This is a genomic window from Butyrivibrio sp. YAB3001, from assembly GCF_900112195.1.
In the GTDB taxonomy this organism is placed as follows: domain Bacteria; phylum Bacillota; class Clostridia; order Lachnospirales; family Lachnospiraceae; genus Butyrivibrio.
The window spans coordinates 81,329-138,999 of record NZ_FOKR01000003.1; the positions used below are offsets into that span (position 1 = coordinate 81,329).

At 39.0% G+C, this 57,671-nt stretch carries 42 protein-coding genes, 1 tRNA gene and 1 pseudogene (1 of these 44 cut by a window edge); 10 read left to right on the forward strand and 34 right to left on the reverse strand.

The features are described 5' to 3' along the window. Positions 1 to 2,573: pseudogene (locus BM086_RS20745) on the reverse strand (hypothetical protein); the annotation flags it as partial. Positions 2,574 to 2,689: 116 nt separating this feature from the next. Then, positions 2,690 to 4,807, reverse strand: coding sequence for an efflux RND transporter permease subunit (locus BM086_RS03860; protein ID WP_092323736.1), 2,118 nt, complete (start codon positions 4,805 to 4,807; stop codon positions 2,690 to 2,692). Between the two features lie 301 nt (positions 4,808 to 5,108). Here BM086_RS03860 and BM086_RS03865 point away from each other — a divergent pair, with 301 nt between their 5' ends. Beyond that, positions 5,109 to 5,726 (forward strand): TetR/AcrR family transcriptional regulator, encoded by a 618-nt coding sequence (locus BM086_RS03865; protein WP_092323739.1) that lies wholly within the window; start codon positions 5,109 to 5,111, stop codon positions 5,724 to 5,726. A gap of 1 nt (position 5,727) precedes the next feature. On the opposite strand, the gene BM086_RS03870 is transcribed toward BM086_RS03865, so the two are convergent. From BM086_RS03870 to BM086_RS03880, 3 genes are read right to left on the reverse strand one after another with little or no spacing between them, the layout of a single operon-like run. Beyond that, the gene (locus BM086_RS03870) at positions 5,728 to 7,563 is read right to left on the reverse strand and encodes a CHASE2 domain-containing protein (RefSeq protein ID WP_092323742.1); all 1,836 of its coding nucleotides are present in this window, start codon (positions 7,561 to 7,563) and stop codon (positions 5,728 to 5,730) included. A 3-nt stretch (positions 7,564 to 7,566) separates the two neighbouring features. Further along, the gene (locus tag BM086_RS03875) at positions 7,567 to 9,075 is read right to left on the reverse strand and encodes a FecR family protein (RefSeq protein WP_092323746.1); all 1,509 of its coding nucleotides are present in this window, start codon (positions 9,073 to 9,075) and stop codon (positions 7,567 to 7,569) included. Between the two features lie 36 nt (positions 9,076 to 9,111). Then, positions 9,112 to 10,566, reverse strand: a complete 1,455-nt coding sequence (locus BM086_RS03880; protein ID WP_092323749.1) for an HD domain-containing phosphohydrolase — start codon at positions 10,564 to 10,566, stop codon at positions 9,112 to 9,114. Between the two features lie 355 nt (positions 10,567 to 10,921). On the opposite strand from BM086_RS03880, the gene BM086_RS03890 reads away from it, so the two are divergent. Beyond that, positions 10,922 to 11,482, forward strand: a complete 561-nt coding sequence (locus tag BM086_RS03890; RefSeq protein WP_092323755.1) for a hypothetical protein — start codon at positions 10,922 to 10,924, stop codon at positions 11,480 to 11,482. 134 nt (positions 11,483 to 11,616) lie between these two features. Here BM086_RS03890 and BM086_RS03895 read toward each other — a convergent pair whose 3' ends face one another. Then, positions 11,617 to 12,162: a TIGR01440 family protein gene (locus BM086_RS03895; RefSeq protein ID WP_092323758.1), complete on the reverse strand. Its 546-nt coding sequence runs from the start codon at positions 12,160 to 12,162 to the stop codon at positions 11,617 to 11,619. 151 nt (positions 12,163 to 12,313) lie between these two features. Here BM086_RS03895 and BM086_RS03900 point away from each other — a divergent pair, with 151 nt between their 5' ends. Further along, positions 12,314 to 12,676, forward strand: coding sequence for a CidA/LrgA family protein (locus tag BM086_RS03900; protein WP_092323761.1), 363 nt, complete (start codon positions 12,314 to 12,316; stop codon positions 12,674 to 12,676). Continuing rightward, positions 12,669 to 13,361 (forward strand): LrgB family protein, encoded by a 693-nt coding sequence (locus tag BM086_RS03905; RefSeq protein ID WP_092323764.1) that lies wholly within the window; start codon positions 12,669 to 12,671, stop codon positions 13,359 to 13,361. Before BM086_RS03900 ends, BM086_RS03905 begins: the two co-directional genes overlap by 8 nt. Before the next feature lie 20 nt (positions 13,362 to 13,381). Here the strand turns inward: BM086_RS03905 and BM086_RS03910 are convergent, their stop codons facing one another. Then, positions 13,382 to 15,589, reverse strand: a complete 2,208-nt coding sequence (locus BM086_RS03910) for a glycoside hydrolase family 31 protein (RefSeq protein ID WP_092323768.1) — start codon at positions 15,587 to 15,589, stop codon at positions 13,382 to 13,384. A 321-nt stretch (positions 15,590 to 15,910) separates the two neighbouring features. On the opposite strand from BM086_RS03910, the gene BM086_RS03915 reads away from it, so the two are divergent. The 4 genes from BM086_RS03915 (at position 15,911) to BM086_RS03930 (ending at position 19,382) form a co-directional block, all read left to right on the forward strand. After that, positions 15,911 to 17,092: a VanZ family protein gene (locus BM086_RS03915; protein WP_092323771.1), complete on the forward strand. Its 1,182-nt coding sequence runs from the start codon at positions 15,911 to 15,913 to the stop codon at positions 17,090 to 17,092. 140 nt (positions 17,093 to 17,232) lie between these two features. Next, the gene (locus tag BM086_RS03920; RefSeq protein ID WP_092323774.1) at positions 17,233 to 17,715 is read left to right on the forward strand and encodes a DUF2975 domain-containing protein; all 483 of its coding nucleotides are present in this window, start codon (positions 17,233 to 17,235) and stop codon (positions 17,713 to 17,715) included. Positions 17,716 to 17,726: 11 nt separating this feature from the next. Further along, positions 17,727 to 17,939: a helix-turn-helix domain-containing protein gene (locus BM086_RS03925; protein ID WP_092323777.1), complete on the forward strand. Its 213-nt coding sequence runs from the start codon at positions 17,727 to 17,729 to the stop codon at positions 17,937 to 17,939. A gap of 99 nt (positions 17,940 to 18,038) precedes the next feature. Next, positions 18,039 to 19,382, forward strand: a complete 1,344-nt coding sequence (locus tag BM086_RS03930; RefSeq protein ID WP_092323780.1) for a DUF4153 domain-containing protein — start codon at positions 18,039 to 18,041, stop codon at positions 19,380 to 19,382. A 104-nt stretch (positions 19,383 to 19,486) separates the two neighbouring features. Here the strand turns inward: BM086_RS03930 and BM086_RS03935 are convergent, their stop codons facing one another. The 12 genes from BM086_RS03935 to BM086_RS03985 form a co-directional block, all read right to left on the reverse strand. Further along, positions 19,487 to 20,233: an ABC transporter permease gene (locus BM086_RS03935; protein WP_092323783.1), complete on the reverse strand. Its 747-nt coding sequence runs from the start codon at positions 20,231 to 20,233 to the stop codon at positions 19,487 to 19,489. Then, positions 20,230 to 20,958, reverse strand: coding sequence for an ABC transporter ATP-binding protein (locus BM086_RS03940; protein ID WP_092323785.1), 729 nt, complete (start codon positions 20,956 to 20,958; stop codon positions 20,230 to 20,232). Before BM086_RS03940 ends, BM086_RS03935 begins: the two co-directional genes overlap by 4 nt. A gap of 22 nt (positions 20,959 to 20,980) precedes the next feature. Then, the gene (locus BM086_RS22040; RefSeq protein ID WP_092323788.1) at positions 20,981 to 21,118 is read right to left on the reverse strand and encodes a cyclic lactone autoinducer peptide; all 138 of its coding nucleotides are present in this window, start codon (positions 21,116 to 21,118) and stop codon (positions 20,981 to 20,983) included. 124 nt (positions 21,119 to 21,242) lie between these two features. Further along, the gene (locus tag BM086_RS03950) at positions 21,243 to 22,511 is read right to left on the reverse strand and encodes a sensor histidine kinase (RefSeq protein WP_092323791.1); all 1,269 of its coding nucleotides are present in this window, start codon (positions 22,509 to 22,511) and stop codon (positions 21,243 to 21,245) included. Next, positions 22,508 to 23,218 carry a LytR/AlgR family response regulator transcription factor gene (locus tag BM086_RS03955; protein WP_175560088.1) on the reverse strand — a complete coding sequence of 237 codons (711 nt, stop codon included), beginning with the start codon at positions 23,216 to 23,218 and terminating at the stop codon, positions 22,508 to 22,510. The genes BM086_RS03950 and BM086_RS03955 overlap by 4 nt, the downstream gene beginning before the upstream one ends. Positions 23,219 to 23,522: 304 nt before the next feature. Next, positions 23,523 to 24,278, reverse strand: coding sequence for an SDR family NAD(P)-dependent oxidoreductase (locus tag BM086_RS03960; protein ID WP_092323797.1), 756 nt, complete (start codon positions 24,276 to 24,278; stop codon positions 23,523 to 23,525). A gap of 82 nt (positions 24,279 to 24,360) precedes the next feature. After that, a complete protein-coding gene (locus BM086_RS20750) occupies positions 24,361 to 24,528 on the reverse strand; it encodes a hypothetical protein (RefSeq protein ID WP_175560089.1) in 168 nt (55 codons plus the stop codon). Positions 24,529 to 24,729: 201 nt separating this feature from the next. Beyond that, positions 24,730 to 27,039: a glycogen/starch/alpha-glucan phosphorylase gene (locus BM086_RS03965; RefSeq protein WP_175560090.1), complete on the reverse strand. Its 2,310-nt coding sequence runs from the start codon at positions 27,037 to 27,039 to the stop codon at positions 24,730 to 24,732. Positions 27,040 to 27,204: 165 nt separating this feature from the next. Further along, positions 27,205 to 28,194 (reverse strand): LacI family DNA-binding transcriptional regulator, encoded by a 990-nt coding sequence (locus BM086_RS03970; RefSeq protein ID WP_092323800.1) that lies wholly within the window; start codon positions 28,192 to 28,194, stop codon positions 27,205 to 27,207. A 123-nt stretch (positions 28,195 to 28,317) separates the two neighbouring features. After that, positions 28,318 to 30,183 (reverse strand): sensor domain-containing diguanylate cyclase, encoded by a 1,866-nt coding sequence (locus BM086_RS03975; RefSeq protein WP_092323803.1) that lies wholly within the window; start codon positions 30,181 to 30,183, stop codon positions 28,318 to 28,320. A 268-nt stretch (positions 30,184 to 30,451) separates the two neighbouring features. Next, positions 30,452 to 31,513, reverse strand: a complete 1,062-nt coding sequence (locus tag BM086_RS03980) for an SGNH/GDSL hydrolase family protein (protein ID WP_092323806.1) — start codon at positions 31,511 to 31,513, stop codon at positions 30,452 to 30,454. A 171-nt stretch (positions 31,514 to 31,684) separates the two neighbouring features. Next, positions 31,685 to 34,126, reverse strand: coding sequence for a hypothetical protein (locus BM086_RS03985; RefSeq protein ID WP_092323809.1), 2,442 nt, complete (start codon positions 34,124 to 34,126; stop codon positions 31,685 to 31,687). Positions 34,127 to 34,823: 697 nt separating this feature from the next. Between BM086_RS03985 and BM086_RS20755 the strand changes: the two genes are divergently transcribed. Further along, complete coding sequence (locus BM086_RS20755) at positions 34,824 to 35,648, forward strand: HD-GYP domain-containing protein (protein ID WP_175560091.1); 825 nt, start codon at positions 34,824 to 34,826, stop codon at positions 35,646 to 35,648. Positions 35,649 to 35,808: 160 nt separating this feature from the next. Here the strand turns inward: BM086_RS20755 and gdhA are convergent, their stop codons facing one another. The 13 genes from gdhA to BM086_RS04055 form a co-directional block, all read right to left on the reverse strand. Next, positions 35,809 to 37,143, reverse strand: a complete 1,335-nt coding sequence (gdhA, locus tag BM086_RS03995; protein ID WP_092323815.1) for an NADP-specific glutamate dehydrogenase — start codon at positions 37,141 to 37,143, stop codon at positions 35,809 to 35,811. A gap of 225 nt (positions 37,144 to 37,368) precedes the next feature. Then, positions 37,369 to 38,601, reverse strand: coding sequence for a Gfo/Idh/MocA family protein (locus BM086_RS04000; RefSeq protein WP_092323817.1), 1,233 nt, complete (start codon positions 38,599 to 38,601; stop codon positions 37,369 to 37,371). 135 nt (positions 38,602 to 38,736) lie between these two features. Continuing rightward, positions 38,737 to 40,083 (reverse strand): SH3 domain-containing protein, encoded by a 1,347-nt coding sequence (locus tag BM086_RS04005; RefSeq protein ID WP_175560092.1) that lies wholly within the window; start codon positions 40,081 to 40,083, stop codon positions 38,737 to 38,739. 72 nt (positions 40,084 to 40,155) lie between these two features. Beyond that, positions 40,156 to 40,227: transfer RNA gene (locus BM086_RS04010), tRNA-Arg, on the reverse strand. A 48-nt stretch (positions 40,228 to 40,275) separates the two neighbouring features. Beyond that, positions 40,276 to 41,175, reverse strand: coding sequence for a DUF5688 family protein (locus BM086_RS04015; protein WP_092323822.1), 900 nt, complete (start codon positions 41,173 to 41,175; stop codon positions 40,276 to 40,278). Positions 41,176 to 41,336: 161 nt separating this feature from the next. Continuing rightward, complete coding sequence (gene efp / locus BM086_RS04020) at positions 41,337 to 41,894, reverse strand: elongation factor P (protein ID WP_092323825.1); 558 nt, start codon at positions 41,892 to 41,894, stop codon at positions 41,337 to 41,339. Between the two features lie 78 nt (positions 41,895 to 41,972). Further along, positions 41,973 to 42,539, reverse strand: coding sequence for a hypothetical protein (locus BM086_RS04025; protein ID WP_092323828.1), 567 nt, complete (start codon positions 42,537 to 42,539; stop codon positions 41,973 to 41,975). Between the two features lie 119 nt (positions 42,540 to 42,658). Beyond that, positions 42,659 to 43,447: an NAD(+) synthase gene (gene nadE / locus BM086_RS04030; RefSeq protein ID WP_092323830.1), complete on the reverse strand. Its 789-nt coding sequence runs from the start codon at positions 43,445 to 43,447 to the stop codon at positions 42,659 to 42,661. Positions 43,448 to 43,527: 80 nt separating this feature from the next. Further along, complete coding sequence (pncB, locus tag BM086_RS04035) at positions 43,528 to 44,736, reverse strand: nicotinate phosphoribosyltransferase (RefSeq protein ID WP_092323833.1); 1,209 nt, start codon at positions 44,734 to 44,736, stop codon at positions 43,528 to 43,530. Between the two features lie 70 nt (positions 44,737 to 44,806). Further along, positions 44,807 to 45,331, reverse strand: coding sequence for an adenylyltransferase/cytidyltransferase family protein (locus tag BM086_RS04040; protein ID WP_092323836.1), 525 nt, complete (start codon positions 45,329 to 45,331; stop codon positions 44,807 to 44,809). Positions 45,332 to 45,352: 21 nt separating this feature from the next. Continuing rightward, positions 45,353 to 45,877: a cysteine hydrolase family protein gene (locus BM086_RS04045; RefSeq protein ID WP_175560093.1), complete on the reverse strand. Its 525-nt coding sequence runs from the start codon at positions 45,875 to 45,877 to the stop codon at positions 45,353 to 45,355. After that, positions 45,862 to 46,605, reverse strand: coding sequence for an NUDIX hydrolase (locus tag BM086_RS04050; RefSeq protein WP_092323842.1), 744 nt, complete (start codon positions 46,603 to 46,605; stop codon positions 45,862 to 45,864). Before BM086_RS04050 ends, BM086_RS04045 begins: the two co-directional genes overlap by 16 nt. 171 nt (positions 46,606 to 46,776) lie before the next feature. Beyond that, positions 46,777 to 52,296: a CAP domain-containing protein gene (locus BM086_RS04055; protein WP_175560094.1), complete on the reverse strand. Its 5,520-nt coding sequence runs from the start codon at positions 52,294 to 52,296 to the stop codon at positions 46,777 to 46,779. A gap of 263 nt (positions 52,297 to 52,559) precedes the next feature. On the opposite strand from BM086_RS04055, the gene BM086_RS04060 reads away from it, so the two are divergent. Beyond that, positions 52,560 to 53,684 (forward strand): cation diffusion facilitator family transporter, encoded by a 1,125-nt coding sequence (locus BM086_RS04060; protein WP_092323848.1) that lies wholly within the window; start codon positions 52,560 to 52,562, stop codon positions 53,682 to 53,684. A gap of 54 nt (positions 53,685 to 53,738) precedes the next feature. Here the strand turns inward: BM086_RS04060 and leuS are convergent, their stop codons facing one another. Both leuS and BM086_RS04070 read right to left on the reverse strand, forming a co-directional pair. After that, complete coding sequence (gene leuS, locus BM086_RS04065; protein ID WP_092323851.1) at positions 53,739 to 56,159, reverse strand: leucine--tRNA ligase; 2,421 nt, start codon at positions 56,157 to 56,159, stop codon at positions 53,739 to 53,741. Positions 56,160 to 56,278: 119 nt separating this feature from the next. Beyond that, a protein-coding gene (locus BM086_RS04070; protein WP_141107694.1) for a hypothetical protein crosses the window boundary here: on the reverse strand, positions 56,279 to 57,671 show its 3' portion. The gene runs 227 nt beyond the window's last position; only the last 1,393 of its 1,620 coding nucleotides appear in the window; its start codon lies beyond the right edge, outside the window — the gene reads right to left on this strand; its stop codon occupies positions 56,279 to 56,281.

Sequence of the window (57,671 nt, forward strand, 5' to 3'; positions counted from 1 at the left end):
ATCTTCTCATCAGATAAGATTTTGCCCATAAGCTCGCTGTTTCCAAAGATCTGCTTCTGAACATCTTCGTTTCCAAGCATCTTTCCTACAAGCTCTGTATCTCCCATGATCATTCCGATTACTTTATCATTACCCAGCATCTTTGCCATAATCTGCTTGTTTCCAAAAATCTGTGCCTGTACCTTCTCATCACTGAGCATTGTGTCAAGAAGATCTGTATTTCCAAGAATTTTAGCCTGAATATCAGGATTTGAGATCATACTGTCGATAAGGTCAGAGTTGCTGAAAATCTTCTTCTGTATATCAGAATTTGAAAGCATGCTGCTGATAAGCTTATCATTTCCAAGAATCTTAGCCTGCACTGTAGGATCTTCCATCATAGCGCTGATAAAATCAGAATCACTAAGAATCTTAGCTTTAACTCCATCATTTGATAAAACAGCATTAAGGATATCTGAGCTGTTAAGAACATAATTCATAACAAGCTTTTGGCCATCTTCAGTGTCAAGGAATGCTGCTATCTGTTCTTCTGTTATACCGGTATTGCCTTCGCCGCCCTCAGTCTGAGCCACAGTATTCTCACTATTCTGAACATTTTCACCTTCGCCTGCGGTTTCTTCTGTATTTTCTTCTGTAGCTTCTTTTTCTTCTCCATCGCCGCTTTCTTCTGAATCTTCGCCTTCGGAATCTTCGGCTTTATCAGATTTATCTGAAGATTCTGACTCTTCGCCATTTTCTTCATCACTGCTACTATTATCATCTTCTGATGTTTCGTTTGCGTTTTCCTCAGATGATTCTTCAGAAGCTTCCTTTGAGCCTTCCACAGCTTCACCTTCGTTATCACCTTCAGAGCCTTGGTTATTATCAGCTTCTTCAAGGTTAGGATTCTCAAGCTCTCCACCTTCGGCATCTGTTATATTTTCTTCACCATTCTCGGATTTTGTAACAGTCTCAGTCTCTTTTTCTCCAAGATACTGCATTGCATAATTTCTGAGAGCAAATGCCTTCTCCTCATCAAGCTTTCCTTCTGAAAGAGTTGTAAGCGCATCTGCAGCTGCTTCATAATCATTGCTCTTTCCAATAAGGAAATTGTAAGCTGCTTCATATCCTGTCTGCATTGTCTTGAGGTTCTGTATCTGAGCCATGATCTCAGTAGCTCCCTCAAGCTTTTCAGATACTTTTGCAAGTCCTGCATAGAGCTGAGCTGAACCGTCCTTTAACTTATCTGCTCCTGCCTGAGCCTTAGCAAGATTATCTGCTATCTGCTTTGAGCCATCCTTTGCGCTTGCTGCTCCCTCAGAAAGCTTTGCAGCGCCATCATTAACTTTTGAAACTCCATCTGTGTATGCTGTAACGCCATCATACAAACTCTTGGAACCATCGTAGAGCTTACTTGCTCCATCGTTCAAAGAATTGGTTCCGTTTGCAAGCTGAGTTGTTCCATCATAGAGCTGCGCTGCGCCATCTGCAAGCTGACTTGTTCCATCATGAAGTTTTACTGTTCCATCCTTTAACTCTTTTGTCCCGTCATAGAGTTTATCTGTTCCGTCATAAAGCTCTTTAGAACCATCACGAAGCTTTGTTGTACCATCCTTTAACTCTTTTGTTCCATCAACGAGTTTGTCTGAACCATCATTGAGTTCTCCCATATCGTCCTTGATGTCACTAATCTTATCTGAATCGCTAAGAGATGTCAGACCGAAATCTGCAAGGAGGTCTGAACTTGCCATTGTTACAGTCATTCCAAGTTCAAAATCTGATGTATCTGCTGTGATCTCAAAAGAATTTGAAAGCTTGTTTTCAAGCTCTCCATCATCTTCAAGCTCATCCCATTTCTCATCTGAAATATCAAGGCTTTCTTTAAGTCCTGGAAGTGCAACACCCATGACAATGTACTTTCCACCATCGGAAATAATCTTACCATTTGAGATCTCAACATTTGAAAACTTGTCAGAATCAAGCATCATTCCTGATACCATCGCAAATGGAGTGTAAACTTCTATATCTTTTCCGTCGACATTAACTACCTGTTTGTCCTTATTCTCATACTCAAAACGGATTGTTACTTTTCCGCTCTTTCCTGCAAGTTCAGCAGGTGTGATTTCTTTTCCATCAAGTGTATAAGTAATCTTCATATCTACAGGAAGTGCCTTGTCAGTTGTTCCCTGATAATAAATATCAGAACCTTCAGCCTCCCATGTCAAAGTGCCATCACCATTATCCTTAAAGGTTTCTGTACCTTTTACATTTACGATATTCTTAAGCTGTGTAGCATCTGAAAGTTCAGAAGAAGCTGTTGCATTCTTGAGCCATTCACTAACAACTACATCATTAACTGCACCATTTGCATCTGCTGTTACGTATACAGTCTCAACCTTACCTGACTCTCCCTCACTTGTATGTGACGCAGCTGTCGCAAGAAGTGTGCTTTCAAGTTTTTCCTCTGCCTGAGACTCGATTGCTGTTTCCTGCACTGTGCTTGATACATTATTTGAGCCGCATGCAACTGTCATAACAGCCATCATGCATGCCATAATTACTGATATTGATCTTAAAAGATTCTTCTTAACCATAACTCTCCTCTTTTCTCGACAGTATTGTCATTTTATTTTGCAAATATTTCGTTCACGTACGACCATATCGCGGACCTATTTGCAACTGAATCATTTTTATAATTTCATCTAAGAAGTCATGCCACTTTATGTCTATGAATAAGGTCCCCACCGTGATGATGCGGCTTATCATCATTTACATGCATTCCAAACGTGGTTTTCATGATAAGTCCGTCGAATATCATATACATGGCAGGCAGAACCAGGATAACTGTAAACATACTGATGATCGCGCCTCTTGCCATCAGATTACATAGAGAACCAATCATATCAATACTTGATATCATTCCTACTCCGAATGTTGCTGCGAAGAAACTAAGCGCACTAACTATAACTGACTTCATGCTTGTTGTAAGAGCGATCAATGTAGCCTCTTTCTTATCATGTCCTGCATTTCTCTCATTCAGATATCTTGTTGTCATCAGGATTGCATAATCAACTGTAGCTCCGAGCTGTATTGTTCCGATAACAACTGATGAAATGAACGGAATTGTTGTCTTTGTATAGAATGGAAGACCCATATTTACAAAGATTGCAAATTCAATTACTGCAACCAGGATAAATGGCAGTGATGCGGACTTTAGAACAAATGCAATGATAAGGAAAACAAGTCCGATAGATACTGTATTTACTACCTGGAAATCATGATTTGTAATGCTTATCAGATCCTTTGTACAAGGTGCTTCACCTACTACCATAGCTTTTGGATCATAGCTCTTTACTATGCTGTCGATTGATGAAATCTGAGCATTTATCTCATCGGAAGCTATCTTATAATCAGTTGTCAAAAGAACCATCTTCCATTCATCACTCTCAAGCTTTGACATAACATCCTCAGGAATGAATTCCTTGGGAAATGCAGGTCCGAACACTGAATCTGTGCCGAGTACTGAAATAATTCCATCAGTGTTCTTAAGTTTTTTTATCATCTGAGTCATTGATGCTGAATCCAGGTTCTTATCTACAAGAAGCATGTATGCTGAATTCATATCGAATTTCTCATCAACCTTGTCTGCGCCCTGAACACTTTCAAGACTCTTAGGAAGTGTCTGAGTAAGATCGTAATATACGCTTGTGTGGTTATTTCCATAAATAGCCGGCATCAAAAGAGCCAGGAAAACAATAAAGAATACCGGATAAAACTTTGCAACCAGCTTTGGGGTCTTAACAAACTCTTTCATTAAAGGTTTATGCTTTGTTTTTTCAATGAGCTTGTCAAAAACAAGGATCATGCTTGGAAGAATTGTTACACAACCAATAACTCCGAACACAACGCCCTTAGCCATTACCACACCAAGGTCAAGACCAAGTGTAAAGCTCATAAAGCAAAGTGCAACGAAACCGGCTACGGTAGTAATTGAACTTCCGATGACTGATGTAAAGGTTGCAGAGATTGCATTTGCCATTGCATCTTTTTTGTCATCATTATGCTCAAGCTCTTCCTGGTAGCTGTGCCATAAGAAGATTGAGTAATCAAGTGTAACTCCCAGCTGAAGTACTGCACTAAGTGACTGGGTTATAAAGGAAATCTCTCCCTTAAATACGTTTGTTCCCATATTGTAGATGATTGCCATTCCTATACTAAGCAGGAAGAACAAAGGTATAAGGTATGAATCCATTGTCAGTGAAAGAACTATCACTGCAAGAAGTACAGCAATTCCTACATATATAGGTGTTTCTCTCTCTGCCATGTTCTTGGTATCAGTAACGATTGCGCTCATGCCGCTCATGAAGCACTGTTTATTGGAAATCTTTCTGATATCTTCAATTGCCTGCATTGTGCCGTCTGAAGATGTTCCTTCATCAAATATGACAAACATCATTGTGGCATCGTCTGCGTTAAATGCCTTGTACACATCATCGGGAATCATCTCCATTGGAATGGAAAGATCCATAAGTGAGTCATACCAGAGAACGTCTGAAACATGGTCAACCTTCTCAATGTTAGCCTTTAAAGTTGCCACATCTTTCTCCTCCATGCCTTCTACAACATAAAGAACAAAAGATCCTGTTCCAAACTGATCAAGAAGAATGTCCTGACCTTTCATTGTTTCAATATCCTTGGGCAGATATGTCAGGATATCGTAATTAACTCTGGTGTTAAAATATCCAATTGCTGCAGGAATAAGAAGTGCTATAGCTGCAATCAGGATGACATATCTAAGCTTTACAATTAAATGTGAAAGCTTGTTCATAACTTCCTCCTCTTCCTTCAAACGCATTTCATATTTTAATTTAGCGCTTGAAAACGTTTAATCCAACAGTTCTAACTGATAACTTTTTTCAGAGTGTCATTCTATTTCTGAAAATAATTATTGACCGTTGGTCATTTTCTATAGTATGGTATAACATATAAATGACCAACGGTCAATAATTTTAATTTATATTTTTTCTCAGTTCCTTTTTTGTTAGTAATGAATAGGGTTTTACTATTCAATAAAAAAGGGCGACATGGTAATATAGGTAATTAGAAAGAGGTAAGAATTAAAAAAGAAAATGGGAAAAGTAGATCATAATAAGAAATTAAAGATGGAAAATCTTCTCAACACTTCCTTTGAGTTGTTCACTTCTCAGGGAATCAACAAGACTTCCATATCAGATATCGTTAATAAGGCAGGAGTTGCCAAGGGAACTTTCTATTTATATTTTAAAGACAAATATGATATAAAGAACCGTCTAATCTCGCACAAGTCCAGTCAGCTTTTCATGCAGGCTTACAATGAACTTCAGGAGGCCAATATTTCCGGTTTTGAAGAAAGACTGATTTTTATAATGGATCATGTTCTTGACGAACTTGAAGCCAATAAAGGCCTGTTGGCTTTTATCCACAAAGATTTAAGCTGGGCTGTATTTAAAAAAGCCCTCACCACTCCTATGAGTAGTGAGGACGTAGATTTTGGTGAAATATATCGTAAAATGATCGAAGAATCCGAATTCGAATTTAGTGACCCTGAGGTCATGCTTTTTATGATAATCGAGCTTGTTGGCGCAACAGGCTACAGTTCAATCATGTATGGCGATCCCATTTCCCTGGAAGAGTTAAAGCCTCATCTTGAAAAGAGTGTTCGCAGTATTATCAGTCAGCATGTAACAGGCCCCAAGAAAAAGGCTTAAATCAGCTAAGATTTTCAACTTTAAGAACTTCAAAGCCTTCGGCCTTTCCTTTAAGTTTGATTGTTCCGCCAAGGGAGGTTACTTTTATTCTGTCCTTAAGCGCGTCAGCAACTACGCGGCTTATATAAACTGTGCCTCCCGGAGCGTTGGCTTCAAGTCTTGCTGCAGTGTTTACGGTATCACCTATCGCTGTATAATCCATATGTCTTTCAGCGCCCATATTTCCTACAACTGCAGGTCCATAGTTTACTCCAACGCCAACTCTTAGTTCTTCTCCGATTTCTTCTTTTAACTCGTCAGAAACTCTTTTTGCCCCTTCAATAATGTCCATTGCCGTCCTGACTGCATTATAAATTGCATCATCCTGCGGAAGCGGAGCTCCCCAGAACGCCATCATAGCATCACCTACAAATTTATCCAGAGTTCCATGATTTTTTTCAACACAGCCACTTGCCATAGTCAGATACTTATTAAGGATAAAGACAACCTTCTCAGGTGTCAGTCTCTCTGACATAGTCGTAAAGCCTCTGACATCAACGAAAAGAACCGCAATATCGCAGGTTTTCCCGCCAAGTCCGATATTTTCCATGCCCTCTTTCATGATTTCCTTAACTATTTCCGGAGCAACATATCTCTCGAAGGTCTTTGTGACTTTTCTTTTCTCAAGGGCCGCTCTTACATAATGTACAATAAGTGATGCCACATACATCAGGATAACTCCAAGGGGCATCCAGATAATATGCACTATAAAGCCCTTAAAATAAAGAATGTACGACACACCAAATGATATTATCAATAAGAAAGCAAGAAAACCTGTAGCAAGTTTCACCGGAACCATAAGGAAAACTGTTATGGACACAAGCACCGCGATAAACATAAGACAAGCCTGCAAAATATCCGGCATTTCCTTCTTATAATCTCCGCGAATAAGCGCCTCAATAACATTTGCCTGATATTCAACGCCATACATTTTCTGGGCTCTGGCTATCGGTGTAAAGTATTCATCCTGAAGTCCTGCTGCATACGGTCCTATTAGCACTATCTTGTCAGCGTAATAGTCGGATGGCACCTCGCCGTTTATAAGCTTATATAGATTCATGCCGTCATCATAAGTTCCGGGCTCCGAGGAATAAGAAAGATAAAAATGTCCTCTTTCATCAACTTCAGGATCTGTTAATACCATCCCATTTTTCTCACAGTACAATCTTGCTGCTTCGTGAGCCATGGAATAAATTCTTCTACTATTACCTGAGCTATCCTCGTAATCAAAATATAAAAGCGAGTGACGAAGTATACCATCCATGTCATACATGGCGTTGATATGTCCCTGAGTAGTTACAAGAGCCAGTTCTTTATACGGTTCTTCATAGTTAAAGACCATGTGCCCATGCATCTGGAACTTGCCATTTTCATCCTCGATAAATCCCGAGCCAAATACTCCTGCAGATGCTACTATGACATTTCCAAGATTACTTGCCGCTTTTGCCAGATGCTCATCTGCTTCACTTTCCGTATCTCCTATATAAAGCGCATCAATTGCAACAACAGCAGGTTTATTATCGGGAGCAGATGAAAGAACTTCCAGGGCTTTTGCCATTACATGCCTGTCCCAGGTATTGTATGCACCCAGTTTTTCAATAGTTTCATCATCTATCCCGATAATCACCACTTCAGAGGACACTGCCTGCGGCTTTTGGAAAAAAGCATCCTGCAGCCATTTGTCAGCTCTGTTAACCACCTTGAAATATACAGCAATGGTATACAAAACAGTCAGTATAAAGAAAAGAATGGCAAAATTACGGTATTTTGGTCGTTTAAAATAACTTCTTATCTTCATATTTTATGGTTCCTGATTTGCGTTAGGGTCATCCGGGTTATCCTGCCAATCGTCTGGATTATCCTGCCAGTCGTCTGGGTTATCCTGCCAGTCATCAGGATTGTCCTGCCAATCATCAGGGTTATCATTCCATGGCTCATCCTTATGAGGATTTTCATCAACAGGTTCTACAGCATCCTGATTCTGCTGCGGCTGCTCATCGCTTACGTTTTCTGCTTCACTAGCCATCTGAGCCTGCCTTGCAGCTGCTTCTGCCTCGGCTGCCTCTCTGGCTGCCGCTTCTGCCTGTTGCTGTTCACTAGCCCTTAATGCTTCCTGGAATGCTTCCCACTCCTCAAGTTCTCTCTTCTTTCTCTCTTCTTCGGTCTCCTGAGATGCAGCTTCACTTGCAGCATTTACGCTATCCCCTGTAACTTCCTGGGTAGCAGGTGCTGTCTGGGCTGTATTACCAGTCGGAATATTCACATCATTTTGTGTTCCTTCATTAGATCCGCTATTTGCTTTTCCTGTTCCCTTTTCATCCGTCTTCTTAGAACTATCACCAGCAGTATTATCTTTCTTCTCAGAAGTTTCTGCCTCTTCAGCCTCAGCTTCTGCATCTGTCTCCTCTACTGCGCTTTCATCTTCAGGCTTTACGTCCTCTGCTTCCGGTTCAGCTTCCTCGTTTTGCTCGTCAGCAGTTTCTTCAGCCCCGGCAACCTCTTCATTCTCAGCTGCTTCGTTTTCATCCGTTATGAATTCTCCAGGATCCGTAGCTGTCATAGTTTCAGGAATTTCTTCGATTCCCATGATCTTTTCTGCTGACCATCCTGTGTTTGCACAAACCTTTTCCATAAGAGTTTCATTTTCAATCAGTCTGTCCTTGATTGCCTGCTGAAGATCATCTTCTGTCACGTTTTCAAGTTCAAACATTATACTATCGACAGTTCTGTCGTTATAGAGATAAACTCTAAGTCTCTGACCTGCCTCAACATATATCTCTTTGACCTCACCTGTAACCGGATTTGTCCCTATAACAAATACCTTACCATCGGTAATATAAAGAGTTTCATAACCATCTTCATCACAACTTACGTAACCGGATGTTCCTCTTATTCCAACTACCATTGTGGAAGTTTTGATATCAAATGTCTCGTCAGCCTCAAGCTTTTTGGTTACCTCAAAGAAAAGACTTCCATCTGTAAGCTTTATATTTAGCTTCTTTCCCTTTTGGTCAAACTGTGCACGGCTGCTGTCATTTATCGTGACAATCTTGGTATCATCAAGAGCAATTGCTGCAAGGCTCTCAGTATCAGTATTTAATACGTTTCCATTGGCAAGTCTTAAGTTGGTCTTGATCGTTTTTTCTTTTTCCTTCTCAAAGAGCTTAACAACTCCCTGAGTTTTCAAGAGTCTCATAGTAGTAGCTGAAAGTCTGTTGCTAAAGAAAAAGAGAAAAACTGCTGCCACTCCTGCTAGCACAGCCGCTGCAATTATCGCTATCTTCTTAGCTCCTAATTTTCCGTTTTTCATAGGCGCTCCTTTCCGGATAGTGGTATTTACTGATCCTTAACTTCCTTTTTTGTCCCAGGCTTTGCTCTCTTTAAATAGTTCCAATATATTCTTATCAATTTTTCCTTCTTCGGCCATGTTATCCAAAATGCCAAGTGCCTTTTCCGGTGGCATTGGTGGCTTATATGGCCTGTCTTCCGCTGTCAGAGCATCATATACATCAATGATCGTAAGGAATCTGACCTGTAACGGGATATCATCTGCTTTAACGTGCTGGGGATATCCTGAACCATCCAGAAGTTCATGATGCGCAGCAGCCCATTTCGGAACGTTGGCATATATCCCTTCAAAATTCATCTTATCAAGCATCCTGCCTGTGTATACAACATGGCTCTGCATGATATTTCTCTCCTCATCAGTGAGGGTTCCTTTTCTGACAGTTATTGCAATAAGCTCATCTTCCGACAAAAGAGTCTGTTCGCATCCATTTTCATCAAGACATTTTAGCTGTGAAGCCTGCTTCAGTTTTTCTATCAGATCATCCGGTAAAAAACCTTTCGTATCACATTCTTCTATGAGCTTATAAGCATCTCTTAGATTCTTTATTGCTTCATCGGCCTTTTCTTTTTCTTCAGGATTTTTTAACCCTCTTATCTCTTCCATGAGACAGGCAACTGTCACTCTGTTCTTGACTACTTCCTTTTTCTCCCCAAGCCTTGTGGCTTTGTCCATAACTTCAAGCGGAATGACCAGTTTGCCTATATCATGGAGCCATACACTCATCAAAAACGAATCTGCTTCTTCTTCAGTAAGAGTTCTGTTGTCGTGATGCTGGCCTATATATTCAAGAAACTTTCTGGCATATCCCACCATACTCTTTGTATGATTGGCATTGTAGGAGCTTCTGGTATCAATTGCTTCTACCATTACTTCCACGAAAGAATGTAATGTATCAAGTACCTGCGCTGCCAGTCTTCTGTTGGTAAGACTTACTGCTGCAAGTGAAGCAAGAGCGTATATTATATCTTCTACTTCTGCCGGAAATGGCACCACTTCCTTTTTCTCATTCTGTGCATTTATCAGCTGAAGCGCTCCAAGAACTTCCCCTTTATCATCCTCAAGCGGTATTACCAGCATGGATTTTGTCCGGTAATTGTTCATTGCATCATATTTTTTTGCTCCGGAAAAATCATACTCAACAGATTCATAGACATCCGGTATATTTATCTTCTTTTTATCTAGCACTGCGCATGCACTGACATACTCTCTTGTAAGTTTAAGGGGCGGCATCGTCTTTCGCATATTTGACGAGGCGTCAGGAAATCCACTTGCTCCCGTATATGTATTATGAAAAAAGAGCTGTTCTCCCTCTCTTACATAAACCGTTCCCGCATCGCAGGTACTTATTGTGATAGCCTCCTTTAAGATCATATCAAGCAGTCTGTCTATGTTTTTTTCTGCTGATAAAGCAATTGCAATCTGTATAAGATGGTCGGCCGAAAACGCTTTCATTTAATGATAGTCCCCCTCTTTTACTGCATCTTATTTAAAAAAATTATAATTGCGATTCAATCATATTTTTTATCATATAAGACGCCAGAAACGTTGTTTAATAGTAGTTTCATGATTGTTTTAGATTGTTTATGCGGTGTTAATAATTGCTGTTCACGCTCAAAATCCATATAAAATGAACAGCGAAACAAATTTTCATGGGGATGTCCTATAAGAATATTATCGGCTTGATTCAGCATGCAGATTATTCCTTCATTTATTTTTTATAAATCCGTAATTTTACGGTGATTTTTGCCGATATAGCAAATGGAAGTATTGAAATCAAATTTCACAACCAAAGAAAAAAAGGTCAAAAATGGAAAAAATATCAAACAGAACATATCACGAATACACTTCTTCTGTCCTTGAAATACTTGCTTCAAATACTCCAAAAGAAAGCGAAGAAGAAGGACGAATGATGGCCAGAATAATGGCAAAACTTCAGTCTGGAAAGAAACTTACGCCAAAAGAAATGGACTATCTAAGAGCACATAACCCAAGGCTCTATGCACAGGCCTTGCGTATTGAGATCATAAGAAGGGATGTTGAAGAACAATGTAAACATGCAACCTCAAAGAAACAGATAAATGATATCCAATTTACTGCCCTTTCATCTGTAAGTAAAAATGATCCCTACAGGCAATATATTCAAGCCGCAATACAGTATGCAATTAAAGAATTTAAGGATAGTGATGCTTACAAATTACTTCCGGATGAGAATGATGAAGAAAAAGAAAAACAGCTTCACTCTGCCATTCAAGATAAAGAATGTCAGGAGAAGCTGCATGAAATCGGAAATGAATATTCTTTTATCATAAAAGCAAATAAGGGCTGCCTGCAGATTGAGAAAATTGCGGTTGGAATTTCCGATTACTGATATTGATAAAAATCACAGACACGACGAGACTTTTGGAACTGTGCAATCTAACGTTCTGATTAAGTCAAATAATTTGTACCTCAATTTCATAAACTACATCTGAAAAGCTTGACGATACCCGTATGCGTTATCCCTCAGCCCAATTTCTCATCATACTGCGCGCGGCATCCACCGATGTATTTAGGGCGGACTCTGGCAGCTGTAATATGAGCCTTACCAAGTTCATGATTATCAAGTCTCACCGGAACAGCAACTTTTTTAAGATGCATGCCGATAAGTGTATCTCCGATATCAAGTCCCGCATCAGCTCTGATTTCTTCAACGGCAACAGGATCTGCAAAAGTCTGATAAGCAGTTGTTGCAAAAGAGCCGCCTGCCTTGGGCTGCGGTATAACATTTACTATTTCCTGAAACGGCACTGCATCTCTCTCTATGATTATCGCTCTGTTCAAATGTTCACAGCACTGGGCTGCAATATAGATTCCACGGTCTGTAGCCACCTTATATATTCCTGAAAAGACTGCCTTTGCAGCATCCAGATTAGATCCTGTGCCTATTCTGTCTCCGCAAACCTCTGATGTGGAACAACCCACAACAAGTATCTGTCCTTTCTTAAGTCCTGCTTTTTCGCATAACTCCTCAGTAATGGCTACAGCCTGATCATATAATTCTTCAAACATCTGTATATTCTCCCTTCACAATAAGGAATTTTACTCGCTTTTCAAATAAAAATCCACTGAATGCTCGTATTTTTATTCATTGACAATGACAAAATCCATCCTATAATAGTCGGTGGTGTAAATATAGTTTTTTGTTTTGAAAGGTAAAAAAATGAAATATATCAAGCAGTTCCTTATCATTTTAGCCATATCTTTTCTTGGCGAAATACTGAAAATATGCCTTCCGTTTCCTATACCGGCAAGTATCTACGGAATGGTGCTTCTTTTTATCGGCTTATTATCCGGAGTAGTAAAACTAAAGGATGTAAAAGAAACCGGAGTTTTCCTTATTGAGATCATGCCTGTCATGTTCATCCCTGCCGGCGTAGGTCTGATGACCAGCTGGTCAAATCTTCGAGCAATTCTTCTTCCCGTGAGCATTATTACAGTTGTCACAATAATTACTGTAATGCTTGCAACAGGCTGGGTATCACAGATAATTATCAGAAAGGCAGGTAAAAAGAAAGATGAATGAACTTTTTCAAAACTCGCTGTTTGCCGGAGTAACACTTAGCCTTACTGCATATATGGTAGGCGTTTTATTAAAGAAAAAATTCAAAATAGGTTTATTTAATCCACTTCTTATTTCAATTGTCGTTTCCTGTGTGGTCCTTATAGCAGGAAAAATTGACTATGAAGTTTATAATGAAGGCGCCAAGTATTTAAGCTACCTGCTTACACCTGCGACAGTATGCCTTGCAATTCCCCTTTATGAGCAATTAGAACTTCTGAAAAAGAACTATAAAGCCGTCCTTTTGGGATTACTTGCAGGAACAGTCACAAGTCTCACAACAGTATTAGTGCTTGCCAGGATTTTTAATCTGTCCCACGAAGAATATGTTACTTTACTACCCAAATCAATCACAACAGCGATCGGTATGGGTGTTTCAGAAGAACTTGGCGGCTATGTCACCATAACCGTTGCAGTTATAATCATAACCGGTGTCCTCGGAAACATGTTCGGTGAACTCATCTGCAAACTTGCAAAGATTGAAGAACCTATATCAAAAGGTCTTGCTTTCGGTGCAAGTTCACATGCTATCGGAACAGCCAAGGCAATTGAAATCGGTGAAGTTGAAGGTGCCATGAGTGGCCTTGCAATCGCTGTTTCAGGAATATTTACAGTTATTCTTGCTTCGCTATTTGCGAACTGCATCTAAATACAGATTTTTAACCTCATTTATTTTATTATCTCAAATACTACCTCATGGGCATATTTATCTTTTCCAAGCTGCTCTTGTTTTATCGAATGCTTTTTGTCATCATATTCGATATGAATCAGACTGTACTCACCACTTTCGTAGTCATAGCCATCGCCAGCATCATCATAAAGGTCAAAAGAACCATCTGCACCCGAAAAAGCAAGAACTTTATAAGGGGCATCTTTTCTCTCATCAGTATATTGCATGACTTCAACTGTCGGAAGGATTGCTCCTGCTTTTATAAAAACAGGAATATGTTCAAGATCAACTGAAATCTTAATATTTCTTCCGCCTTCGTATGATTTTTTCGTATACAGATCGTACCAGAGCCCCTTTGGAAGATATATATCTTTTTCCGTCACTCCCTTGGCTGTTATAGGGCACACTAAAACCTCATTTCCATACATGTATTCATCGAATGCTTCCAAAGCCCCTTTATCTTCAGGAAAAGAAAAAGCAAGCGGTTTTACAGGCATGATTCCTTCAAAAGTCACCTTGGCTGCCATAGAATAGAAAAACGGAAGAAGCGTATACCTTAACTCAATTGCCTTTTTGATAGCATCAAAATACACAGTGCCGGGTTCTCCGAAATTCCATATTTCCCTTGGTGTATCTGTTCCGTGAGACCTCATCAGAGTAGTAAATCCCGCAAATTGAAGCCATCTTACATATAGTTCTTTGTAAGCATCATCTTCACAACCTCTGTCATATTCACCATTCCAAAACCACTGACTTCCTCTTTTTACAAAAAAGGCTCCGATATCACTATTCCAGTAAGCTTCACCGCAAATCGTATAATTTTGCAGAATATAGACCTGTTTTTCCAAAGTCTCCCATGAGGCGCTGATATCCCCAGACCAGGTTACGGTAGCATACCTGTGCTGACCTGCATAGCCTGAACGCGTAAGGTTCAAAACTCTTTTACCTGAAGCCTGTCTTTGATGCTCATAAATCCCCATGGAATGATATAACGAATAAACGTTGACATCCGCATCATCAACATATTTTTTATACTCATTGACTGCTTTCTTCGTCCTAAGTTCTTTGTCCGGTCTGACCTCGCCTTCCCAGTTTGCATCATAAGGCTCCGAGGAATCACACCACCAGGCATCAATTCCATATTTAAAAAGGCCTTCATACGCCTGCTGCCAGTATACGTCTCTTGCATCAGCGTTAAAAACATCGTAGACCGAACCATCTCCTAGCATAAGTCCTTTTTCAAGAAATTCCTTCTGATCAGGACCATTTCCATCCATATTTGGCCATATAGAAATCATGACATGAGCTCCGAGAGCATGTATCTTGTCTATTACTTTATCGATATCCGCATACCTGCTCTTATCAAAGCTCTTTTGGCCCCAAAGGCCACCTTCCCAGTACTGCCAGTCCTGAACGATAAGATCAAGTGGCACCTGCAAATCCCGGTATTTCTGAACAACGTCAAGAAGCTCCTTAGCGTTTTCATATCTTTCCTTGGACTGAGCATATCCAAGCGCCCACTTAGGCATCATTGGCGTAATTCCGGTAAGGCTCCTATAAGCCTTATGTATCTCATCAAGCTCTCCCGCAAAAAGATACATATCCAAATGATCCGCGCAGTCCACGTATATTTTCACAACTGAAGTCTCAGTATTGTCAAATCGCATATACGAATTATTATCAACTAGGCATGCAAAGCCTGCGGTGGAAACAAAGAACGGAATCGAGATTTTTAAGTTTTCCTGATAAAGAGGCAGATCAATCCCGTTAAGGCATCTGTATCCCTCTTCATGACTTCCAAGGCCAAAGAGTAAACCATCAGAGATTTTCAAAGTTATGACTGCATGCTTTGAATTTCTGATAAATTTCTTTTTCCCTTCGCTGAGCGACACCTTAATTCCGTCAACAGTCTTACGGGTAATTGTTTCCTTTGAAGTGCTTCTGGTAATCTCATAATCCTCAAATTCCGGCTCATACACTGTCAAAAGAACTTTCCCATCATTCTCAATGCTGTATCCGCTTCCAATCTCATCCTTACTTACTGTCTTGCTAATCCCATCTTCGCAGACAACAATGCTGCTTTTCTTGTTATCACCAAAACTGAAACGAGTCAGCCTGGCTTTGTTTGTACCTTCCCCATCATATTCCCATCTTTCCCCTAATTCGTTTTGTTTTGCCAAAATTTTATTCATCTTATCCGTATCCATACACTAATCCCATCTCCCAATAATTCCGTAATTAAATATCAAACAACTATCTTCATAGTATAACATTATAAGACGGTTCTAAGAGATAAGTTTTTATGGCAGATATGGATTTTAATATGACAGCTATAGTCTTTGAGTAGTCAGTCAACAACGTGAACCCGAGATTTTGGTTTGCATAAGTTTAATGCAAGAAATAAGGCTAAAATAGCTTGCTCTGGGCTGTATAAATCAGAGAAAATCGTGTATAGTAGATTTTGTACGGTATCGACAGTTTTTTCTTACTACGTCCACTGTACAGATTACTGATGAAAGAGGCTTGCGATGTTATCTAATTTATCAAATTATTCATTCCCGATTGTTACTGCTATTTCTATATTTCCGCTCGTTTTTTGCTTGATTTCAATTCCTTTTCTTGTGTGGAATTATCGCAAATATAATGGATTGTCTGTAATGAGGGCCACAGTTATTTTTTCTTTTGTGTTTTACATGATGTGCGCTTTCTTTTTGACACTTCTTCCATTACCTACGATACAGGAGGTTTTGGATAGAAAACCGGCTACCTTTAATAATCACTTGTTTAACAACATAATATCAACTATGTCAGCAGCAGGATTTGTTTCATCAGATTCGAGTACATGGTTTATTGGCGCTAATTGGAAGAAACTCCTTACTTCAGCAATGCTGTTTCAGATCATTGCAAATATTATTATGCAGGTGCCACTTGGATTTTATCTGAGGTATTACTTTAGAGTTTCATGGAAAAGAGCTTTATGGATAGGTTTCCTGATAAGCATGTTCTATGAGATGACGCAGCTTTCCGGTGTTTGGGGAATATATCCATATGCGTTCCGATGTCCGGATGTTGATGATCTTATGAACAACACTTTGGGATGTATGATAGGATTTGCAGCAGCTCCGATTTTGATGCGTTTTCTGCCATCTGTTGAAGAAATGGATATGATTGCTGCCAAGAGAGGCGAAAGGATGGAGATTATCCGCGCCTTTACTGCATTTGCCGTTGACTGGTTTGTATGCAATCTGATCAACTTTTTTGTGAATTATGTGGCTTATCATTATTTTGCCGGATTTATCCATTCAGAATTTTTACAGGTGGAATTGTTAAAAATCATACTTCTTGCAGGTTACTTCATAGTACTTCCAAAGCTCTGGGAGAAGCAGACCATTGGAAATGCCCTGGTTAAGGTGAAAATAGTTAGCGATAACAAGAATCAGAGTGAGGTAACGGCCAAAAATCTTTTATATAGAAATATTATTTTGTATTTTGCAGAGCCAATGGTGGCAATCATATCAATTATTCTTATTGTAAGTACTGCAAGTTGTTACACTGGAGTTGATTCCACCAATTTCCAAAGGACAGTTTTGACATCAGCCTGTATAATATTTTTCCCGATAGTGTTTATTGTTCTTATGAACAGCATCGCCAGAAAGGGCGGCCTGCCACATAATACATGGACGAATACACATTTGGAACTTGATAATTGATTGAGGCTTCTGCTCGCGGTAACCCTAATAATCGATTTTCAATATTTATATATCGTTTTTCGATATTTTTATATTGACAATCAATTTGTAGAAGGATTATTATTAACCCATGGAATTCCATTTACCCGTTGGAGGAGAATATGAACACTAAGCAAAAAGACAATAACTTCAAAGCAATATCAAGCATCTTTGTCACCAAGGCATTTATCGTCATAATGGCTATAATCGCTGTTATCATGTGCATTTGGGGGACACCTATCGTAAGAATAGTCATGACCAAGACTACACCTCTTGTCGATGACCGTTACAGGTTCTGGATATTGCTCATTGGCGGCTATATCTGCGCAGGACTTCTATTTCTTTTCCTATACCTGTTGTATAAGCTAATTGTCAGAATTGAAAAAGGCGAAGTATTCACCACCGAAAACGTAAAGGCTCTTAAGAGGCTTAGCGACCTTGTTCTCAGCGCCGGAGTCATTACCTTTTTCATAGGCATAACCTGCACCTATATGATATTCATCATCACCGCAGCTACTGCTTTTGTAACTCCCATTATAAGAGTTATTGGCCATGCATTTGCAAAAGCAGTTGAAATGAAGGATGAACTTGATTTTACAGTGTAAGGGAGAGAGACATGATAAGAGTTAATTTAGATGTTGTAATGGCAATGCGCAAAATTGGCGCAGGAGACCTTGCTGAAAGAGTCGATATAACCCCTGCCAACCTTTCAATACTTAAAAACAACAAGGCAAAGGCCATCAGGTTTTCCACATTAAATGCAATATGTAAAGAACTAAACTGCCAGCCGGGAGACATACTAGAATATGTTCCGGATGAAGAAGTATAACAAAAAACTTGCTTTAGACTTACAATAGCCACAATTACCAAAACAAGTAATGTAATCAGCAAGATAATACAAGGAAATGTAGTTATATTGGAGGATAGTATGGAAACAACACAGAACAGGCCCATATACAAGGCCGCCGCAATAATCAGTTACATCATAGGTTTCATTTACCTAAAATATATGTGCTTTGGAGACAGCTTCTGCCGTAGTGATTTTTTCAGAATGCACTTCGGACTTAGAATACTCATATTCGCTGTAATATTTGTAATATGCACCGAACTGTTTGCACACAAGTTGGGAATAACCTACAAAGCACTTTCAGAAAAAAACAATTCCAAGGTCGAACCATTTATCTATATGATATGCATCGCCCTGCAGTCCATAAGTCTTGCAGTTTGGCATTATCACGATGACTGGGAATTTATACAGCTTCTATTTTGGCATTTCACCATAATTTATTATGTTCTTGCAAGAACCGGGTCTCTTGCCGCAGGAAGAAGCGGAATACTTTTCCTTCTCGACTGTTTTCAGGGATTTTTCACTATCCCACTCTCAAATATCGGGCTCAGATTTACATCAATTTTCAAGAAAAATGAAACTGATAAGTCACCTGATGAAACCATTAGTAAAAAGAGCTTTCTCACTCTTCAGCATGTTATAACTATAACCATAAGTCTTTTTATCGCCCTGATTGTCTGCCTGATTGCCTATTCTCAGCTTGCAGATGCTTCAAAAACTTTTGGAAAACTTGGCGATAAAATGTACAGCGATGTCATTGAATTTATAAATAAGGGGTTTTTTTCATCTCTCTATGACAACATCGCCTGTTTCCTCTTCTCGATTCCGATCAGCTGGTATCTCTTTAGCCTGGTTGCCGGTGGTTTCAAGAAAGGAAAGCCCTACTGTACAGATACTCAGTTTGAAGCTGAAACAAGCACTCTTCACAGATTGCCTAACTATTCAGCATTTATAATCATAGGCAGCGTATGCATTCTCTATACAGTTTTTTTGGCAACCTCTGTTTATGATTTCATATATCACAAAGGATTATTTGCTGCGACTGCCCATGAAGCATCAGTACGTGCCGTTGGAAGCTTTTACAATCTTATAAATGTAGTTCTTTTAAACTTCGCTATTCTCGCCGGCTCCTGCATTTTCTCAAAGAAAGCCTTATGGGAAGAAAAAATTAGCAGAATCCTTGTTACAATCCTGTTTGCATTTGCCTTCTGTTTTGCAGTTTTAGCAGCCTGCAACCTGTGCGGCGTATACATTGCGCTTTTTGGTATTACTCCAAGAAGGATACTTTCATCCTGGGTTGTCATGAACATCATCATCTGGTGCATACTCATGATCATTCGTTTTTACAAAAAAATACCTGCCGCCCAGTATGGAATCATCTTAGCGGCAGTATCTTTTTCAATCATAGTATGTTTTAAGTTTTAAGCCTTGTTGCCCCGTCTGTCGATTATTGTACCTGAATTATTCACGGCTTGGTAATTAAGCCGTGAATAATTCAGGTTTAGCATAAAATAGTCTGCTCTACCTCTTTACTTATCAGTTGAAAGACCTTTCTGAAAATGGATTAAAATAATGCAAACAGCCACCCAGGCTGCCAATGCCAAAATATTAATCAATTCCAAATCCACTCTATACCACACTCGAACCAGTATCTTGTTCATATGATAAACAGGATTAACATATACAAAGTACTGCAACACCTTTGGCATCTTATCCACAGGCATGATCATTCCTGATGCAAACAATACATATTGGAATCCAAGTATAGTAAATGGCATTACCTGCCTGCTATTCTTAAAAAATCCATGAAGTGTAAGGCTGAGGAGCATCATGATGACCACTGATATCAAAAATGCCAGGAAGAACATGACCATGTTATCGGATAAAGGAATCTTGAAAACGAAAACTGCAATTGCAATCATTTCAAAAAAGCCAAGAACAGATATAAGGATTCCTCTGAGTGAATATGTCAAAACCAGATTGAACAGACTTATTGGAGACAAAATGAGTCTTTTGAATATTCCGCTCTGTTTATCGGTCACATACTGAGTTCCTATATTAAAAAAGACTGTCAAAAAAGAAATAAGAATCATATACATCGGAATATACTGAGCAAATCCGTCTATATTACCATAGGACTTAGCCATAGATCCTGCATATACCACAAAGAATAGTCCCGGTAAAAATAAAATTGGCAATGCAAAAAACGGCTCTCTAAAGAAAATCACCAAATCATACCAAAACTGTTTCCAAATACTTTTTACTGATAATCTCACTGCTTTTCTCCTCCTTCAACAAGCTTAAAATACGCATCTGAAAAGAAATCAACATTAAGCTTTTCTTTTATCTTTTCAGGAGAATCGTTTTCTACAACTTTTCCTTTGTTAAGCACGATCACTCTATCGCAATACTTATCAACTTCTTCCATAGAATGTGTGGAAACCAGAATAGTTTTATCTTTCTGGGCGCCTCCTTTTATTTTGTCCCATACCAGTTGGGTTGCCTTAGGATCAAGACCGGTTGTAGGCTCATCCAGGAAAATAAGATCCGGGTCCTGAAGAAATGCAATTGCCAGAAGAAATCTCTGTTTCCAGCCACCTGATAGTTTTTCATATTTTGAGTTCAGATAAGGCTGTAGTTCAAAATAATCTACCAGTTTTTCTATTCTTTCTTTTCCTACTGCATAGAAAGATGCAAACAAATCAAGCGCTTCCTTCAATTTTATGTAATTGTACATTCCGCCTTCCTGGAGCATGACACCGATTTTTCCACGGATATCATCCACATTCTTCTGATCATCTACATCTTCTCCAAGGATATTCACTTTTCCGGAATCAACTTTTCTGATTGTCATTAAAATCTCTAATAATGTTGTCTTGCCCGTTCCATTTGGTCCTACAATTGCAACTGTCTCTCCGGAAGGTATTTGAAAGTCAATATTGTTTAATACTGTCTTTTCACCATATTTTTTTGTTACATTCTGCACATTGATAATACTCATATGCCTCGCCACCTCAAATCTTTCAATTTACTTTGCGTAATTTTTCTAATGCCTTAGGCATCTTGGGCTGATAAAACCAAAATGCACAACTTGTATTTGCCTGCGTTATTGCTACCTTCTTAGCCATATTGATTACTGCTTTTCTCCCAAAATCTCTCATTTTTCATACTTGTTTTTTGATTTTTAATTTTTTTATTTTTGAACAGTCGATCAAGTTCTTTTACAGATTAACAAATAAAAAAGGATTATGGCTTTTATTGCCATAATCCAAAGTTTTTTTGCTATCATCTAAGATAAAGCATTGTTTTTACCCTAAATATATTGTTTTCATCTGATGTTTCCATAATACCATTGTACTTCTCCACAACTCTTCTTACGTTCTGAAGTCCGAAGCCATGATTGCCACTATCAGCCTTTTGTGTCAAAAGATTACCATTATTCCATCGAAGTTTTCCTTGAAAAGGATTTTCCATAGTTATGAACATCTGGTTCTTTACCATTTTAATGGAACAATCGATATTCCTTTTATCTTTGTCAATCTTGCTGCATGCTTCTATAGCATTATCAAACAGATTTCCGAGAATAACAGTTATATCATAATCATCTATACCCATTGTTTCAGGTATGCTGGTTTCTATATTCACAGAAACATCCTTGAGTGAATTAATCTTATAATTCAGGATACTATCCACTGTAGGCTGTCCTGTATATACTTTGGGAACAGCCTGCTTAGTCTCTTGCTGAAGCCTATCTAAATACTCATTCAGACTGGAATAATCCTTCTGCGCCAGATAAGAACGCATTACCAGAATATGATTCTTAATATCATGATAGATACCTCGAACTCTCTTTTGTGAATCCATGAGAATATCCATTTCTCTAAGATAACTTTCTTTTTGTTCCGTAAGTATAATATTTCTAACTCTTTCTTTTTCTGAATTTATCAGAACATCATAGATATAGAGAATAATAAAATCCACTACTGTCATCAAAAGCGTAGCCTGTACAAGAAATTCTGCCTGCATCTGATTTGAAAGCATTATCATGAAATATACCAGTACCAGTTGTATCAGAACAACACCTCCCCAGCATCTCCAGGGAACATAATCACTACTTTTCATAGCGCCAAACTTCTTAAAAACCTGCACATTAAGTGCCAAAGCAACACACTGAAAGATTAATGGCATCTGCGATGCAATTCCTTGCTTTTCCCAAATATTATGAGGAGTAAATTTGCAAAACATCATTGCCATACATTCTGAAGCCACCATCATCACATACATCATTACAACCATTATGACATTGTTTCTGATTTTTTTCTCATATAATCTTGAAAGCAGTAATAAGCCAACCAGGTTCAGAACCATCATTACCATTGGTATTCTAATAAATACATATACTGCACATATCATTATGTAATAAATGAAGTACGCCGCAAATTCTTTATAAATCGGAATACTTATCTGCTTATCATTACGAAAAAAACGTGCAATACTAAATGTACATAGAGCATAGGTAATCAAATAAACCATAAGCATGTTAAATTCAATCATCCTACCATCCCCATTTCACTAATTAGTTTCCTTACTTCTTTTCTCTTAGCCTGACTTATTTCCAGCTCCTCATTGTTATCCAGTACCAGCCTGTCATAATAAAACTCCGACACTCTGTTGTAATTTACAAGAATTGATTTATGGCAATAAAAAAAACTTTTATCTTTCAGTTCTTCATACACATCCTTCAATGATGCATAAAACTCATCCGTCTTTGTCTTTGTGACAATAATAGTTTTCTTAAGACTACTCTCAAAATACAAAATATCATCTAATAAGCATCGCACTGTTTGGCCTTTTTTATGATAGACAAACATCTCTCCGCTTCTATTCATTGAGTTTTCAAGTTTATTCATCACTACTTCTAAATCCTGATAACTAACAGGTTTGATCAGAAAGTCAAACGTATTCACTTTAAACAAATCCATTGCATAACCGCACTTAGAAGAAACATAAATAATTTTAAGACTATAATTATTTAATTGCTCACGTACACGAACACCCACCTCTACTCCATCAATATGCGGCATCTCTATATCCATGAACAATACATCCCACTTTTCTTTTTTTAGTTGATTCAGAGCATCCTGACCTGAATATACCTTCCTGATAACAAATTCTTCCTTATTAGTAATTTCGTACTGTTCCAAATATCTTTCAAGGTCATCACAAAAAACAGGATCATCATCACACAATAGTATCTTCACTTTTTTCCTCCACATACTTGTCCATACATCCCCTCTAATTTCCCTAAACAAATACCACGAAAAATTGCAAATAATTATATAAACCAATAAACTATTGAAGTTGTCAGACTTTATCATTTTTCGACTATTATTTATTATGTGCTTTCATGTCGCTTATCACATATTGCTATATAATGCTCACATATTGCTATTTAGATAATTTTGATATGCTTCTTTCCTCTTCAAAAAAATACCTGCCGCCTAGTATGAAATCATCTTGGCGGCAGTATCTTTTTCAATTATTGTATGTTTCAAATTCTAACTATTACTGAAGTACTATTCCACCATTAGGAGAAATTACCTGTCCTGTTACGTAAGGAGCTTTCAGAAGGTATTCCAAAGCCCCTGCAATATCCGAAGTATCTCCGATATAGCCTTGTGGTATTGTGGATGCAAGCGCTTTTAACTCATCCTGATTAACTCCCCTTAGCATATCTGTCATTATCATTCCAGGCGCTATTGCATTTACTCTGATGCCTCTTGCAGCAAATTCTAAAGCAAGGGCTCTGGTAAGACCTATGATACCTGCCTTGGAAGCGCAGTAATCAGCCTGGTTAATAACGCCAATAAGTCCACCTATAGAAGAAGTATTAATAATGCAACACTGATTATCTTTGCTGCTATGATTTACCATATACGGCAAAACCAAATGAGACATATGAAGAAAGCTCATCAGATTGGTGTTTATAACATTCTCGTATTGCTGCCTTGTAATATCAATAAAGTTACAGTTATTTGTAATACCGGCATTATTTACAAGCACATCTATATTGTCCCCAAACTTATCAACAGTAGCTTTTATCAGTGCTTCGCAGTCCTCATATTTACTGACATCAGCCTTTACAACAAGTGTATCAACCTTATAATCTGCAGCAAGTTTTTCTGCAATATTATCAGAAAGAGCCTTTGACGATTCACTTCTGTAATTGACCACAACATTGTAACCCAATTCTCCCAGCTTATAGGACATTGCTTCCCCAATTCCTCTGGAGCCACCGGTAATAATCGCTGTTTTCGCCATCTTCGCTATACCTCCTATTCATTAGTATATTGTTATTTAGTTTGTTATATTATTATCATATCATAAATAAGGGCAGGAGGCATTAAACAACTGCTGTACTCATATCAGTTCTCGCTTCATTTACCTTAGGCTCTTCCCTTAAAGTTGATGTCTCTGTTGCCGCATTATCATTTGTATTCGAGCCACACGCTGTTACTCCCAGCATAATAGACACCAATATGACGATTGTAAATGCTATCCTTATCTTCATATATTTTTCCTTTGAAGGATATGGAGCAGCTCATACGAACCGGAAAATTTGACCTGTATCTCACCAGGCCCATTAGGCCCTATGCTGTATATGGTTCTGCAGCAGTTTCAGATAATAAATAAAGCCATTCAGAAGCATTTCAATCTGCCTCCAAATGGCTTTAATTATTTTCGCTGAACGGCCTGTTTATCTTATGTATTATCAGTTCAGATGCCAGATATCGCGGTTGTATTCTTCAATTGTTCTATCTGATGAGAAGAATCCAGCCTTTGCGATATTTGTGAGCATCATTCTCTTCCACTTATCGCGCTTCTCATAGTCTGCAAAAATCTCGTCCTTCTTTGCAATGTAGCTTTCAAGGTCGATAAGAGTCATGAACCAGTCCTTGTTAAGAAGTTCTTTGTGTAGTCTCTCAAGATTTTCCTTGTGACCAACCTTAAGGCACTGTTTGCTTACAATAAAGTCTACAGCCTCTTTGATCACCTTACTCTTCTTGTAGTAATCCTTTGAAACATAATCAGCCTTCTTGTAATGCTCAATAACCTCATCAGCGCTTACACCGAAGATATAGATATTGTCATCACCAACAAGCTCATGAATCTCAACATTTGCACCGTCATCTGTTCCAAGAGTTACTGCTCCGTTAAGCATAAACTTCATGTTACTTGTTCCGGATGCCTCCTTGGATGCAAGTGAGATCTGCTCGGAAACGTCGCATGCAGGAATAAGTCTCTCGGCATAGCTTACATTATAGTTCTCAACCATAACAACCTTCATGTACTTATTAACGTCAGGATCATTGTTTACAATTTCCTGAAGAACAAGAATAAGATGAATGATATCTTTTGCTATAACATATGCAGGAGCTGCCTTAGCACCAAAGATAAATGTCAATGGTCTTGTAGGCTTCTTGCCGCCCTTGATCTCAAGATATTTATGAATGATGTAAAGGGCATTCATCTGCTGTCTCTTATACTCATGAAGTCTCTTTACCTGAATATCAAAAATAGAATCAGGATCAACTTCAACATTTTCATGTTCTTTAAGATAAGCTACAAGTTCCTGCTTTTTGCCCTTCTTGATTTCCTCGAGACGGTCCAATGTCTCCTGCTCATCAATGTGCTCAAGAAGCTTTTCAAGTTTCATAGCATCCTTCTTGAATCCATCTCCGATTGTCTGTGAAAGGAAATCAGCAAGCGGATGGTTGCAGGAAAGAAGCCATCTGCGGAATGTTATACCATTTGTCTTATTATTGAACTTCTCAGGATAGATCTTGTAAAAATCATTAAGTTCACTGTCCTTAAGAATATCTGTATGGATAGCAGCAACACCATTGATTGAGAATCCGTAGTGGATATCGATAAATGCCATATGCACTTTCTTATCCTTGTCAATGATCTGAACCTTAGGATTCTTATATTTAGCCTTTATTCTCTTATCAAGCTCCTTGATGTAAGGAACAAGCTGAGGAACAACCTTCTCAAGATACTTAAGTGGCCATGTCTCAAGAGCTTCAGCCAAAATAGTGTGGTTTGTATATGCGCAAGTCTTGCTTACAACATCAATGGCATCATCTATGTTGAATGCCTTTTCCTCAACAAGAATTCTGATAAGTTCAGGAATAATCATTGTAGGATGAGTATCATTGATCTGGATAACAGCATGGTTATGAAGCTCATGAAGATCGTACTGACGCTCTTTCTGCTCTCTCAAAATGAGCTGAGCTGCATTTGATACAAGGAAGTACTCCTGATAAATTCTAAGAAGATTTCCAGCCTCATCAGAATCATCCGGATACAGGAAAAGAGTGAGGTTCTTATCAATCTTAGTCTTGTCAAAGTCAATTCCCTCTTTTACAAGGCTCTCATCAACTGACTCTATATCAAAAAGACGAAGCTTGTTAACTCCTGTGTCATATCCGACAACATTCATGTTGTAAAGCCTTGATACAACTTTCTTTTTGCCAAAAGAAACTTCGAAAGTAGTATCTGTCTTTTCAAGCCAGGACTGCTCTTCGATCCAGTCATTCTTCTCAGCTGACTGAAGGTGATCTTTAAATACCTGCTTAAATAGTCCAAAGTGGTAGTTAAGACCGATTCCTTCACCTGCAAGTCCCAAAGTTGCAATTGAATCAAGGAAGCACGCTGCCAGTCTTCCAAGTCCGCCATTACCAAGTGAAGGCTCAGGCTCGCACTCTTCAACTGCTGCAAGTGTCTTTCCATTCTTTTCAAGGATTTCTTTTACCCTGTCATATACTCTTAAATTGATAAGATTGTTTGAAAGAAGCTTACCAATAAGGAATTCCATTGAAATATAATAAATCTTCTTCTCCCCATTAGAAACCTCGGCAACATCCATAAGACGAGTTGTCATTTCAAGAAGGACATAATATGTCTCATGATCAGTACACTCTTTCAGACTTTTGCCAAACTTCTCCCTGGCAAGCTCCTCAAGCTGTTCCTCAAGGTTTGTAACAAGTACATCTCTCTGCATGTTCGTGTGCTTTGACATTTCGCTTCTCCTCTCGTTATAAAACAAAATACATCTTTTCCAAAGGGTTTGGAAAACGTTTTCTTCATCTGATACAAATACTCTAACATAGGAAAACGTTTTCCGCAAGCATAAATTTAATAATGTTCATTATTGCGGTGAAACTCTGATTTAATCAGCATTTCTTTAGCAGATTATATCCTCATACTTCATTCTAACCAATGTATGGGGCATTACCACATTCCTTCCGGTCTCTCCCATAAGAAGTCTGTTAAGTTCTTCAACGGCGCATCCAGATATCTGGACAAAATCCTGTTTAACAGTATTCATCTGTTTTCCTACATAACCCATTAGGATGATGCCGTCAAACCCACATACAGGTCTGAAAATATCCATATCAATCAGTGCCTTCATTGCGCCTATTGCCATAAGATCCGATGCGCATACAACGCAATCATTATTCTTGGAAAAACGCATGGTAAGCTCTCTCGCCCTAAGTTCAGAAAACTTTCCGTTTCTCACAGTGAGCTTTAACTTTTTTTCCTCACAGAGCTTTTTTATCCCCGCAAGTCTCTGGGCTGTAACATAACCATTTTCTTCTCCTGCAAGATAAAGAATCTTCTTGCATTTATTATCTGTTATTGTCTTCTTGGCTATATCGTACTGAGCCTTGGCATGGTCTACTCCAACTGCTGAAGTAGTCTCATTTACCATAGGAGCATCTATCACAACAATCTTAAAGTTTCCGCTCTCAATCAACTTATGCAGGACCTTATCCTTGGTCGTAAGGCCATAGATTATTATTCCTCTGATACCCTGGGAGGCAAAATAGTTGTTGACCTCATCCACAGTCATATCCTCTATCATCGACGTAAAAACTGTAATGACATCAAGCTGCAGTTCTTTTGCTTTGTGTACAGCTCCTGAGATATACTGCATATTTATCTCATCACTTGCAGATATATTAAGATTAAGATTTAAAAGAAGCGCCACGCGCCCGGTCTTTTTTGATGACAATGTAGCAGCAACTGCATTGGGCACAAACCCAAGCCTCTCAACCACCTCATTAACCTTCTTTTTTGTCGCCTCACTGACATTTGGATAATTATTAAGCACCTTGGAAACAGTCGAGATTGCAACGCCTGCTTCTCTGGCAACATCTTTTATCGAAACCATTACAATTTCCCCATTTATTCCTTTTTTCGTATATTCAGAATACGCCCAAACGCGACTCTCTCATATTTTGTGAATTTCAAAGCTATAATGTTTAGCATGCAAGCATGAACACATTATGCCCCTTTAAGCCCTGTCACCATAGTAAGTCACAAAACTGCCCTGAACTTTTTTACTCTCATAAGTACAGCTGTCAGCCCTCTTATAAAGTTCCTCAAAAGTAAAGATATCATCTTGCTGATAAAAAGCAACTCCCAGACTGACACATATTTTTCTGCCATTAATCTCAGGGAGATTGATATCATCTATGGCTTTCATAAATCTTTCTATGATAGGCCGGGCACTTTCTTTATCATACACAAGTGGCGCGTACACAGCAAATTCATCCCCGCCAAGTCGTAAAACAATATCTCTTTCTCTGAAGGAATGCTTCATGCAGTCTGCTATTGCAATCAGCACGCAGTCCCCTGCTTCATGGCCGAATGTATCATTAATGCTCTTAAACTTATCGGCATCAAAAAGAATAAACATTCCGCCTTTATTTAATCTAAGGAGTTTTCTTATCTTGCTCTCTCCGCTACCTCTGTTGTTAATTCCGGTCAGCCTGTCGGTCTCAGCAAGATACTGCATTTTATCCCTGAATCTCTTTTCATCATCTATAAGCTCAACTGCCCAGAGAACATGTAAAAGCTTCCCGGAGCCATCTCTGTCAACTGCAACAAATCTGCCTCTGTACCACAAATGCTCATAGTTCAGAAACTCAATAGAAATTGTATCTTTTGTGGCCATTCTGTCTTTAAGGGTACTAAGGTCAATAAATTCTGTAATCTCATCCAAAGACCTGTTGTCTATAACTTCCTGCATCGCTTCCATAAGAACCTTTGAAGCCGCAGTTTTTTTGTCACCGATCACTTCATTAGCCCTATAGTCGTGGCACATTATCTGCTCAAAAGTATCTTTTTCAAGATCAATCTTATGGAGCATAATATAAATCTGCGATAAGGCATGCAAACTGTCGTAATCACTGTCAGCTTTGTTTCTTTTCTGATTGAGTTTGCGCACAATAAGAACTATAACCAAAATGCCGAAAACAAAAATGCACCCTCCCCAGATAACCAGGCGGGTTATTGGCTCATAAGCTATCGCTTTATTGGTTATTACCATTGAAATCCAGCCATATTTTATTTCATATTGTGAAACAAAGAATTCCTTTGATCCAACGTTTATAAGAAACGATTCACCGTTACTTTTTTGCCAGGAAGAATAAATATTTTTCCTGTTAAGGTCCGTTTCACTTGAATAATCCAAACCAATCTCACTGGCCTGACTATGAGAAATAACGTGTCCTCCCTTGTCAATGATCATAACTGCGTGATCTTCATCCTCATCAAAAGATGATTCTACAATTCTTTGAATTCCTCCGGCATTGATGTCAGCAGCCACAACGCTCTCGCCATCACTCAACAATTTGGCAACAGTAACTATAAGGACATTTGTCCTGGCATCAATATATGGTTCAACCATAACAGTCTCACCGCCAGCTTCCAGCGCTGTCTTGTACCATATACGTTCTGTACACTCATACCCTTCATACGGAATCCAGTTATAACCATCATTATAACTGCCATCTATATAACCATAGATGCCATCCGTATCATTTGAAACAATATTGGACCTGTCTGCCGACTGCCTCTCAAGATAGGCATGAATCTCGTCGTGGGAAGCTCCCGATGCCAAAAGGTCCTCAACTCCGGAAGCTGCCGTCTCAACAAGCAGTTCTACTTTTCCAAGATAATCATCAAAGGTTTTTGATATTTCAACAGTCTTTATTCTATCTTCATACTCTATATTTTTAACCAGTATCTTGTAATATGCACGGAAAAACAGAAATATGATTGTAAAAAACAATATTGACCATACAATAAATTCCATAGCAGCAATCAAACTATGGCGCTTAAGCATATGTTTTACTGTAGTCAATTTTTTCTTCATTGATGAACCAGCTCTCTATACAAACTCTTTTAAGTGGCATGTAACGCTTTTTCTGCCTTTAATTACAAACCGGATAAAAGTGTTATTTATTAGCTTATAAAACTCTTCAAAGTCACGCATTAATTATATATTCAATCAATGAATTAGTCGTAAAAAAGGATACTAATTTAATAAAAAAATAATAACTTTTACATCAAAATCTAACAATAAGAATGCTTATATTCTGATTGATAGGAATGATATATTACTATCCTGTAAAAACATATTACTATCTGATTGAGTTTAATATTACATTCCATAGTTCTGTCGTAGGCTGAGGCTGATAATGGATTCCATCTGCGGGATCAATATAAATACTGTCGTGCGAGACTATGTATGAATAAAGATCAATAACCTTTACACCATTATTATTCGCCCAGTTGATAAGAGCATTATTGAAATTCTTTTGCCTGTCATTGTTATAATTTGTCCTGTCAAAGTCGTTTGAAAGATAACTATCTTCAGTCGGACCTACAGTACATACAATAAGCTTTTTTCCCTGCTGCAAAAGGCTGTTATAATATGCCTCATATGGTGCAAAATTACCATAGTCATTGCAGCCCATCCAGGAAATAAGCGTGTCAAAATTGTCATATCCAAGACAACTTGCAGCTGTAACCATATAATCACTCTGGCATGCATCCTTGCAAAAGACCCTTATGCCGTCGTGTTCTTCGTCCCAAAGTTCATTAGTTCCTCCGTTGAACATATCTACCGACCTTGAATCTCCGGCAAACATGATTCGGCCATAATCTATTTTTGTATTTTCCTTTACGTTTTTTGTGTCCTTGCTATCTGTCTCAGATTTCTTCTGATCATCTTTTGATTTATTATCTGTATCACCGGATTCCTTATCTGCTGAAGTCTCGTTCTTAACGTCAGAGGAGGCTTTTTCTTCGCTCTTTTCTTTTATTGTTATTTCTGAGTTTTTTTCAGTAGCACTTTCCTTTGTATCATCACTATCTTGTGACACTGATGTCGTATTGTCTTTTTCCACGTCAGACTGAATATCATTATCATTCACCGATTCGCTGTTGTCAGAGCTTTCTGAAACATTAACGCTGTCTGAATATTCAGATTCATTTACATCGCTTTCATTGTTGCTTTCTGCTGCAGCATTGGAAACTGATGATTCATCACTAGTGCTAATTTCGACCGTTTCAGACGAATTAGTTTCACTCATCTCTGAAGCTGTAGTATTCTCTGTATATGCCGAATTTTCTGTCGTTTGTCCACATCCAACCATCAAAACAGTTGCAACCATCAAAAATGTCAGTAATCTTTTTTTCATAGAATCCTCCTGTCATCGAACTATCCTACTCATCCTGTATAGTCCGCACCAAACACATTAATGTGCTCTACTCAGCTCAAATAATATAGGCTAGTGTATTTTGATTACACCAGCCTATATTATTCTAATAGATATTCAATTGTTTAAGCAATTCTATTTTTTATGTAAATTTTAATCCTTGCTGATTACTACCTTTGTTCCCTTATGACGCTTGATTCCACTGCAAGCTCCTGCGCAGATCAGTTCTTTTACGAAACTATTTGTGATATCACGATAGCTTGTCTTGCCATCCTTTTCGTAGTTAAATACGATTTCATCAAAGTCATCGCATTCATAAATTATAGCCATTGAATGACCATTTTCTGCCTTGATAAGAATTATTATCTTCTGCTCAGTCTTAATCTCGGTGTATTCAAATCCCTCTCCATCAAGGAAATTCTTCAGGTCATCAACTTCTCCTGTCAAAGCTTCCGCTGCCTGTGCCATATCAAATTCTTCAGGCGTCTGGTTGTCATCATCGTCGTTAAACTCATCAAGATAAAGTTCTTTTTCATTGATCCCTTCTACTGCTACATCCCCCATTGTAGTATCCTCCCCCTCAATATTTTCTTCTAGCATTTCTGTAAGAGCAATCTCATCTATTGGTATTTCTTCAGAAGCTATTTCCTCCTGTGGAATCTCTTCTGTCAAAGCAAACTCTTCAGAACCAACTTCCCCACTTGCCATTTCTTCTGCAGGAATTTCTTCAACAGGTGGCTCTGTAATGGCATCAAGTTCCTTGCTTAATATTGCATCAAGATTCTCCGCCGGTGTCTCTGGAGCCTCCTCAGGCATTGCCTCTACTGAAATATCTGGTGTTTCTTCTATCGGAATATCAGGCATTACAGGTTCTGCTGAAATGTCTGGAATAGGTTCTTCAGCTGCTGCCAAGGTCTCTGCAGCTTCCATTGCTGCCATTATTGTTTCCATATCAGCTGGTGCTTCTTCCGCTGCCTCAACCGGCATCTCTGACATTGTCTCCGGAATCGGTGCTGCTTCTACCGGCATCTCTGGCATTGCTTCAGGTATTGGTGCTGCTTCTACTGGCATTTCTGGCATTGCCGCCTCAACTGGTGCTGCTTCTACCGGCATCTCTGGCATTGCTGTTTCCACTGGTGCTGCCTCCGCTGCTGGGGCTTCCGCTGCTCCCATTGCTGCCATTATCGCATCCATATCTGCCGGCGCTTCTGCTGCTGCCTCTACCGGTATCTCCGGCATTGCCTCCGGTATCGGCGCTGCTTCTACCGGTATCTCTGGCATTGCCTCCGGTATCGGGGCTGCTTCTACTGGCATTTCTGGCATTGCCGCTTCAACTGGTGCTGCTTCTGCTGCTGGGGCTTCTGCTCCTGCCATTGCTGCCATTATCGCATCTATATCTGTCGGTGCTTCTGCTGCCGCTGCCTCTACCGGTATCTCAGGCATTGCCTCTGGTATTGGTGCTGTATCTACTGGAATTTCCGGCATTGCTGTTTCCACTGGTGCTGCCTCTACTGGCATTTCTGGCATTGCCGCTTCAACTGGTGCCGCCTCTGCCACTGGAGCTTCTGCTGCTCCCATTGCTGCCATTATTGCATCCAAATCTGCCGGCGCTTCCGCTGCTGCTTCCACCGGTATCTCTGGCATTGCTTCCGGTATTGGTGCTGCTTCTACTGGTATCTCCGGCATTGCTTCAGGTATTGGTGCTGCTTCTACTGGCATTTCTGGCATTGCTGTTTCCACTGGTGCTGCCTCCGCTGCTGGGGCTTCCGCTGCTCCCATTGCTGCCATTATCGCATCCATATCTGCCGGTGCTTCTGCTGCCTCTACTGGGATTTCCGGCATTGCTGCTTCCACTGGTGCCGCCTCTGCTGCTGGGGCTTCCGCTGCTCCCATTGCTGCCATTATCGCATCCATATCTGCCGGCGCTTCTGCTGCCGCTGCCTCTACCGGTATCTCTGGCATTGCCTCAGGTATCGGCGCTGCTTCTACTGGCATTTCTGGCATTGCCGCTTCTACTGGTGCTGCCTCTGGTATCGGTGCTGCTTCTACTGGCATCTCCGGCATTGCTGCTTCCACTGGTATCTCAGGCATTGCCTCTGGTATTGGAGCTGTATCTACTGGAATTTCCGGCATTGCCGCCTCAACTGATGCTGCCTCTGCTGCTGGGGCTTCTGTTCCTGCCATTGCTGCCATTATCGCATCCATATCTGCCGGCGCTTCTGCCGCTGCCTCTACTGGTATCTCTGGCATTGCTTCTGGTATTGGTGCTGCCTCTACTGGCATCTCTGGCATTGCTGCCTCTACTGGTATCTCCGGCATTGCTTCCGGTATCGGGGCTGCTTCCACTGGCGCTGCCGCTGCTATCGCCGCCTCTGCATCAACAGTTTCCTTCATAATCTGATCTAAGTCAGGGAGATCAGCAATAGATCCCACTTCTTCCTTTGGTGGTTCTTTCTTAGGAATCGGTGTTTCTTCCATGGCAGGAGCAGGTTGACTCAAGGCCTCTTCCTGCTTCATTGCCGCTAAGAGGTCATCCACATTTACAGTTGATAGATCCTGTCCATTTACTAAATCCTGGGTGCTCATGCCGTCCATGCTGATTCTCCTTTCAAACAATCTTTATTTTCTATCTCGGCGCATGTTAAATCCTACAAAAAGCGTCTATCTCTATTATCGTTTATTTTTGTTTGATTTAAAATAAATTTTCTATAAAATCTAATAATATTTTATTCAATATTATCTCAAATAACGTTTTTTCATATATAATTTCATAGTAGGATTCGTTCATAAACTGAGGTATGCTATGTTAAGTATATTATCCTATTATTGGCCAAGACTAATAGCCTCTGTACTTTTTGGTTGCTATTCCGCCTATTCCCTTCAAGGCAAATATCAGGGGATAAAACTATTCATCCGCTTTCTAATATCGATTCTTTTGTCATGCACTGTTATTTCAATGCTATTTGAGCAAATAATAGTACATTCTTTTTCTATGCTAATAAGGCCATTTTTATCAGTCTCCACAGAAGAAGTAAATGCAATATACATGATCTATTGGGTTTTACTGGATCTTTTTTCCTATATCATTCCTATTATCCTGTATTCCAAACTAGTTCATGAAAGAAAAATAATAGCCGCTACGGTTTATTTACAATTTATTATTCAGGATAAAGTCACTCTCACAATCTCTAATTCAGCAACATCATATTTCTTCATTTACATTTTAATACTTGCTTTTCTTTCACTGATTCACAGACATGATTTAGAGTATATTTCCAATCATAAAGAGAATATGAATTGGAGATCTGTTCTGCACTATAACATGGCGCTTTTTGTACTGTTGGATATCTGCTATGGGGCTTATTACATTTTCCCGGGACTCGGCACAAACATCTTAAACATTCCTACCCTTTGGTTAGATGCCATTGTTTTGGTGTCTTGTTTCTTTGCAATCAGTTTTTCAAAACTTAATATTGTCGTTTCATTGGAACACCAGAATAAGATTGAATACATGCGTAAGTTCCAGGAAAATCAAAGTGATATAATCAGAGATTTTGCCACAATTTCAGAAGCCAAGTCAGGTGAAACAGGTCAGCACATAAGAAGAGTCTCAGAATACAGCGCACTCCTTGCATCCAAACTCATAGATGACGAAACAGACATCGCCTATGTAAAAGTTGCCTCAATGATGCACGACATTGGCAAGCTTATGATTCCCAATGAAATCATAGAAAAGCCTGACAAATTAACAGATGAAGAATATGAAATAATGAAGACACATTCAGCCTACGGCGATTCTCTTTTATCGCATAATCAAGGGAAAATAATGACAATGGCAAGGACGATTGCATACGAGCATCATGAAAGATGGGATGGAAATGGCTACCCACGTGGATTAAAAGGAGAACAGATTTCTATCTACGCTCAGATTGTTTCGGTAGCTGATGTATACGACGCCCTGACCAGCCGCCGTTCTTATAAAGAAGCCTGGCCAGCCATAGATGCCAAGGTGGAAATACTAAGGCAACGCGGTCACCAGTTTTCACCCAGAGTCGTAGATGTATTCAATTCCTCATATGATGAAATAGAAAAAATAAGGAAACAATATGCGGACTAATATGTTTTCCAGGATTGTTCATAGACAGCACAGCCCCAAGGTGTCCATTTGGAAATGTGAAAACAAGCATTTCCAAATAGATACCTTGGGGCTGTGCGTAATAAAGGCTGCCACACTAATTAGTGCGACAGCCCCTGTATCTGACTCATAAACCAAACTATTAAACAATACCCTGAGCCTTCATAGCCTCTGCAACTTTAAGGAATCCGGCGATGTTAGCACCTGCAACATAGTTGCCTTCCATTCCATACTTCTTAGCAGCATCATCAATGTTGTGATAGATGTTAACCATGATCTGCTTAAGCTTTGCATCAACTTCTTCGAATGACCATGAAAGTCTCTCACTGTTCTGGCTCATCTCAAGTGCTGAAGTAGCAACACCACCTGCATTAGATGCCTTACCGCAAACAAAGAGAACACCGTTCTTCTGAAGATATTCAGTAGCCTCGATTGTTGTAGGCATGTTAGCGCCTTCACATACAGCCTTTACGCCATTTGCAACAAGCTGCTTAGCATCATCTAAAAGAAGCTCATTCTGTGTAGCGCAAGGAAGTGCAACATCACACTTGATCTGCCATACGCCTCTACCTTCGTGATATTCAGCTGACTTTCTAGCAGCTGCATACTCTGTAAGACGAGCTCTCTTAACTTCCTTGATTTCCTTAAGAAGTTCAACATCAATTCCTTCAGGATCATAAATCCAACCTGTAGAATCAGAACATGTAACAACCTTTGCACCAAGCTGCTGAGCCTTTTCAATTGCGTAGATAGCAACGTTTCCTGCACCTGATACAACTACTGTCTTACCACTAATATCAGATCCGTTGCACTTTAAGAGCTCTTCTGTAAGGTAAAGAAGTCCATAACCTGTAGCCTGTGTACGTGCAAGTGATCCGCCATATGCAAGGCCCTTACCTGTAAGCACTCCTTCATATACGTCTCTGATTCTCTTGTACTGACCGTACATAAAGCCGATTTCACGTCCGCCAACACCGATATCTCCGGCAGGAACGTCTGTATCTGCTCCAATATGTCTGTAAAGCTCTGTCATAAAGCTCTGGCAGAATGCCATAACTTCTCTATCTGATTTACCCTTAGGATCGAAGTCAGAACCACCCTTACCACCGCCGATTGGAAGGCTTGTAAGTGAGTTTTTGAAGATCTGCTCAAATCCAAGGAATTTGATAATTCCAAGATTTACTGAAGGATGGAAACGAAGTCCTCCCTTGTAAGGTCCAATAGCTGAATTAAACTGTACACGGAAACCATTGTTAACCTGTACCTGTCCCTTATCATCTACCCAAGGCACTCTGAAAAGAATCTGTCTTTCTGGTGTTACAAGTCTTTCAAGTAAAGCATCCTTACGATACTCTTCTTCATTAGCCTCGATAACAACTCTAAGAGACTCAAGTACCTCCTTAACTGCCTGATGGAATTCAGGCTGAGCTGGGTTCTTCTCTACAACATAATTGTAGACCTCATCAACGTATGACATGTTTTCTCCTTCCCGTACCTATGGCACATAAAAAATTATTATTATGATTAGTTAGAACAAATAGTTGCGTTGTAACTCGGAGCGTTTTTATGAAATATTAATCTCTTAATCTCTTATTCCATAAAAAACGGCGCAGAAACCCTATCGTTTCTGCGCCCCATTGCGCATGCATTTCTGCCCTGATGGTTATTATAAACTTTAATAATTTAAAGTGCAAGAGTTTTTTTATTCCTCTGAACCTTGTAAATTTGAAGCGCTTTGTTCCACCTTTTCATCACCTGACTCAGAAGCAGAATCTGCTTCCGCTTGATCCGTTCCAAATTCAAGCGCAATACCCGCATCTATTGGTGTAGCTTCTTCTGTAGTTTCTTCCGGAGCTTCCTGAACCGGTTCTGCAGTTAATTGAATCTCATCATGTAACTGATATGAATTCTCATTATGAGCTGATGTACCCTCATACTCACAAACAGGGCTATCTTCATCACCGGGGAATTTGATGCCATTGCTCTTCCTGATAAAATCCATCATATTCAGCATCTTAAGTGTTTCTGAGTGAGGCATCTCCGGACATTCGATCCATCCTTCTGAAAGAGCCTTAACACAGGCTAATATCTCATACTCATAGCCGGTATTCTGTCGTGGGCTCTTATAGCTTGCAATTTTCTTATGGGTATTGTCATAAACAACTATCTCACCAATATTGTTAATATTATCTACCACAATATACCCCTTGGTACCATAGATAACACCCTGTCTGTCACTGTTAGCCAAAGCTGTGGCATTTAGAACTGCCATTCTTCCATTCCTATACCTGAGTGTAATGCTATCCTGCATATCAACACCGAGATTGTTATATGTACACATAGATACAATATCTGTAACATCATTTCCAAATACCATTGAAGCAAAGTTCAACGCATATACACCAAGATCAAGCAAAGCTCCTCCGCCAAGTTCAGGCTTATTTATCCTCTCCTTGGCTGATACGTTATATCCCAGATTTGCTGTGAGCATAGTTGGTTCGCCGATAACATTACTTGCAAGCAGTTCATTAAGCTTGCTTCTTGAAGGCATATATCTGGTCCATATAGCTTCAGTCACTAAAACGCTTTTTTCTTCTGCAATTTTAAAAACCTGCTCAGCCTGTTTTTCGCTAAGCATAAAAGCTTTCTCACAGATAACAGGCTTTCCTGCTGATAAAGCCAGTTTTACATTTTCAAAATGCTCTGAATGCGGTGTCGCCACATACACAAGATCAACTTTTGGATCACTTACAAGTTCAGCATATGAACCATATGCTTTCTTAACTCCATACTGAGAAGCAAATTTATCAGCATTCTCTTTGGTGCGTGATCCTACAGCATAACACACAACTCCCTTGGTTCCCTTTAGAGTATCAGCCATAATTCCGGCAATTCTGCCAGTACCCATTATTGCAACTCTGGTCCGTCCAAACATAATTATGCCTCCTGTTACCTAATAATATGACTATCGGGTAGACTATTACTTTTTATTCTACCCGATTACAATCATGTGCCTTCTGCACTATTTATTACTGTTCACTCGCTATGAGCTTGCTCCAGTAACCACCATTTATTCTTTTGTTAAAAACTCTGACTTGATATAGCCTGTCTTCTTTTTGTACTCAACTTTAGCCCAGCCATTAGCATACTGTTCAATAACGTTGATAGTATCGCCTTGATATATTATAGCAAGTATTTCTGAATCTGTACTCTCGCTCTTACGAAGTCTGACTGTATCAGAAACTTCCATTTTACCGGTATCTGTTGACTTCACTTTAGAAGTAGTAGTGGACTCAGTAGCCTCTTCCTTTTGAGATGTCTCAGTGGCACTCTCATCGTTCTCATTAGCATCTTCAGTCTCAACGGAAACTGTAGTAGTTTCCTCACCAACAACTTCAAAAAACTCTGTTTTAACAAATGCAGTTCCGCCATTGTACTCTATTTTGCTCCATCCATTTGCAAGAGCTTCCAACTGCTTAAATTCCTGTCCCTTTGTAGTCTTGGAAATAATGTCAGCTGTCTCACTGTCTGAACTACGAATGTTAATTACATCAGTAGCCCTTATAGTATGTGTTGTAACTGTAGATACTTCTGCAGCAGCATTCTCGCCAGCTTCTTCAGATTCATTTTCAGCTTCTTGCTGTGTTTCAGCTTCTGCTTCTTCCGTGCTTTCTGCCGTGCTGGCTTCTGAAGTAGCAAGTGCCTCACCAACTGAAACCTGTAGCTCTGCTCTCATAGTTGTAAGAAGATCTGCAAGAGCCGCATCTGTGCTTACCATATCATTGTAGCTTGTTGCAACTCTATTGTTCAGGTCAATTACATCTGCCTGGAGATTAACCTGTCTAAGATATTCAATATCATCTGCATCAGCTATATCACCATTGATATAAAGCTTACCGGTGTCATCAGTGCATATATAAAATGAATCAAGTCCGGGTATTGCCTTTTCATAGTCATAAAGTTTAACTTCATTATAGACGTAGGCAACATAGCTTCCCTCAACAGGTCCCGGTTTGGTATATACCGTGATATTCCGGAATTCGTCTATATATCCGGCAGCCTTGACAGCTTTGATGAGCTCTGTATCATCAAGTCCCTTGTAAATAGCTTCAATCACAGCTGAATCACCATTAGCTGATGCTGTATAATACTGGCTTATTATTTCATTAACCTCGGGATATGCGTTTTCTTCCATCTCGAGCTCAGGTATCTCAACCTTTGTATCATTCCCGCTTTCTATCTTGACACTGACATTTTCCTTAGCCCTCTTATTAGCACTAAGAGCAATCACAACAGTCAAAACAACTGCCAGAACAAATACAACAGGCATCAGAAATTTTTTATTATCTCCCAGCATAACAAAAATGCTTTTTTTATCATTCCTAAAAGAATAGGAATTCTTTCTTTTATTACTCATTAAAAAACCTCTATTCATAGTACTTATCAGGATTTATTATATCAGAAATACCTGAAACAAAAATAAAGAATATGCACCCGACAGGACTCGAACCTGCATTAAAGGCGTCGGAGGCCTACGTTCTATCCATTAGACTACGGGTGCATACGCGTACCCGAATATAATAACATAACGCACCTGCTATGTCCAATATCACTCGGTTATAACACTTATTTTTTTAGTTTCTGCCTCATAAAAATATGCATTATCACTTAATATTTCCGTGTTGCTAACCACACTTCTGTTCACCTCTTTGACCATCCATGTAAGCCTTGCCAATGCGTTTTTATCAGAAGGCGCAGCCATTACTATAGTTTCATGAACAGATGAAGGAAGAATGACCAGATCACCGCCAAGTTTAGCTGAAAGTTCATCTAATACTCCAGGGTAAAAAACAGCAGAAGCCCCCAGGGAGTTTTGCTTGTTTGATACTACAAATATACTCGATAACTCGCCGTATAATCCAGGATCATCGCCTTTCATGAATCCTTTGGATAGCGTCTCTAAAATACTCTGGCAATCGATTGGAGTAAGTTTTGCTGCATTTTCATATACATTTTCCCACAATTCCTCCTCGGAAATTTCCCATTTATTTAAATGCTCTTTTTTGATTGTTATGCAGCCATCACCAATCCTCTCGCAAGAGACAAGGCACAGCGGCACAAATGCCAGATCTTCAAACTCCCTGTATGGAATATCCATTAAAAGATTTTCATTTCTTTTTTTGTTAACAACCTTGAAAGTCAGTCTTTTACTTACTGTCGAAAAATCAAAGAAAAAGTCCACATCCATATCATCAGGAGGAAGACAATTTCTATACACTTCCATCACCTCATCTACTACTGTGCATATAGCACTTCCATTTGAATATTCATTATAGAAGCCATCTATATAAATAGTAGGTGCAATATTGCTGTCAGTTTTCCTGATCAAAAGAGCATGATACATAACTCCGTTATTCTTTGTTACCTGAGTATAGTCAACTGTATAGCCTTCACCTAATCTGTTCTTTACTTCTTCTTTAATTATATTTCCAAATTCTATTATATTCATACCAATTCTCCTTTTTCGTTAAAAAAAACAAAAAAAGACAACAGAATACCATTTTTAAAATGGTTCTCTATTGTCTTACTATTGTTTCGTTTATAAATTTGTTACTAGCTTATTGTACTAGTTAATAATAATCTATGTGTCAGATATAATCAGATATAAAATCAAACTCTTGAAAGATACTCGCCTGTTCTTGTATCAATTTTAATAACATCACCTTCGTTAACGAAAAGAGGTACTGCTACATTAGCACCAGTCTCAACTTTTGCAGGCTTCGTAGCACCAGTTGCTGTATCGCCCTTGAAACCAGGCTCAGTCTCTGTGATTGCAAGCTCAACAAACATAGGTGGTTCAACTGCAAATACATTGCCGTTGTAAGAATTAATCTTGCAAACTTCGTTCTCCTTTACAAACTTAAGGGAATCGCCAACCTGCTCAGATGTAAGTCCAATCTGCTCATAAGTCTCTGAATCCATGAAGTTATAGATATCGCCATCCTGATACAGATACTGCATATCCTTTCTATCAATACGAGCTGCAGGGAATTTCTCAGTAGGACGGAAAGTTGTTTCCTTAACACCGCCATTGATGATATCCTTAAGCTTTGTTCTTACGAAAGCAGCGCCCTTACCAGGCTTAACATGCTGAAATTCAATAATCTGACATACATTGCCATCAATCTCGATGGTCATACCATTTCTGAAATCACTTGCAGAAATCATAAAAAGTCCTCCTAAATTACTTCACATCAAACAACTAGTACATTTTAAACTATCATTTCCAATTTTTCAACTATTTTTTTATAATTTGAAGTCCCCAAACACACTGGTATCAGAAACGTGCTTTTTATAGCTGTTAATTCTTGAAGCATTATAGGTACTAATTTCGCTGATTCTGTTGTGACTAGCAATGCTCTTTTGAATTTCGCCCTGGATATCAACACTACCAAAAGCGTTTTTTATCTCAGATGCAAGAGAATCTATAACCAGTCCCCTGTTAACTGCTTTAGTCACCTGATCAACACCACTTGAAGTACTGCCAGAAGCAGTTTTCGAAGAAGACACGACAGATACTCCTGATACAAGATCCGGCAGAACAGACGCCATCAGGTCAGATGTACTATTCTCATCAGTCTCTGTGCCGCCAATTATCCCCGACAGATCGGACATAGCTTTTGTCACAGATGCATCCTCAGAAGCAGCCATCTTTTTATCTGAAATCGCCTTCTCGAGATACTTCTGAAAAATACCGGCCAGTCCCGAAGAGGCTGATGTTTCAGAGCTCTCAGAAAGAAGTTTGCTCGTATCGGATATGGAATATAAATATTCATTGATAGCACTGGTTATCTTCGATATATCAAATGACATTTGATCATCCTCCGACAAACATTATACCATAGTCAAACGCTATTAAAAACATTTATAATCCATATTATATAAATAATCCGATATACGAATTTCCGGCTATATATACTTGAATGGATTCTTTACTGCTGTTCAAACATCGGTATAGTGCGAAGCTTATGAAGATTTATGTTATGAAGTCTGTCTATTTTTGCTTTTTTCTCAGCATCTTCACACTCCCCGGTAAAGATATATCTGTCAAGTTCATCATAGGTAAAGCCAAGCTTATCTTCATCCGACATTCCGGATAACCCGTCTGAAGGAGTTTTGTGGATAAGTTCTTTGGGAAGTCCAAGGGCATCGCCTATCAATCTCATTTCAGTAACGGTAAAATCAGAACATGGGCTAAAATCTCCTGCCGCATCTCCATACTTTGTTGAGTATCCTACATAGTCCTCAGATTTATTGCAGGTATTAGCAACACGGCCTCCATTTGGCAGGGACTGGGCAATCGCATAAAGCGTAGCCATTCTCATTCTTGGAGGGGTGTTGATCTTCGAGTCTTTTGTAAGTTCTTTTACAAAAAGACCTGTATCGTCCGGATTTTCTTTTACTGCTTTTTCAATAGCACCATACAGACCTTCTACGGCTGCATTAATATTTACTATATAATTCTTGATTCCCAATAGCTCAACAACTTTTTTGGAATCTTCTATATCTTTCTGCTCGCCATTAGGCATTAAAACGCCTACTACTCTCTCTTTCCCCAAAGCTCTGACAAGCAATGCCGCAACTATTGTTGAATCCTTACCGCCTGAAACTCCCACAACAGCACTTGCCTTAGGTCCGTTTTCATTAAACCAGTCCTGTATCCACTTTATTATTTCATCAATCTTACTATTAGCATCAAAATTTTCTAATTGTTGGATCATACTCTTCTCTCCATTTTATTAGTACATAACCGTCTAAATCCACCATATTATTATCAATTGCCTCTGCAGAATTAAATATCTCAGATTTTTGTTTCGTGTGTCATTCTCCAGTCAATACATCTAAGCAGATAATCTACATATTCAGGATTCTTGCACATTCCTTTGCCCTTTATATCAGAAATCTTTGCCACATCCTGTCCGTTGCATCTTGTAGTCTTCATTACGATATTCAATGCAGGCACATCGGTGTCATTTGAAATATATGTTCCGATACCAAAGCCCACTTTTGCACGTCCGTTAAAATGTCTGAATAATTTATCAGCCGCCTCAAAATCAAGGCTGTCACTAAAGAGAAGTGTCTTAGTCTTAGGATCTATGCCAAGTTCTTCATAATGTCTGATCATCTTCTCACCCCATTCGATAGGATCTCCGGAATCATGACGAACTCCACTGAAAAGTGTTGCATAAGTAAGCTGGAAATCCTTTAGGAAGCAGTCTGTTGTAATTGTATCTGTAAGTGCTGTTCCGTTTAAGATACCGTATTCTTTTACCCATGCATCAAGGGCGTACCAGTTAGAATAAGCCGGATTGTGCTTATGATTACCCTGTCCTGTGCACATAATCCACTCATGAGCCATTGTTCCAACAGGTGTAACATTATACTTTTTAGCAAGATAAACATTTGATGTTCCAAGGAAAGTTGATACATTAAGGTCTGATTCAGCCAGTGTCTTTACAGCCAGATCCTGTGCCTGAGCCGAAAGTCTTCTTCTTAATCCAAATTCACTGAATACAGAAAGATATATATTTCCATCCTTAACTTTTTTAACTTTTTCAGCAAGTCTTTTCTTAAAACTCTCGAAAAGTTCATCATAGTTGTACTGCATTCTGAAATAAACTTCATTTACTATAGCAAGTGTCGGAATTTCATACATGGATGTATTGAGCCATGTTCCTTTTGTCTCGATATTAAGGCCACATTCAGCATTATCATCAATAGTGAAATCATCAAAACGAGCCTGCCAGAGACGCAAGAAATCAACATATGAACCTTTGATCCAAACTATATTTTCAAGATATGAAAGCTCATCTTCTGTAAATCTCAGTTCGCAGAAAGCCTTTATCTGCTTTCTTATTTCTTCTACCATCTCTTTAGTGAAATGCACATCCTTGTTACGGCATTTGAATGTCCAGGTTGTCTTATAATCACTAAACTGGTGATAAATAGCCTGTCCCATTGAAAATTTGTAAGCATCCTGCTCAAGTAATGATGTAATAATACGTTCCATACTTTTCCCCTTTTCTTCATACGTATTCTGCGATAAACGGCATTTTTTCCACTGTCGTTCGTTATATTTTTTAATTATTATTTAAAATATTCTCTTTAATATATCCTGCAAAAGAGCTTGCTACCAGGTCTATGTTTGTATCAATATCCTGCCTTATAATTGTGCCGCTTACAGGCCTTTTTCTTTCGCAAAGGTGAACCTTTATATGCTGCGGCGTTGCTTCAAGAAGCTGTGCATAATCCGCTTCCGAGGTATAATATAACAATTCATCTTCAGCCAGAATATAGCCCTTTTGAAAAAGATGCAGCAGCATTCTGTCAACCCAGTAGTTCCAGATCTGTTGCTGATCCCAGTGCTTTTTTATCTCAGGTTCTGTGTCCGGAAGAAGAGTTACAAGCACTTTCTTGTCATCCGCAAACTGTTCCTTAGCAAGTTCATATCTCTTTTCCAAAGGAAACATCGGATATCCCCTGTCCCCCTCATGGCCACAGCAAACAACGATCACCTTATCCATTTCTTCTTTCGCTATATTTACCACATCCAAATGCCCTAAATGCATAGGTGCGAAAGTTCCAAAAACAAGGCCTACTCTCATATCATTTATCCTTCCTATTTTTCACACTACCTGAACCTGACAGCTCTTCATGGTTGTAAGCGCTGCCTCATGCGCTGATGGTGTAACTCCTGCACAGCACTTTGCATCCACGGATACAGGTATCTCCCTACAAAATGCTTTTATCAAAAGAGCATTGCTGACTACACAAATATCAGTACAAACACCAATTAGTTCTACCTGCAGCTCTCCATCATTTTCCTCAGCTTCTTTTTTTATGAATTCTGCAAGTTCAGTACTTCCAAAGGTTGGTTTATTGTAGATTGTTGCCCCCTTTGTGAACTCTGTAAGCTCAGGAATTATTTCCCATCCTTCAGTTCCCTCAAAGCAATGTGGCACCGGTAAATTCTTCCCTTCCTGAGTTTCCATATAATTGTCATGGTGTGTATCTCTGGTAAAAATAACCTTGCCATCAAAATTCTTAACCTTTTCTACTACATTGGGAACGATTTCTTTTGCCTCTTTACTCCCCAGTGCACCTGTAACAAAATCATTCTGCATATCTACTACAACTAGTACTTTATCCATAATCCATCTCCTCCTATGTATGAATATGTATCTGCAGGTCTTCCTCTACCTATAGAAACTGAACCGGTCTTCTTTATAAGCCCATGCTCAATATAAGTATTCATTTGATATTTAGTAAAATTCCCTCTGTTAACTTCCATTCCAAGTACTGCCTGATATTTCTGCCTGAGTAAACCTGAAGTAAAGTTCTTGGTATCTTCCAGAAATTTAAAAATTATGTCTGTATATTCAAGTTTGCTTCTAAGCCTGTCTACCGCTATTTTCAGCATCTTGTCATGATCAAAACCCAGGTTCGTACTGATAAAACTCTCCTCCTCGTCCATAGCCCCATCTGTCTCATTTGTCAGAGGACAAAGTTTAAAGCTTCCGACATTTGAAGGTGTAATGCTAAACCATTTCATCCATGGCACCTTAACCATATGTTCATTTGGTATCACGCCTATATATGCTATTGAAATAACTCTTTCCCTCGGATCCCTGTTTATTTCTGAAAAAGTCTGTAGCTGTTCAGTATAGATATTGCTTTTTAACTCAAGTTTATCTGACAACAGCCTTTCTACTGCTCCCTCTGCCGATTCGTTTTCATGAATGAAAGTTCCCGGAAGAGAAAAACTTCCCTCAAACGGTTCCTGATCTCTCTTAGTCAGGCACACTGAAAGCTTCTCGTTAATTACAGAAAACAATAATAGATCTACCGTTACATAGGGATGCTTATAATCAGTCAGCATGATATCATCTCCATTCCCTTTCTATTTTTTGTTTCATTTTTTTATTTATTATAATACCATCATTTTCTCACTTGTCAATGATTATGTTTCATTTTTATATTTATTGTTTTATAACGTAAAAAAATCCCCACCGGAAAGCTCTGACAAGAGTTATCCGGTAGGGATTAATCTTTATTTCTTCTTATTAACTTTAACTATTTTACTTGTAACTATGCTGCCGTCCTGACCTGTAATTTCACACTTAATCTTAAAGCTTAACCATTTCTCCTTTACAGGCATTGTAAGTTTATTTGTAGTAGCACCTTTTACTGTTGATCCCCAGGTTGTTTTCCAGGTCTTTCCATTGTTGGTACTATACATCCACTTATAACTCTTTGCTCCTGTTGCTGTAACTTCAAAAGTAGCCTTTTTGCCTACTGCTGCTGTTACATTTACAGGCTGTTTAGTGATTGTTGGCTTTGCTTTTACCTTTACGATGTTACTGCTTATGGTGCTGCCGTCTTTACCTGTAACGTCACACTTAATCTGATAGTTTAGCCACTTCTCATTTACAGGCATTGTAAGCTTATTTGTAGTAGCACCTTTTACTGTTGATCCCCAGGTTGTTTTCCAGGTTTTTCCCTTATTGGTACTATACATCCACTTATAGCTCTTAGCTCCGGTTGCTGTTACTTCAAAGTTTGCCTTTTTGCCTACTGCTGCTGTTACATCTACAGGCTGTTTAGTGATTGTTGGTTTTGCTTTTACCTTTACGATGTTACTGTTTATGGTACTTCCGTTCTGACCTGTAACCTCGCATCTAATCTGATAATTTAGCCATTTCTCCTTTACAGGTATTGTAAGCTTATTTGTAGTAGTACCTTTTACTGATGAATCCCATGATGTATCCCAGGTTTTTCCCTTGTTGGTACTATACATCCATTTATAGCTCTTTGCTCCGGTTGCTGTAACTTCAAAGGTTGCCTTTTTACCTACTGCTATTGTTACATCTGCAGGCTGATTAGTTATTGTTGGCTTTGCTTTTACCTTTACAATGTTACTGCTTATAGTGCTTCCATCCTGACCTTTAACCTCACACTTAATCTGGAAGCCCAGCCATTTCTCCTTTACAGGTATTGTAAGCTTATTTGTAGTAGCACCTTTTACAGATGATGCCCAGGTTGTTTTCCAGGTATTGCCATTGTTGGTACTAAACATCCATTTATAGCTCTTGGCTCCAGTTGCCGCAACTTCAAAGGTTGCCTTTTTACCTACTGCTGCTGTTACATCTACAGGCTGTTTGGTGATTGTTGGTTTTCCTTTTACCATTACAATGTTACTGTTTATGGTACTGTCATCCTGACCTGTGATCATGCATCTAAACTTATTGCCGAGTACATTTTCTTTTACCGGAACTGTCAACTTATTAGTTGTTGTTCCTGTTTCTGATGCTGACCAATCTGTTCTCCATGTACTTCCATTATCAGTCGTAAACTGCCACTGGTAACTCTTTGCTCCTGTTGCAGCTACTTCAAAAGAAACATTCTCTCCAACTGCCGCTGTTACATCTACAGGCTGCTTGGTAATTGTTGGTTTTACTTTTACAATTACAGTGTTACTGTTTATGGTACTGCCGTTCTGACCTTTGATCACACATCTAAACTTATAGCCGAGTACGTTTTCTTTTACCGGAACTGTCAACTTATTGGTTGTTGTTCCTGTTTCTGATGCTGACCAGTCTGTTTTCCATGTACTTCCATTATTGGTTGTATACTGCCACTGGTAACTCTTTGCTCCTGTTGCAGTTACTTCAAAAGAAACTTTTTCTCCAACTGCTGCAGCTACATTTGCAGGCTGCTTTGTTATCTTTAACGGAGTATTATCACATGTAAACTCCTGTGTATAAATCACTTTTTCACTTGGAAGCTTATCGGAAGATGAAAAATCCATAACATGGAAGCATCCAACTGATACACCGACAAGCGCTTTTTCAACATCTTTCTTTCCATTTAAAAGTATTGAATCATAATATGAAGACTGCTTCCAATATCCCAAAGCATCTTCAGGAGTTTTTACAGTTGATAAATTAACGCTTAATTCTTTACCATCTTTCCATTTACCAGTCGCCAAGTACCAAAAATCACCATTTGGACGAATACTGGTATTTTGTACACTACACTCTAACGCTCTATTATCAGATTCTTTTTGTAAATTGCTGTTATACTTTAGCTCGCCAAGTCCATTTTCTTTACGGTACTTATTAGTAAGCTCAAATACTTTTTGCGCATCTTCATGGTCAAAATATCCTTTAACCTCTTTCACAGAGCCATCTTCATAAGTCACCTTATATGTTTCGTAAGGATGAATATCATATGATTCAATAAGTGTATTGCAATAGTTGCAACGCTTTTCTATACATCCCCAGGTTGTGCTTGTTGCTTCTTTGGTTGTAACATACACTGGTTTGATGCTCTTTCCGTCAAGGTATCCCGTATGTACGCAGGCACTTGGAACAATTTTCCACTGTGCATAAAGAGTTATTGTCTGATAATTGCTGGTAGCCAGATTACGAACAGTTGCTTTATCTTTATAAGACGTTCCGGTTCCGTCAGCTTTGGTATTCCAACCAACAAAGGTATTGTATTCCTTTGTCAAAGTACATGCGGGAAGCACATAACTTTGTGAGTTTACACATCCCGTCATAAGTGACATATGGCCACTTCCGCCATTGCTATTAAAACTAATGTAATAAGATATTTTTGTTTTAGGCTCTGCCGCAACCACATCACTGGTTAATGTTTTGCCGTCAACGCCTGTTACTACACATCTGAATCTGTAATCATAAAAATCTTCAGAAGTAATCTTGACCGATAAAGTATTTGTCTTATTTCCTGTCTGACTTGCACTACGCCAGGAATTAGTTCCTACTGTGCTATATTCCCACTGATAACTCTTGGCTCCCTTGGCAGTAACCTTGAAAACAGCAGTTTCATTAAGTTCAACAGTGACATTTACAGGCTGCTTTTTTAACTCTAAAGTAGGATTCTCCCTTTCAGAATCCACATCTGCGGTAGTAAACTGCTGAGTCCAGGAAATTTTTTCCTTAGGAACGCCTGATGGATCAGAAAAATCCAATGTATGGAAGCATCCTACTGAAGAACCAACGTAAGGTGTTTTACCATCATCTTTTTCCTTCAAAAGAATAGATTTATACAAGCTGTAACTTTTCCAGCAATCTATAACCTCTTGTGGAGTATCATACTCATTCGTTCTTAACTCTCCACCGTCTGCCCACTCATCTACTAATGTTTCCCATCCTTTTCCATCTGGGCGATATACATTTAAACCGGCTTTAACCTCAAGTGTCCTTAAATCAGATTCATCCTGAGTGCTGTCATTATATACAAGTTCATCAAGTCCGTTTTCCTTGCGGTATTTATTAGTAAGCTCCCATAACTCACGTGCAGCATCATGATCAAAGTATCCCTTAAGCTCTTGTACGGTACCGTCTTTTAATGTAACTTTATAGGTTTCATAAGGGTGAACTTTATGTGTTTCAATTAACTGATCACAAAAATCGCATATTTCCTCGTATTCGCCCCATTCAGTAGCGGTAGCTTCCTTGGTCACAACATATTTTTTCCCAATAGCCTTACCATTCACATGTCCGCTGTGTTTTCCATCTTTGCAGGCTTCTTTGTCAACTTCCCACTGGGCATAAAGAGTTACTGTTTCGCCATCAACTTTAGTAAGGTCCTTGACAACTTCTTCATCCCCATACGCTGTACCAGAACCATCTTTTTTTGTATTCCAGCCCTTAAAAACACTATATTTTCTGGTAAAAATATTTTTTCTAAGAGTGTATGGAACACCACTTTCAAAGTCGCTCTGAGTATAGACAAATGTTGATGCCCCATTTCCATCATACTCGATATTATAATGGATAACAGGTTCATCCTCTTCAGTGATAAAGTCCTTATCGCTTAAAGTAATCTCATCTAAATAACCGCCATACAAAGAGAGTGTGTCTGAATCGTAGGCATATTTTATATCCTGAGGTTCTGAATATGAACCAGAGCCATATATAACGCGCTTCCTATTGATAACATACCCGTTATTAACATCTCCGGACTTATAACCCTTCATGAAAAGAGCAGTATGCCCGCCCTCTATCTTATCTGTATCGCAGTTTGTTACATCGACAAGGTAATTAACTCCATTGAAGCTAACCACATTCCATCTATGACCCTCACCATCCATATCTCCTGTAACACAGTTAACTATTACATCGTTTTCAAAGGTACTAAGATCACACAAATACTGGAATGCTTTTGCGTAACCCTCACAGACTACATTGGTATCCGGATTGTTATCGAATACATAAATAAGTTCTCGTGGATTACTGTCCCTTTTTGAGGTAACATAATCCGCTGCATGATGATCATAGGATACCATGCTACATATTATTTCTTTAAAGGCAAGAAGTTTCTCATAATCACCAAGGTCAGCATATCTGTCTGCTATCTCTTTAGCATTGGTAGCTGCTATACTGGTAGCACTTGTCTTGGCAGTATCAGCCTTATAAACGTAATAAGAAGAAGTTGAACCCTCCTCAAAAACCGCATAGGCTGCAGAAACCTGTAAAGAAATACTATATTTTCTCGCACGTAAATATCCATCTCTGGTTGCTGTAGTATCTGTTATAGGCTTTGTCTCTCCTTCAGTGGAAAATGACTGTTGCGAAACTCCCACACTGAATGTTCTTCCAAACCAATATAAAAGCTCTGGATGGTCAGAGTACAATGCATTTACTACTTTTTTACCATCGAGATTTATTTGAGCATCCAATTCATCTTCAGCCTGTTTTTGTTTTGATTCATTAATCGTTGGAACCCAACAATTATCAGTAAGGGTACAATCATACAAATCTTCAACCAGCATTTCAGATTTATCTTCCAAACCTAATTCTGCAGGTGTAAAAGAATAATCAGTATTACTGGCATTTCCGCTTGCTATATCTTCTATCAAAGATAGTGCCTTATCATATATAACTTTTTCAGTGTCACTTAATTTATCATATGCCAAGGCTTTCCTAAAAAGCATTGTTCCGATAAAAGCATCTGAACGCTCATAATAATCCACACCTAATTCTCTGTCTACATATTTTGCAAACAGGTCATCTTCATCTCTCATATTATCAAGCTGCTGCTCTTCAAGCTCAATATCCACATATTCTTCAGAATCTATTGAAGAAGCGTCAGAATTAGTGATTTCTTTTTCTGAATCATCTTTCTTAGTATCATCTGTATCAGAATCTTCTTTCTTAGAATCTTCTGTCAAATCATCTGCTGTATCTTCTTCATTCTCTTCGTCTGATATGCCTTCTTCCTCCTCAGCATTTTCAGATGTCTCAGCATCATCTTCTGTTATATTATCTTCCGCTGTGTTATCTTCTGACGCGCTGTCTTCTGCTGTATTTTCTTCTGTTGCGCCATCTTCTGTTGTATTATCTTCTGACGTGTTGTCTTCTGTTGTGTTATCTTCTGCTATATTTTCTTCTGCTGTATTTTCTTCTGTTGTATTTTCTTCTAATATTTCATCCAGGAGTAACAGTTCTTCTTTATCACCGGGATTTTCCTGGGCAAATACCTGTAATGGATATGTCAAAGACATAATTCCTGCTAATATAATTGAGAGTATCCTTTTTTTCATGTCAATCCTTTCTGTCAATCGGCAAAGAAATAATAGGTGCATTGACGCAAATGCGTCAAGATTATAACACACTATACCAAAGGAACGTCAACATGTTTTCAGGGAATACCCCCAGTATTTTAGCCGTTTTTGAGATATTTTTTTACCAGTGATTTCAAAATTGCAAACTTTATTTCAAAACATTTATAGAAAAGCTCAACAATAAGTGTTATCATTTTTACGCATATATCATAAAAATACATTTGCATCTAAGGAGAGGCATTATGGCAGAACTACCAATAATTAAAGATCGTGGAAAAACAATAATAAGAACCAGTTTAGTAGGAATCGTTGTAAATCTGCTCCTAGCTGGCTTTAAATTCTCTATCGGAGTAATATCCGGTTCTATAGCTATTATGATGGATGCAGTAAACAATCTAAGTGACACTCTTTCATCTATCATAACTATAGTCGGCACAAATCTTGCAGGAAAGGCGCCTGATAAAAAGCACCCACTTGGCTATGGAAGAATTGAGTACATGAGTGCTCTTTCTATATCTTTGATAATACTCTATGCGGGCATTACTTCCTTTGTGGAATCCGTAAAGGCAATAATACATCCGGAAACACCAAACTATTCAACTATAGCACTTATAATTGTGGCAATAGCCGTAATTGTAAAATTGCTTCTTGGTCAGTTTTTTATAAGCACAGGCAAAGAAATCAAGTCTGAATCCCTTATCGCATCTGGAACTGATGCAAGATTTGACTCGATAATATCACTTGCTACTTTAGTTGCTGCTTTTATTTATATTTTCACAGGATTATCTCTTGAATCATGGCTTGCCTCTATCATTTCAGTATTGCTCGTAAAAACAGGTCTCGAAATGCTGCGTGATACCATGAGTCAGATTCTTGGAGAAAGGATTGATTCAGCAACCTCCAAAGCGGTAAAGAGTACGATTTTATCAATAGAGGGCGTAACAGGAGCTTATGATCTGTTTTTTAGCGATTATGGTCCTGACAGAGTTTTTGCTTCAGTTCATGTAGAAATCCCCGACACCTATACAGCTGATAAAATAGATATTCTGACAAGACAGATAACAGAGAAAGTTTATGAAAAGCACAATATCTCAATAATTTCTGTAGGTATATATTCAGTAAACACCAAAAATGATCATGCGCAAAAGATAAGAACAGACATTGCCAAGATTGTAAAAAGCCACAGCGGAATTCTTCAAATGCATGGATTTTTCATTGATTTTGAGAAAAAAATCATTCGCTTTGACCTTGTTGTAGAATTTCTTCCTAACAGACAGGAAGTATTTAACAGTACAATAAAAGATATTCAGACTCACTATCCTGACTACTCAGTATTTGCAAATATGGACGTAAGTTATAGTGATTAAATTTAAAATAGCTGTTGTACCTCAAATCAGGTACAACAGCTATTATTTATTTCTTTACTTAACAACAATATTTACGATACGTCCCGGAACGTAGATTTCTTTAACAATTGTCTTTCCTTCAAGTTTATCAGCAATCAGCTCTTTTCCTTTAGCGATTACTTCATCCTTAGGATCTTCCTTACCAATGTTAAGAGTTGCCTTTACCTTACCATTTATCTGAACAGCAATCTCTACTGTGCTTTCAACAGTCTTAGCCTCGTCAAACTCAGGCCACTTCTGCTGATAAAGATATCCTTCACCGCCAATTAACTGCCAGATTTCCTCAGTAATATGTGGTGCAACAGGATTAAGCAGAGTAATAAGTGTTCTGTACTCGCCCTTAGTAACTGCATTCTTCTTATAAAAATCATTGATAAGAGCCATCATTGCAGCGATTCCGGTATTGTACTTAAGGCTTTCAAAGTCAGATGAAACCTTCTTTATTGTCTGATGCATCTTAGTCTCAAGATCCTTAGAGAATCCTTCTTCAGAAGTCATAATATCCTGAAGCTTCCATACTCTCTCAAGGAATCTGCGGCATCCCTTAACGCCATCCTCAGACCAGCTTGCTGCAAGATCAAACGCGCCGATGAACATCTCATATGTACGAAGTGTATCTGCACCGTAATCTCTAACGATATCATCAGGGTTAACAACGTTACCCCTTGATTTACTCATCTTCTCACCATTTTCACCAAGAATCATTCCGTGAGATGTTCTCTTCTGATATGGTTCAGGAGTTGTTACTACGCCCTGATCATAAAGGAATTTGTGCCAGAATCTTGAATAAAGAAGGTGAAGTGTAGTATGCTCCATACCTCCGTTATACCAGTCAACAGGCATCCAGTACTTAAGAGCTTCTTTGCTTGCAAGCTCATTCTTATTATCAGGATCACAATATCTAAGGAAATACCATGATGAACCAGCCCACTGAGGCATAGTATCAGTCTCTCTCTTAGCAGGACCTCCACAGCAAGGGCAGGTTGTGTTTACCCAATCAGTCATTGCTGCAAGTGGTGACTCACCATTATCTGTAGGTTCATAGCTCTCAACCTCAGGCAAAAGAAGTGGAAGCTCTGATTCCTTAAGCGCAACAAATCCGCACTTGTCGCAGTGAACGATAGGAATAGGCTCGCCCCAATAACGCTGACGAGAGAATACCCAGTCACGAAGCTTATAGTTAACCTTAGCGTGACCGATCTTCTTTTCCTCAAGGAATTCAATCATCTTTTTCTTAGCATCCTCAACTGAAAGTCCATCAAGGAAACCTGAATTAACAAGCACGCCTGTAGCAACGTCTGTAAATGCTGCTGCGTTTACGTCTACTTCCTCTCCATCCTTGGCAACAACCTGAATGATAGGAAGATTAAATTTCTTGGCAAATTCCCAGTCTCTGTCATCATGAGCAGGTACAGCCATGATAGCGCCTGTTCCATAGCTCATAAGTACATAATCTGAAACCCAGATAGGAATCTCTTTTCCTGTAACAGGGTTAACAGCTCTCAGGCCATCAACCTCAACACCAGTCTTATCCTTGGCAAGTTCAGCACGTTCAAAATCAGACTTCTTGGCTGCTTCTTCACGATATACCTCAATTGCATCAAAGTTGTTGATCTTGTCCTTGTATTTATCAAGATATGGATGTTCAGGTGAAACTACCATATATGTAGCGCCAAACAAAGTATCACATCTTGTTGTATATACTGTAAGCTTATCTTCTGTTCCGGCAATCTCAAAATCAACCTCTGCTCCGGTACTTCTGCCGATCCAGTTCTTCTGAGATACCTTAACTCTCTCGATATAATCAACACTGTCAAGACCATCAATAAGCTTGTCAGCGTACTCTGTGATCTTGAGCATCCATTCGCTCTTAACCTTACGAACTACAGGAGATCCGCATCTCTCACAAACACCATTTACTACTTCCTCGTTTGCAAGACCTACCTTACAGGATGTGCACCAGTTAATAGGCATTTCCTTCTTGTAAGCAAGACCTTCGTTGAAAAGCTTAAGGAATATCCATTGAGTCCAGTGATAATAATCAGGATCAGTTGTGTTAATCTCTCTGTCCCAGTCAAAAGAATATCCAAGAGAATGGAGCTGCTCCTTAAATCTCTTAACATTATTGGCTGTAACGATCTTAGGATGTATATGGTTCTTAATAGCATAGTTCTCAGTTGGTAGTCCAAATGCATCCCACCCCATTGGATATAGGACATTATATCCCTGCATTCTGCGCTTTCTTGCCACAATATCAAGTGCTGTATATGGACGTGGATGTCCAACATGAAGTCCCTGTCCTGATGGATATGGGAATTCTACAAGCGCATAGAACTTGGGCTTGCTATAATCATTTGTTGCTGCAAAGGCCTTATTATCATCCCAGACCTTCTGCCATTTCTGCTCGACTGCATGGTGGTTATAAACTTCTGACATACTATGCTCCTTCAAAAACAATAAATTATTTAACTATCTCTCTACCAGGAAAAGCAATTGCTCCCTGCCGGAGTTCCAAATGGCAAATTGCCATATATACTACAAAATTTTACCACAGGTTATTTAGTTGTCAAATATACCTTGGAAAACTGTGTAAGTTCACATTTATCCACTCTATAAATTACATCTGTAAAGCTTCGCACATAAATATAGAGAAATAGCCCAAGAACCAGTGTTGCTGCAAGATAAATCTCTTTTTTCTTTATATCTCCATGTCTACTGCCAATAAAAAGAAATAGCAATAAGATTATCAGTGTCAATCCCCCTGATATCATAAGCGCAAAGGGAAGATTTCCTATCGTATCCTGCGTAACCTCTACTCCCGTCATATCAAAAGCAATATTCATGGAATAAAGAGAGTGTACATAACTGTCAACTCCATCCATCGCAGGGGAAATAAAACACACAAAGCAAACAAGCAGACATAGATGGCAAATGCCGGTAGCAAAAAGAAATCCTGAAATTCTTTTATCATTTTCCTTACTCATGCCTGAAAAAACAGCACTTATTCCAACAAACATCAGTATTGAATAACTGCTCTCCAGATACCTGCCAAATACCAGATGATCACACCTTTCAACCATCGTTCCATCCCAGTATCCATACAAAGTTTCAAAGAAAAAGAGTATCCCGAGAGCAAACGCTCCGGCGAAAAATAAAAATCCTGTTACAGAGATAATATCCTGCGCCTGCAGCTTACTTTTTTTGCCAAATAGAAATTTAGCCACCAGATAAATAATAACTACTAATCCCAAAAGGGTTATTCCAAATCCTGATGTTGACGCATTAAACAGCCAACCGACGATAGTTTTTGCTATAACCTTAAGGCCACTTGCAGAAAAGATTTTCTTATAAATCTCAATATCCAAAAACATGGCAAGTGTGTTATATTTTGGCTTAACTCCAAGATATACCACATTCTTTTCCCAGGAATCGATTATTCTATCAAGAAAAATAAATCCGCCTAAAGAAATAGCAAAAACTGGAACGCTGACAATACATTTTCTCATGCGAACGCTTATAGCCACAACAGAAATAACTGTTGCAATCACCATGACTATGCCCCTTTGATGACACATAAATGCGTATACAGGAGCACACGCCAAAAGTATGCTGTAAATAATTCTTTCTGCCCTTGTTATCTCTTCATCCGAAGCGCAGCTAAGCTTTAATATCAGTGCAATTACTATCCATGGAATCAGAAAAAGAACAGGTTCTGCCCAGGTATACTTGCTGTAAAGAAGAACCGAGGGCATCATTCCGGAAACCAAAGAAATCATCACAGCTATCCAGGATACGTTAAGTTCTATTTGTTTTCCAAATAAGCTCCAATTATGCCTTTTTGAAAATTCTTTAGTTTCATTAAAACCAAATCTATACTTTGTGCATATCCTATATATAAGAACCGGAACAAACGATGTCAGAGCGCTACCCATTATAAGCATTGCCCTA

Bases quoted from the DNA above. Each gene is read 5' to 3' on its own strand.
- BM086_RS03860 (WP_092323736.1), bottom strand. From the start codon at position 4,807: ATGAACAAGCTTTCACATTTAATTGTAAAGCTTAGATATGTCATCCTG.
- BM086_RS03865 (WP_092323739.1), top strand. From the start codon at position 5,109: ATGGGAAAAGTAGATCATAATAAGAAATTAAAGATGGAAAATCTTCTC.
- BM086_RS03870 (WP_092323742.1), bottom strand. From the start codon at position 7,563: ATGAAGATAAGAAGTTATTTTAAACGACCAAAATACCGTAATTTTGCC.
- BM086_RS03875 (WP_092323746.1), bottom strand. From the start codon at position 9,075: ATGAAAAACGGAAAATTAGGAGCTAAGAAGATAGCGATAATTGCAGCG.
- BM086_RS03880 (WP_092323749.1), bottom strand. From the start codon at position 10,566: ATGAAAGCGTTTTCGGCCGACCATCTTATACAGATTGCAATTGCTTTA.
- BM086_RS03890 (WP_092323755.1), top strand. From the start codon at position 10,922: ATGGAAAAAATATCAAACAGAACATATCACGAATACACTTCTTCTGTC.
- BM086_RS03895 (WP_092323758.1), bottom strand. From the start codon at position 12,162: ATGTTTGAAGAATTATATGATCAGGCTGTAGCCATTACTGAGGAGTTA.
- BM086_RS03900 (WP_092323761.1), top strand. From the start codon at position 12,314: ATGAAATATATCAAGCAGTTCCTTATCATTTTAGCCATATCTTTTCTT.
- BM086_RS03905 (WP_092323764.1), top strand. From the start codon at position 12,669: ATGAATGAACTTTTTCAAAACTCGCTGTTTGCCGGAGTAACACTTAGC.
- BM086_RS03910 (WP_092323768.1), bottom strand. From the start codon at position 15,589: ATGGATACGGATAAGATGAATAAAATTTTGGCAAAACAAAACGAATTA.
- BM086_RS03915 (WP_092323771.1), top strand. From the start codon at position 15,911: ATGTTATCTAATTTATCAAATTATTCATTCCCGATTGTTACTGCTATT.
- BM086_RS03920 (WP_092323774.1), top strand. From the start codon at position 17,233: ATGAACACTAAGCAAAAAGACAATAACTTCAAAGCAATATCAAGCATC.
- BM086_RS03925 (WP_092323777.1), top strand. From the start codon at position 17,727: ATGATAAGAGTTAATTTAGATGTTGTAATGGCAATGCGCAAAATTGGC.
- BM086_RS03930 (WP_092323780.1), top strand. From the start codon at position 18,039: ATGGAAACAACACAGAACAGGCCCATATACAAGGCCGCCGCAATAATC.
- BM086_RS03940 (WP_092323785.1), bottom strand. From the start codon at position 20,958: ATGAGTATTATCAATGTGCAGAATGTAACAAAAAAATATGGTGAAAAG.
- BM086_RS22040 (WP_092323788.1), bottom strand. From the start codon at position 21,118: ATGAGAGATTTTGGGAGAAAAGCAGTAATCAATATGGCTAAGAAGGTA.
- BM086_RS03950 (WP_092323791.1), bottom strand. From the start codon at position 22,511: ATGATTGAATTTAACATGCTTATGGTTTATTTGATTACCTATGCTCTA.
- BM086_RS03960 (WP_092323797.1), bottom strand. From the start codon at position 24,278: ATGGCGAAAACAGCGATTATTACCGGTGGCTCCAGAGGAATTGGGGAA.
- BM086_RS20750 (WP_175560089.1), bottom strand. From the start codon at position 24,528: ATGAAGATAAGGATAGCATTTACAATCGTCATATTGGTGTCTATTATG.
- BM086_RS03965 (WP_175560090.1), bottom strand. From the start codon at position 27,039: ATGTCAAAGCACACGAACATGCAGAGAGATGTACTTGTTACAAACCTT.
- BM086_RS03970 (WP_092323800.1), bottom strand. From the start codon at position 28,194: ATGGTTTCGATAAAAGATGTTGCCAGAGAAGCAGGCGTTGCAATCTCG.
- BM086_RS03975 (WP_092323803.1), bottom strand. From the start codon at position 30,183: ATGAAGAAAAAATTGACTACAGTAAAACATATGCTTAAGCGCCATAGT.
- BM086_RS03980 (WP_092323806.1), bottom strand. From the start codon at position 31,513: ATGAAAAAAAGATTACTGACATTTTTGATGGTTGCAACTGTTTTGATG.
- BM086_RS03985 (WP_092323809.1), bottom strand. From the start codon at position 34,126: ATGGACGGCATGAGCACCCAGGATTTAGTAAATGGACAGGATCTATCA.
- BM086_RS20755 (WP_175560091.1), top strand. From the start codon at position 34,824: ATGAATTGGAGATCTGTTCTGCACTATAACATGGCGCTTTTTGTACTG.
- gdhA (WP_092323815.1), bottom strand. From the start codon at position 37,143: ATGTCATACGTTGATGAGGTCTACAATTATGTTGTAGAGAAGAACCCA.
- BM086_RS04000 (WP_092323817.1), bottom strand. From the start codon at position 38,601: ATGTTTGGACGGACCAGAGTTGCAATAATGGGTACTGGCAGAATTGCC.
- BM086_RS04005 (WP_175560092.1), bottom strand. From the start codon at position 40,083: ATGAGTAATAAAAGAAAGAATTCCTATTCTTTTAGGAATGATAAAAAA.
- BM086_RS04015 (WP_092323822.1), bottom strand. From the start codon at position 41,175: ATGAATATAATAGAATTTGGAAATATAATTAAAGAAGAAGTAAAGAAC.
- efp (WP_092323825.1), bottom strand. From the start codon at position 41,894: ATGATTTCTGCAAGTGATTTCAGAAATGGTATGACCATCGAGATTGAT.
- BM086_RS04025 (WP_092323828.1), bottom strand. From the start codon at position 42,539: ATGTCATTTGATATATCGAAGATAACCAGTGCTATCAATGAATATTTA.
- nadE (WP_092323830.1), bottom strand. From the start codon at position 43,447: ATGATCCAACAATTAGAAAATTTTGATGCTAATAGTAAGATTGATGAA.
- pncB (WP_092323833.1), bottom strand. From the start codon at position 44,736: ATGGAACGTATTATTACATCATTACTTGAGCAGGATGCTTACAAATTT.
- BM086_RS04040 (WP_092323836.1), bottom strand. From the start codon at position 45,331: ATGAGAGTAGGCCTTGTTTTTGGAACTTTCGCACCTATGCATTTAGGG.
- BM086_RS04045 (WP_175560093.1), bottom strand. From the start codon at position 45,877: ATGGATAAAGTACTAGTTGTAGTAGATATGCAGAATGATTTTGTTACA.
- BM086_RS04050 (WP_092323842.1), bottom strand. From the start codon at position 46,605: ATGCTGACTGATTATAAGCATCCCTATGTAACGGTAGATCTATTATTG.
- BM086_RS04055 (WP_175560094.1), bottom strand. From the start codon at position 52,296: ATGAAAAAAAGGATACTCTCAATTATATTAGCAGGAATTATGTCTTTG.
- BM086_RS04060 (WP_092323848.1), top strand. From the start codon at position 52,560: ATGGCAGAACTACCAATAATTAAAGATCGTGGAAAAACAATAATAAGA.
- leuS (WP_092323851.1), bottom strand. From the start codon at position 56,159: ATGTCAGAAGTTTATAACCACCATGCAGTCGAGCAGAAATGGCAGAAG.